The 57,671-nt window shown below is 64.6% G+C and carries 44 protein-coding genes and 4 tRNA genes (2 of these 48 running past the window's edge); 25 read left to right on the forward strand and 23 right to left on the reverse strand.

Going from position 1 to position 57,671, the window contains the following annotated elements:
• A protein-coding gene (locus DWV00_RS07570; protein ID WP_115532961.1) for an FdhF/YdeP family oxidoreductase crosses the window boundary here: on the forward strand, positions 1 to 1,587 show its 3' portion. The gene continues 750 nt to the left of window position 1, outside the view; the window shows 1,587 of its 2,337 coding nt (coding positions 751-2,337); the start codon falls outside the window, past its left edge; its stop codon occupies positions 1,585 to 1,587.
• A gap of 146 nt (positions 1,588 to 1,733) precedes the next feature.
• Positions 1,734 to 2,120, forward strand: coding sequence for a winged helix-turn-helix domain-containing protein (locus DWV00_RS07575; protein ID WP_245964781.1), 387 nt, complete (start codon positions 1,734 to 1,736; stop codon positions 2,118 to 2,120).
• Between the two features lie 59 nt (positions 2,121 to 2,179).
• Here DWV00_RS07575 and DWV00_RS07580 read toward each other — a convergent pair whose 3' ends face one another.
• Positions 2,180 to 3,124, reverse strand: coding sequence for a hypothetical protein (locus DWV00_RS07580; protein WP_245964769.1), 945 nt, complete (start codon positions 3,122 to 3,124; stop codon positions 2,180 to 2,182).
• Here DWV00_RS07580 and DWV00_RS07585 point away from each other — a divergent pair.
• Positions 3,068 to 7,201 carry a bifunctional nitrate reductase/sulfite reductase flavoprotein subunit alpha gene (locus DWV00_RS07585; protein ID WP_245964770.1) on the forward strand — a complete coding sequence of 1,378 codons (4,134 nt, stop codon included), beginning with the start codon at positions 3,068 to 3,070 and terminating at the stop codon, positions 7,199 to 7,201. The two genes, DWV00_RS07580 and DWV00_RS07585, sit on opposite strands and share 57 nt — an antisense overlap.
• Here the strand turns inward: DWV00_RS07585 and kdgT are convergent.
• On the reverse strand, positions 7,195 to 8,190 hold the full coding sequence (gene kdgT, locus DWV00_RS07590; RefSeq protein ID WP_115532964.1) for a 2-keto-3-deoxygluconate transporter: 996 nt from the start codon (positions 8,188 to 8,190) through the stop codon (positions 7,195 to 7,197). The two genes, DWV00_RS07585 and kdgT, sit on opposite strands and share 7 nt — an antisense overlap.
• Before the next feature lie 281 nt (positions 8,191 to 8,471).
• On the opposite strand from kdgT, the gene kduI reads away from it, so the two are divergent.
• The 3 genes from kduI to kdgR are packed head-to-tail and all read left to right on the forward strand — an operon-like array spanning position 8,472 to position 11,035.
• The gene (kduI, locus tag DWV00_RS07595; RefSeq protein ID WP_115532965.1) at positions 8,472 to 9,308 is read left to right on the forward strand and encodes a 5-dehydro-4-deoxy-D-glucuronate isomerase; all 837 of its coding nucleotides are present in this window, start codon (positions 8,472 to 8,474) and stop codon (positions 9,306 to 9,308) included.
• 4 nt (positions 9,309 to 9,312) lie between these two features.
• Positions 9,313 to 10,119 (forward strand): 2-dehydro-3-deoxy-D-gluconate 5-dehydrogenase KduD, encoded by an 807-nt coding sequence (gene kduD, locus DWV00_RS07600; protein WP_115532966.1) that lies wholly within the window; start codon positions 9,313 to 9,315, stop codon positions 10,117 to 10,119.
• 58 nt (positions 10,120 to 10,177) lie between these two features.
• Positions 10,178 to 11,035 carry a DNA-binding transcriptional regulator KdgR gene (kdgR, locus tag DWV00_RS07605; RefSeq protein ID WP_115533060.1) on the forward strand — a complete coding sequence of 286 codons (858 nt, stop codon included), beginning with the start codon at positions 10,178 to 10,180 and terminating at the stop codon, positions 11,033 to 11,035.
• A gap of 70 nt (positions 11,036 to 11,105) precedes the next feature.
• Here kdgR and DWV00_RS07610 read toward each other — a convergent pair whose 3' ends face one another.
• The 6 genes from DWV00_RS07610 to DWV00_RS07635 all read right to left on the reverse strand — a co-directional run bounded on the left by DWV00_RS07610 (position 11,106) and on the right by DWV00_RS07635 (position 18,365).
• Positions 11,106 to 11,945: an IclR family transcriptional regulator gene (locus tag DWV00_RS07610; protein WP_115533061.1), complete on the reverse strand. Its 840-nt coding sequence runs from the start codon at positions 11,943 to 11,945 to the stop codon at positions 11,106 to 11,108.
• A gap of 70 nt (positions 11,946 to 12,015) precedes the next feature.
• Positions 12,016 to 13,557: an AMP-binding protein gene (locus tag DWV00_RS07615; RefSeq protein WP_115532967.1), complete on the reverse strand. Its 1,542-nt coding sequence runs from the start codon at positions 13,555 to 13,557 to the stop codon at positions 12,016 to 12,018.
• A gap of 27 nt (positions 13,558 to 13,584) precedes the next feature.
• On the reverse strand, positions 13,585 to 15,366 hold the full coding sequence (locus tag DWV00_RS07620; RefSeq protein ID WP_115532968.1) for an ABC transporter permease subunit: 1,782 nt from the start codon (positions 15,364 to 15,366) through the stop codon (positions 13,585 to 13,587).
• 9 nt (positions 15,367 to 15,375) lie between these two features.
• Positions 15,376 to 16,443: an ABC transporter ATP-binding protein gene (locus tag DWV00_RS07625; protein WP_115532969.1), complete on the reverse strand. Its 1,068-nt coding sequence runs from the start codon at positions 16,441 to 16,443 to the stop codon at positions 15,376 to 15,378.
• Positions 16,444 to 16,453: 10 nt separating this feature from the next.
• Positions 16,454 to 17,515, reverse strand: coding sequence for an ABC transporter substrate-binding protein (locus tag DWV00_RS07630; protein ID WP_115532970.1), 1,062 nt, complete (start codon positions 17,513 to 17,515; stop codon positions 16,454 to 16,456).
• Positions 17,516 to 17,603: 88 nt separating this feature from the next.
• Positions 17,604 to 18,365 carry an enoyl-CoA hydratase/isomerase family protein gene (locus DWV00_RS07635; protein WP_115532971.1) on the reverse strand — a complete coding sequence of 254 codons (762 nt, stop codon included), beginning with the start codon at positions 18,363 to 18,365 and terminating at the stop codon, positions 17,604 to 17,606.
• 406 nt (positions 18,366 to 18,771) lie between these two features.
• On the opposite strand from DWV00_RS07635, the gene DWV00_RS07640 reads away from it, so the two are divergent.
• From DWV00_RS07640 to DWV00_RS07680, 9 genes are all read left to right on the forward strand, one after another.
• The gene (locus DWV00_RS07640) at positions 18,772 to 24,813 is read left to right on the forward strand and encodes a hybrid sensor histidine kinase/response regulator (RefSeq protein ID WP_220274667.1); all 6,042 of its coding nucleotides are present in this window, start codon (positions 18,772 to 18,774) and stop codon (positions 24,811 to 24,813) included.
• A gap of 9 nt (positions 24,814 to 24,822) precedes the next feature.
• Positions 24,823 to 26,961, forward strand: coding sequence for an ATP-binding response regulator (locus tag DWV00_RS07645; protein ID WP_115532972.1), 2,139 nt, complete (start codon positions 24,823 to 24,825; stop codon positions 26,959 to 26,961).
• A gap of 118 nt (positions 26,962 to 27,079) precedes the next feature.
• Positions 27,080 to 27,772, forward strand: a complete 693-nt coding sequence (locus DWV00_RS07650; RefSeq protein ID WP_115532973.1) for a c-type cytochrome — start codon at positions 27,080 to 27,082, stop codon at positions 27,770 to 27,772.
• Between the two features lie 13 nt (positions 27,773 to 27,785).
• Positions 27,786 to 28,709 carry a c-type cytochrome gene (locus tag DWV00_RS07655; protein WP_115532974.1) on the forward strand — a complete coding sequence of 308 codons (924 nt, stop codon included), beginning with the start codon at positions 27,786 to 27,788 and terminating at the stop codon, positions 28,707 to 28,709.
• 257 nt (positions 28,710 to 28,966) lie between these two features.
• Positions 28,967 to 29,042, forward strand: a tRNA-Glu gene (locus tag DWV00_RS07660).
• Between the two features lie 79 nt (positions 29,043 to 29,121).
• A tRNA-Asp gene (locus DWV00_RS07665) sits at positions 29,122 to 29,198 on the forward strand.
• An 81-nt stretch (positions 29,199 to 29,279) separates the two neighbouring features.
• Positions 29,280 to 29,355: transfer RNA gene (locus DWV00_RS07670), tRNA-Glu, on the forward strand.
• 78 nt (positions 29,356 to 29,433) lie between these two features.
• A tRNA-Asp gene (locus tag DWV00_RS07675) sits at positions 29,434 to 29,510 on the forward strand.
• A 191-nt stretch (positions 29,511 to 29,701) separates the two neighbouring features.
• Positions 29,702 to 30,181, forward strand: a complete 480-nt coding sequence (locus tag DWV00_RS07680) for a GNAT family N-acetyltransferase (RefSeq protein WP_115533063.1) — start codon at positions 29,702 to 29,704, stop codon at positions 30,179 to 30,181.
• Positions 30,182 to 30,272: 91 nt separating this feature from the next.
• On the opposite strand, the gene DWV00_RS07685 is transcribed toward DWV00_RS07680, so the two are convergent.
• Positions 30,273 to 31,157 (reverse strand): AraC family transcriptional regulator, encoded by an 885-nt coding sequence (locus DWV00_RS07685; RefSeq protein WP_245964771.1) that lies wholly within the window; start codon positions 31,155 to 31,157, stop codon positions 30,273 to 30,275.
• 234 nt (positions 31,158 to 31,391) lie between these two features.
• Here DWV00_RS07685 and DWV00_RS07690 point away from each other — a divergent pair, with 234 nt between their 5' ends.
• Positions 31,392 to 31,823: a gamma-glutamylcyclotransferase family protein gene (locus DWV00_RS07690; RefSeq protein ID WP_115532976.1), complete on the forward strand. Its 432-nt coding sequence runs from the start codon at positions 31,392 to 31,394 to the stop codon at positions 31,821 to 31,823.
• A 132-nt stretch (positions 31,824 to 31,955) separates the two neighbouring features.
• On the opposite strand, the gene aceB is transcribed toward DWV00_RS07690, so the two are convergent.
• A complete protein-coding gene (aceB, locus tag DWV00_RS07695; protein ID WP_115532977.1) occupies positions 31,956 to 33,548 on the reverse strand; it encodes a malate synthase A in 1,593 nt (530 codons plus the stop codon).
• 103 nt (positions 33,549 to 33,651) lie between these two features.
• Entirely contained in the window at positions 33,652 to 34,410 is a 759-nt protein-coding gene (locus tag DWV00_RS07700) for a haloacid dehalogenase type II (protein WP_115532978.1), read from the reverse strand.
• Between the two features lie 141 nt (positions 34,411 to 34,551).
• On the opposite strand from DWV00_RS07700, the gene DWV00_RS07705 reads away from it, so the two are divergent.
• Entirely contained in the window at positions 34,552 to 35,454 is a 903-nt protein-coding gene (locus DWV00_RS07705) for a LysR family transcriptional regulator (protein WP_115532979.1), read from the forward strand.
• A 214-nt stretch (positions 35,455 to 35,668) separates the two neighbouring features.
• Positions 35,669 to 36,103, forward strand: coding sequence for a universal stress protein (locus tag DWV00_RS07710; protein WP_115533064.1), 435 nt, complete (start codon positions 35,669 to 35,671; stop codon positions 36,101 to 36,103).
• Positions 36,104 to 36,267: 164 nt separating this feature from the next.
• Here DWV00_RS07710 and aceA read toward each other — a convergent pair whose 3' ends face one another.
• The 3 genes from aceA to DWV00_RS07725 all read right to left on the reverse strand — a co-directional run bounded on the left by aceA (position 36,268) and on the right by DWV00_RS07725 (position 40,336).
• Positions 36,268 to 37,575, reverse strand: a complete 1,308-nt coding sequence (gene aceA, locus DWV00_RS07715) for an isocitrate lyase (protein WP_115532980.1) — start codon at positions 37,573 to 37,575, stop codon at positions 36,268 to 36,270.
• A gap of 358 nt (positions 37,576 to 37,933) precedes the next feature.
• Positions 37,934 to 39,607: a DEAD/DEAH box helicase gene (locus DWV00_RS07720; RefSeq protein WP_115532981.1), complete on the reverse strand. Its 1,674-nt coding sequence runs from the start codon at positions 39,605 to 39,607 to the stop codon at positions 37,934 to 37,936.
• Between the two features lie 459 nt (positions 39,608 to 40,066).
• On the reverse strand, positions 40,067 to 40,336 hold the full coding sequence (locus DWV00_RS07725) for an acyl-CoA-binding protein (protein ID WP_115533065.1): 270 nt from the start codon (positions 40,334 to 40,336) through the stop codon (positions 40,067 to 40,069).
• 139 nt (positions 40,337 to 40,475) lie between these two features.
• On the opposite strand from DWV00_RS07725, the gene tsaB reads away from it, so the two are divergent.
• Genes tsaB through DWV00_RS07745 form a run of 4 tightly spaced genes read left to right on the forward strand, consistent with a single transcriptional unit; the run spans position 40,476 to position 43,583 of the window.
• Entirely contained in the window at positions 40,476 to 41,240 is a 765-nt protein-coding gene (tsaB, locus tag DWV00_RS07730) for a tRNA (adenosine(37)-N6)-threonylcarbamoyltransferase complex dimerization subunit type 1 TsaB (RefSeq protein ID WP_115532982.1), read from the forward strand.
• Positions 41,237 to 41,719, forward strand: a complete 483-nt coding sequence (gene rimI, locus DWV00_RS07735; RefSeq protein ID WP_115532983.1) for a ribosomal protein S18-alanine N-acetyltransferase — start codon at positions 41,237 to 41,239, stop codon at positions 41,717 to 41,719. The genes tsaB and rimI overlap by 4 nt, the downstream gene beginning before the upstream one ends.
• Entirely contained in the window at positions 41,617 to 42,597 is a 981-nt protein-coding gene (locus DWV00_RS07740) for a uracil-DNA glycosylase (protein ID WP_425452733.1), read from the forward strand. Before rimI ends, DWV00_RS07740 begins: the two co-directional genes overlap by 103 nt.
• A complete protein-coding gene (locus tag DWV00_RS07745) occupies positions 42,594 to 43,583 on the forward strand; it encodes a DUF1853 family protein (RefSeq protein WP_115532985.1) in 990 nt (329 codons plus the stop codon). Before DWV00_RS07740 ends, DWV00_RS07745 begins: the two co-directional genes overlap by 4 nt.
• Before the next feature lie 88 nt (positions 43,584 to 43,671).
• On the opposite strand, the gene thiD is transcribed toward DWV00_RS07745, so the two are convergent.
• Positions 43,672 to 44,481: a bifunctional hydroxymethylpyrimidine kinase/phosphomethylpyrimidine kinase gene (gene thiD, locus DWV00_RS07750; RefSeq protein ID WP_115532986.1), complete on the reverse strand. Its 810-nt coding sequence runs from the start codon at positions 44,479 to 44,481 to the stop codon at positions 43,672 to 43,674.
• Between the two features lie 87 nt (positions 44,482 to 44,568).
• On the reverse strand, positions 44,569 to 45,876 hold the full coding sequence (gene lplT / locus DWV00_RS07755; RefSeq protein WP_115532987.1) for a lysophospholipid transporter LplT: 1,308 nt from the start codon (positions 45,874 to 45,876) through the stop codon (positions 44,569 to 44,571).
• A gap of 219 nt (positions 45,877 to 46,095) precedes the next feature.
• Here lplT and alr point away from each other — a divergent pair, with 219 nt between their 5' ends.
• Together alr and radA are read left to right on the forward strand one after the other, a co-directional pair.
• Entirely contained in the window at positions 46,096 to 47,166 is a 1,071-nt protein-coding gene (gene alr, locus DWV00_RS07760; protein WP_115532988.1) for an alanine racemase, read from the forward strand.
• A 79-nt stretch (positions 47,167 to 47,245) separates the two neighbouring features.
• Positions 47,246 to 48,622, forward strand: coding sequence for a DNA repair protein RadA (radA, locus tag DWV00_RS07765; RefSeq protein WP_115532989.1), 1,377 nt, complete (start codon positions 47,246 to 47,248; stop codon positions 48,620 to 48,622).
• 18 nt (positions 48,623 to 48,640) lie between these two features.
• On the opposite strand, the gene DWV00_RS07770 is transcribed toward radA, so the two are convergent.
• Both DWV00_RS07770 and DWV00_RS07775 read right to left on the reverse strand, forming a co-directional pair.
• Positions 48,641 to 49,726: a CaiB/BaiF CoA transferase family protein gene (locus DWV00_RS07770; RefSeq protein WP_115532990.1), complete on the reverse strand. Its 1,086-nt coding sequence runs from the start codon at positions 49,724 to 49,726 to the stop codon at positions 48,641 to 48,643.
• 87 nt (positions 49,727 to 49,813) lie between these two features.
• Positions 49,814 to 51,766, reverse strand: coding sequence for an ATP-binding cassette domain-containing protein (locus DWV00_RS07775; RefSeq protein ID WP_115532991.1), 1,953 nt, complete (start codon positions 51,764 to 51,766; stop codon positions 49,814 to 49,816).
• A 142-nt stretch (positions 51,767 to 51,908) separates the two neighbouring features.
• Between DWV00_RS07775 and DWV00_RS07780 the strand changes: the two genes are divergently transcribed.
• Positions 51,909 to 52,388, forward strand: coding sequence for a glutathione peroxidase (locus tag DWV00_RS07780; RefSeq protein WP_115533066.1), 480 nt, complete (start codon positions 51,909 to 51,911; stop codon positions 52,386 to 52,388).
• A 95-nt stretch (positions 52,389 to 52,483) separates the two neighbouring features.
• On the opposite strand, the gene DWV00_RS07785 is transcribed toward DWV00_RS07780, so the two are convergent.
• The 5 genes from DWV00_RS07785 to dapE form a co-directional block, all read right to left on the reverse strand.
• A complete protein-coding gene (locus DWV00_RS07785) occupies positions 52,484 to 53,674 on the reverse strand; it encodes an MFS transporter (protein ID WP_115532992.1) in 1,191 nt (396 codons plus the stop codon).
• A gap of 150 nt (positions 53,675 to 53,824) precedes the next feature.
• Positions 53,825 to 55,276, reverse strand: a complete 1,452-nt coding sequence (cls, locus tag DWV00_RS07790; RefSeq protein ID WP_115533067.1) for a cardiolipin synthase — start codon at positions 55,274 to 55,276, stop codon at positions 53,825 to 53,827.
• A 155-nt stretch (positions 55,277 to 55,431) separates the two neighbouring features.
• Complete coding sequence (locus tag DWV00_RS07795; protein WP_245964772.1) at positions 55,432 to 56,226, reverse strand: lysoplasmalogenase; 795 nt, start codon at positions 56,224 to 56,226, stop codon at positions 55,432 to 55,434.
• Between the two features lie 36 nt (positions 56,227 to 56,262).
• On the reverse strand, positions 56,263 to 57,150 hold the full coding sequence (prmB, locus tag DWV00_RS07800; protein ID WP_115532993.1) for a 50S ribosomal protein L3 N(5)-glutamine methyltransferase: 888 nt from the start codon (positions 57,148 to 57,150) through the stop codon (positions 56,263 to 56,265).
• Between the two features lie 31 nt (positions 57,151 to 57,181).
• Positions 57,182 to 57,671 carry the end of a succinyl-diaminopimelate desuccinylase gene (dapE, locus tag DWV00_RS07805; protein ID WP_115532994.1) on the reverse strand. 650 nt of this gene lie beyond the right edge of the window, so the window shows 490 of its 1,140 coding nt (coding positions 651-1,140); the start codon falls outside the window, past its right edge; it ends in the stop codon at positions 57,182 to 57,184.

A 57,671-nucleotide genomic window follows, 5' to 3' on the forward strand; every position in this document is an offset into this window, starting at 1 on the left:
CCGCTCAAGGAGCGCGGAATGGAGCGCTTCGCCGATCCGCAAAGCCCGCTGGAGATGCTGACGATGTCGAGCACGCGTATCGCGGGGCGCTTCGTGCAGCCGACGGTGGGCGGCGATTTCGCGCTGATCAAGGGGATCGCGAAGCGCGTGCTCGAACTCGACGACGATGCGCGCGCAATCGGCTCGGCGCGTGTGCTCGACGTCGCGTTCATCGACGCGCACACGAGCGGCTTCGACACCTTCGCGGCCGATCTGCGCGCGGAAAGCTGGGCCGCGCTCGTTGCGGAAAGCGGGGTGCCGTACGAGCAGATCGACGATCTCGCGGGGCTTTACGCCCGCAGCGAGCGCGTGATCGTCACGTGGGGAATGGGCCTCACACAGCACAAGCATTCGGTCGCGACCGTGCAGTTGTTGTCGAACCTGATGATGATGCGCGGCAATATCGGCAAAGAGGGCGCCGGGCTGTGTCCGGTGCGGGGGCACTCGAACGTGCAGGGCAATCGAACGGTCGGCATCGAAGAGAAACCGACGCCCGCGTTTCTGGACCGCCTTGGCCGCGCATTCGATTTCGAGCCGCCGCGCAGGCATGGCTACGATGTCGTCGAGACGATCGAAGCCATGCTCGAAGGCCACATCAGGGTGTTCATCGGGCTAGGCGGCAACTTCGCGATGGCAACGCCCGATACGCCGCGTACGTGGGAGGGGCTGCGCCGCTGCGCGCTGACCGTTCATATCACGACGAAGCTGAATCGGAGCCACCTGATCCATGGCCGGGACGCATTGATCCTGCCGACGCTCGGCCGCACGGAAATCGATCTGCAGAACGGTGTCTCTCAGGGCGTGACGGTCGAGGACTCGATGAGCATGGTGCACATGTCGTATGGGATGAATCAGCCTGCTTCCCCGAATCTGCTGTCGGAGCCGGCGATCGTCGCGCGCATGGGGCATGCCTTGTTCAGCGATGGAGAAGACGGCGTCGATAGCGTCGACTGGCTCGGTTACGGCGCCGGCTATTCGCGCATTCGCGATGCGATCGAGGCATCCATCGCAGGTTTCGACGATTACAACGCACGGGTCGCGCATCCGCGCGGATTTCATTTGCGTGTCGCATCGCGTGAGAGAGAGTGGCTGACGCCATCCGGGAAGGCGACGTTCATCGCGCACGCGCTGCCGTCCGACACGCCGATCCAGCGTGCCCGCGCACGGCACGGCCGGCGCTTGATGACGCTGATGACGACACGCTCGCACGATCAGTACAACACGACGATCTACGCGCTGAGCGACCGCTATCGCGGTGTCTATAACGAGCGCCGCGTGTTGTTCATCCACCCCGACGATATCCGCATGCTCGGCTTCGAAGCCGGGCAGCGCGTCGATCTCGAGACGGTTTGGGACGACGGCGTGGAGCGCCGCGCGCATGGATTTTTGCTGGTCGAATACGACATTCCGCGCGGCTGCATCGGAGCGTACTACCCGGAGACGAATCCGCTCGTGCCGCTCGATAGCGTTGGCGACGTGTGCAACACGCCAACCTCGAAGTCCGTGCCGGTGTTGATACATCGGGCAGCGCAGAGCGCGCTCGGCTAACTGCACGAGGAGGGGGAAGGGGGTATCTGGCTCGAACGGATGCTCCGTGTGATTCCGGCGATGCGATGGCCGAAGCGGTCGCGGCGTGACGTCGTTAGCCGGCGGTCCGTTTTCGGGCAAGGCATGCCGTCGTGTATGCTTCGCGCATGACACCCTCCCGCACGACTTCAAAACCGGCTGCTTCCAAAGTGCCGAAGGCCAGTTTCCGCATGCGCATCCGCTTGGGTGAAACGGTTGCGATCGGTCCAGGGAAGGTATCTCTGCTCGAGGCGATCCGCGAGCACGGCTCCATTTCCGGCGCGGCGCGCGGGCTTGGCATGTCGTATCGACGCGCTTGGATGTTGCTAGACGAACTCAACCGATCGTTAAGCTCGCCGGCTACGCTGTCCGAGCAGGGCGGGGCCAATGGCGGCGGCTGTACGCTCACGGAGGTGGGGGAAGAGGTCGTTCGCCTGTATCGCAACATCGAGCAGCAGGCGCAACAAAGCTGCGCGACGCAAATCGCTGAGCTAAGCGGACTCTTGCTGCGGTGACGAGGCGGCTTCTAGGCGGTCCGTATTGATGCCGCGCGAGGCATTAAAGAAAGCCTCGATCAATGAGCGATCAACGTCTCTTCGATGGCCGAGCCTTGCCGATCGCTGCGCATAAACGGAGGCAATGCCGTCCGTGTGCCGCACGCGAGCATATGGTCGACGCAAAGTCCGACCAGCATCGTATCCAAATGCTCCAGCGCGTCCGCTACGTCACGAAGCGCAGCTTCATCGGCGACGGGCGACTCTGAAAAAATGATGTCGCGATGGGCTTCCGCAAGCGCGGCATACCGGATGAACCGCTTTAGCTCCCCCAGGCGGCGAAGCTTCGCACGCTCGGCGTGAATGGCGAGCGATGAGAGCAGTTGGTCGAAGCGCTGCGAATCGGGCGCGCCGCCGACGCCGTCTTTCGGCTCTCCACCCGAAAGCATCGCAACGAAGCGAAGCACGCTGCCCCGCAGCCGTACGAATGCGTCGACCACCTCGCCGATCAGTTCGATGCGTTGATGCCCGGCTCGCCGCCGCAACGGGACGACGCCCGCGGATATTTCGTCGTGCAGCATGCCGATGTCGAACGCCCATTGCGCTGAATGTTCCATTGCACCTTCTCCGCCATTGGTTTCATTGCTGCATCGTTCAATCGTCGAAATATACAGCAGAATACAACGACGCGGTGAAGGCCGCCGGCTGGTGGATTCCGGGTGCACCGTCGCCGCACGCATTGGGTGCTGCGGCGCACCATGCGCGTGCGGCTTTGCCTGAAAATGGCCACGCACGTCGCTAATCCACCACGATCGAAGCCGCTGATTCCTTGATTTCGTCGACGCAAGTATCGAATTGACCGGCTGGCCCGGAATTCGCTTATGCCCGGCGGTCCCCACAGCCGAGATCAATGCGTGACGATCAAAACCGTCGATACCGTGTGCCCATACTGCGGCGTGGGCTGTGGCATGACGCTGCACGTCGAGAACGAGCAGGTCGTCAAGATCTCCGGCAATAAGGATCATCCAAGCAACTTCGGCCGACTCTGCACGAAGGGATCGTCGGCCCACGTTGCGCTACGCAAGTCGGGCCGGCTCGAGCACGCATTCCTACGCCACCGGCGCGACGCCGATCCTGTGCCGATGCCGATCGCGCAGGCAATCGACGAAACCGCGCGCCGGCTGCGGTCGATACTCGACGCTCATGGCCCCGATGCGCTGTCGTTCTACGTCTCCGGGCAGATGTCGATCGAGGCGCAGTACCTGATCAACAAGCTCGCCAAAGGCTACGTCGGCACCAACAACATCGAATCGAATTCGCGCCTATGCATGGCAAGCGCCGGAAGCGGCTACAAGCTTTCGCTCGGCGCCGACGGGCCCCCAGGTTCGTATCAAGACTTCGACAAAGCCAATCTGTTCTTCGTCATCGGCGCGAACATGGCGGACTGCCATCCGATTTTGTTCCTGCGCATGATGGAACGCGTAAAGGCAGGTGCGAAGCTGATCGTCGTGGACCCTCGGCGCAACGCGACCGCCGACAAGGCGCATCTGTTCATGCAGATTCGACCCGGCACCGATCTCGCGCTGCTCAACGGTTTGCTGCACCTGTTGCATGCGAACGGCCAGACCGATGCCGATTTCATCTCGCACTACACCGAAGGCTGGGACGACATGCCCGCCTTCCTCGACGACTACACGCCGGCCAAGGTATCGGAGATCACCGGCATCGCCGAGGACGACATCCGCCGCGCGGCGCAATGGATCGGCGAGGCTCCCGAATGGATGAGCTGCTGGACGATGGGGCTCAACCAGAGCACGCACGGCACCTGGAACACGAACGCGATCTGCAACCTGCATCTGGCGACGGGCAAGATCTGCCGTCCCGGCAGCGGACCGTTCTCGTTGACGGGACAGCCCAACGCGATGGGCGGCCGCGAAATGGGCTACATGGGGCCCGGCTTGCCGGGCCAGCGCTCGGTGCTTGTCGACGCGGATCGCCGGTTTGTCGAAGACGTATGGAAGGTACCGAGCGGGAGGCTGAAAACCTCCGTCGGCGGCGGCACGATCGATATGTTCTCGCGCATGGCGGCGGGCGATATCAAGGCATGCTGGATCGTTTGCACCAATCCTGTTGCTACCGTCGCCAACCGGCAGACCGTCGTGACGGGGCTCAGTGCGGCGGAGCTCGTCATCACGCAGGACGCGTTCCTCGATACGGAAACGAACCGGTACGCCGACATCCTGTTGCCCGGCGCGCTCTGGGCCGAAGCCGAAGGGGTGATGATCAACTCCGAGCGCAACATGACGTTGATGCAAAAGGCCATCGACCCGCCGGGCGAAGCGCTGCCCGACTGGCAGATCATTGCGCGGGTGGCTTGCGCGATGGGATTCGCCGATGCGTTCAGCTATGCGTCGGCCGAAGAAGTATTCGACGAGATCACGCGCTTCGCGAATCCGAAGACCGGCTACGACCTGCGCGGGGCAAGCCATCGGAAGCTGCGCGAGACGCCGCTGCAGTGGCCCTGCGCGCCCGGCCCGCTACGCGACCGGAACCCGATCCGCTATTTGAACGACGGGGTGAGCCAGGCCTTGAAGGAGCACGCCGACGGCAGCCGCCCGCGCATCGTGTTCGCCACGCCGCACGGCAAGGGTGTGTTCTTCGCGCGGCCCCACGCCGATCCCGCGGAAATGCCCGACCCGTTGTTTCCCATTGTGCTCAATACGGGCCGGCTGCAGCATCAGTGGCACACGATGACGAAGACCGGCAAGGTTGCGATGCTGAACAAGCTGAATCCCGCGCCATTCGTCGAGATCCATCCCGAGGATGCGACAACGCTCGGCATAGCGGAAAAAGACCGTGTCGAAATCCGCTCGCGCCGCGGCCGGGCCGTGCTGCCCGCGGTGGTCACCGACCGCGTCCGCCCCGGCAACTGCTTTGCCCCGATGCACTGGAACGACGTGTTCGGCGAGGAGCTTTGCATCAACGCGGTCACGAGCGACGCGGTCGATCGGATTTCCCAGCAGCCGGAACTCAAGTTCTGCGCGGTCGCGCTCAGCACAGCCGCGGTTGAATCCCATTCGCTCCCGCAGGACCTCATTCAGGATGCGGCACCGTCGCATCATCGGTCCGTCTCGGACGTGACTACCTCCCTCTTCACGCAGGAATCCGATATGTCCCGTATCGACGCGCTCAGCGCGATTCTCGGCCTGGGCGAACTCGCCGCGCCCCCGATAACCGACGCCGAACGTGTCTATCTGGCCGGCTTCATCAGCGGCCTGCGCACCTCGATGCAGACCGCGCGCGGCATACCCGTGCTACCGGCGAGCGCGCCGTTTGGGGCGACAACCCGCATGTGGGTCGACGGATTGCTTGCCGGTACGTTCAGCCGCAGCGAGGTGCCCGGCGGGGCCGCACCTGCAGCGTCGGACATGCCCGCGCTCGCGCAAGAAAAAGCGGCCGGCGTGCAGATCGTGCATACACGCCCGAAGGTCACGCTCCTATGGGCTTCCCAGACCGGCAACGTCGAGTCGCTCGTCGAGCGCTACGCCATGCAGTTGATGGAGGCCGGCTTCGAGATTCGCACAGCGTGCATGGGCGATTACGCGATCGCGAACCTGCCGAAAGCGCAATACGTGCTGCTGATGACGAGCACCTTCGGCGACGGCGATCCGCCCGACAATGGCCAGGAATTTTGGGCGTCGCTCAAATCGGCAAGTGCACCGCGTCTCGACTCCGTTCGCTACGCGGTGCTGGCTTTCGGCGACCGCAACTACGACCCGTTTTGCGGGCACGGTTCCAATGTCGATCAGCGCATGTTGGAACTGGGCGCGGTCCGCCTGACGGAGCGCACGGATTGCGACACCGAGTTTCAGCCGTCCGCCGACAGCTGGCTCGATCGGACCGTCGCCTGTATCAAGGCGGACGATGCCGCGCAGCACGCGGTATCCGCCGAGGGCGCGATTCCCGAAGTGCTGCCGGGCTGCGCGGCCACGAAGGCACGGCCGGCGCCGTCGAAACTCGTGAGCAACGTCCGTCTGAATCGGAGCGGGGCGTCGAAAGACACCCGCTCGTTCTCGCTCGCGAGCGGCGACGCCAGCCTCGAATATGAAGCCGGCGACGCGCTGGGCGTGTGGCCGACCAACTGTCCCGAACTCGTTGACGAACTGCTCGGGCTGACGGGATTGAAGGCGGAAGCAGCGGTGAGCGTGGCCGGTATAGGCGACATGCGGCTCGCCGACGCATTGGCCCGGCACTTCGAAATCGCGCGGCCGAGCGCGGAAGCCTTGACCTTCATCGCAGCGCGGGCGAGCGGGACCGGACTTAAGAATTTGCTTGGCGAGGACCACAAGGCCGAACTCAAACAATGGCTCTGGGGCCAGCAGCTGACCGACATCCTTCACGAGTATCCGGTCGCGCTGTCCGCTCCCGAATTGCTCGGCATGCTCAAGCGCCTCCAGCCGCGTTTGTACTCGATTTCGTCGAGCCCCAAGGCGCACGCGGGCGAGGTCCACCTGACCGTGGCGGCGGTGCGCTACAGCAACGGCCGTCGCGATCGCAAGGGCGTGGCGTCGACGTTTCTGGCCGATCGTGCTGACGACGCGCCGGTGCCTGTATTCGTGCAGAAGAGCACGCACTTCCGTCCGCCGCGCAGCGGCGATACACCGATGATCATGGTCGGCCCGGGCACCGGCGTCGCGCCGTTTCGCGGCTTCCTGCACGAGCGCCGGGCGCGCGGCGACACAGGCCGCAACTGGCTTTTCTTCGGCGAGCAGCGTGCGGCGACCGACTTCTACTATCGCGACGAGCTCGAGGGTATGCACAACAGCGGACTGTTGAGCCGGCTGGATGTCGCGTTTTCTCGCGATCAGCAGGACAAGATCTACGTGCAGGATCGCATGCGCGAGCAGGGTGCCGAGTTGTGGGCATGGCTGCAGGATGGGGCCAGTTTCTACGTGTGCGGCGACGCGAGCCGCATGGCCAAGGATGTCGACGCCGCGCTGCGATCCGTCGTCGCGCGGCATGGCGGCATGACCGATGACAAGGCGGCCGACTACGTCTCCTCGCTGACGCGAGACAAGCGATACGTTCGCGATGTTTATTGAGCTTCGGGCAGGCTCATAGAAACGCGCTGATCGCCGCCACCCGCGCGCATTGCCCGCCGTGCCCACATCGCCGTGAGTATCGGCACGAGAATCGCCGTGACGAGGCACGCGGTCGCGACGATTGCCGTTGCCGCCGGCACCATCGGCTTGAACTGGGGAATCATCTCGCCGATGATCGCCGGATTCGCGACCGCGGCGCCGGCCGTCGACGACGCGGCGAGTCCCGCCGCTCCATTGCCGCCCCCTAGAAACTTATCCGCGAAGATCAGCGGCACGCCCGTGACGACGATCACGGCGAGCCCGAGGACGGTGCCCGGCAAGTCGCTTTTCGCTATCACGTGCAGGTCGATGCCGTTGCCGAGCGCGAAGCCGAAGAACGGGATGAGCGGCACCACGCAGCGCCCGAACAGCTCGCGCAGATCCGCATCGAGATTGCCGAGCGCGAAGCCGATCAGGAACGGCAGCACGGCGCCGGCGAAGAGGCGAGGCTCGAATACGGCGACGCCGGCCGCGCCGAGAATCATCATGCTGACGAGCGGCCCCGATTCGATCGACATCAGCACGAACGCCCCGGCTTCCTCCTTGCTGCCGTACTGCTGCATCACGGCCGCGTAGAGGCCGCCGTTGGTCATGTCCATCGACGCCGTGATCGCGAGCACCGATAGCCCGGCGAAGAGCCCCGTCTTGATGCCGTCGCCGGGGATGAAGTGTGCGGCGATCACCGTCGCGATCCACGCGACCACGAACTTCGTGACGACGAGCGTGCCCGATTTGCGCAGCACGACGCCCGTCGCGCGCAGGTTGATCGTCGCGCCCATGCAGAAGAACCACACGGCGAGGATCGGTACCGTGCCCGCGATCAGGCCGTTGGTGAACGAACCGAAGTACTTCCCGGCGTTGGGCGCGAACGTATGCACGCACGCACCGAGCAGCATCGGAACCAGCATGAGTCCGCCCGGAATGCGGTCGATAGCCTGTTTCAGCTTCACGTCTCCTCCGTGGACGTCGACGCGTCCCGTTGTTGAATGATGAGTGCCGATGGATTATAGTCACAAAAAATGGAACAGCGTTCCGAAATTGTACGAGCTTGAGCTAGTCGTATACCCTGTGAATAAAAGGGATTCGATTGGCGATCGTTGGCGGATGGGCGTGCGTCTGGCTAATAATTCGGACCGATGTTCCATATATTAGGATCTCGGACTTTGCCCACGGGCAGGCAGTCGGCGGCGCGGATGCCGCGCGTTCGGCTCAATCACATGGAGAACACGGCATGCAAGTGCGGCAAGGCATACACAGCGAACACGCGAAAACGCTCGACACGGACGGCCTGCGCCGGCATTTCCTGGTGGAGAACGTGTTCGCGCCGGATGCGTTGTCGCTCACCTATAGCCATATCGACCGCATCATCGTAGGCGGCGCATCGCCCGCAACGCGGCCGGTCGAGGTGCCCGCGTCGCTCGGCGCCGCGATGGGTGTGAGCCATCTGCTCGAACGGCGCGAACTGGGCGCGATCAACATCGGCGGGCCCGGCTGGGTGGAAGCAGGCGGGCGGCGTCACGCGGTGGGCACGGAAGAGGCAATCTACATCGGTCAAGGCGAGCAGGGCGTCGTGTTCGGCAGCGACGATCAAGCCCATCCGGCAAAGTTCTACCTGAACTGCGCCCCCGCGCACACCGCGTATCCGACGCGCACGATCACCCTCGCGCAAGCCTCGCCCGAAACGCTCGGCGCCGCGGAAACGAGCAACCGCCGCACGATCTACAAGTTCATCGTGCCCGACGTGCTGCCCACGTGCCAGCTCTCGATGGGGATGACGAAGCTCGAGCCGGGCAGTCTCTGGAACACGATGCCGTGCCATACGCACGAGCGGCGGATGGAGGTGTATTTCTACTTCAACCTCTCCGATGACGCAGCGGTATTCCACATGCTCGGCGAACCGCGCGAGACGCGCCACCTGGTCGTGCACAACGAACAAGCGGTGATCTCGCCGAGCTGGTCGATTCATTCGGGCGTCGGCACGAAGGCCTATACGTTCATCTGGGGGATGGTCGGCGAGAATCAGGTGTTCAAGGACATGGATCACGTCGCCGTTGCCGATCTGCGCTGACATCATGAAACGCGACACCCCCAATCTTCCTGCAGCCGACGCTCGATCCGCGCTTGCCGGCCTGTTCGATCTGACCGGCAAGGTGGCGATCGTCACGGGCTGCAATACCGGGCTGGGTGCCGCGATGGCCGTCGCGCTGGCTTCGGCGGGCTGCGACATCGTCGGCGGAAACCGTTCGGATTCGGCCGCGACATCGGCGCGCGTCGAAGCGGCCGGGCGGCGCTTCGTCGAAGTGCAAGCGGACCTATCGACGCTCGAGCCGGTCGAGCGGCTCGTTGCCGGCGCCGTCGACGCGTTCGGTCACGTCGACATCCTCGTCAACAACGCGGGCACGATCCGGCGCTGCGATGCGCTGGATTTCACCGAGGCGGACTGGGACGCCGTCATCGACGTGAATCTGAAGAGCGTGTTCTTCTTGTCTCAGGCCGTCGCCCGGCAGATGGTAAGGCAGGGCGGTGGCGGCAAGATCGTGAACGTCGCATCGATGCTGTCGTTCCAGGGCGGGATTCGTGTGCCCTCGTATACCGCGTCGAAAAGCGGCGTGCTGGGACTGACCCGCCTGCTGGCGAACGAATGGGCCGCGCGCGGCATCAACGTGAACGCGATCGCGCCCGGCTACATGGAGACCGACAATACCGCACAACTGCGCGAGGACAGCCGGCGCAGCGACGAAATCCTCGGCCGCATCCCGGCCGGCCGGTGGGGCGTGCCCGACGATCTCGCGGGTGCGGCCCTGTTCCTCGCATCGCGCGCGTCGAACTATGTGCACGGCCACACGCTGGCTGTCGACGGCGGCTGGCTCGCGCGTTGATCCCGCGGCGCGGCGGACGCGTTATGCTTGCCGATTCGCCTCTCACGGATTCACGGAAATGAAAGCAACACCCAGGCAGCGCAAGCCCGATCAGCAGGACACGGAGCCGGCGGCCGATTCGTCGGCCGGGGCCGGCGCCGGTGAGAAGGGCGATTCGGTCGCGGCCGTCGGGAGAGTGTTCGCGATTCTCGCGGCGCTCGGTGATCGCCGCGAGATCGGCATCAGCGAGTTGTCGCAGCAGATCGGCATGTCGAAGACGACGGTCCATCGCTTCCTGCAAACGCTCAAGACGCTCGGTTACGTTGCGCAGGAAGGCGAGACCGACCGTTACCGGCTGACGATCCGGCTGTTCGAACTCGGGAGCAAGGCGCTGGAGAGCGTCGACCTCGTGCGCGAGGCCGATCTCGAGATGCGCCGCATCGGGCAACTGACGCGCGAAGCCGTCCATCTTGGCGCGTTCGACGAGGACGCGATCATCTACATCCATAAGATCGATGCCGATTACGGGCTGCGCATGCAGTCGCGGATCGGCCGCCGCAATCCGCTGTACAGCACGGCGATCGGCAAGGTGCTGCTCGCCTGGATGCCGCCTGAGGAGGCGCGCGCGGTGCTCGCCGGCGTCACGTTCAAGAAGTCGACGGCGAAGACGCTCTCGTCCGCGGATGCGGTGATGAGCATCCTGCCGCACGTGCGGCAGCAGGGATACGGCGAGGACAACGAAGAGCAGGAGGATGGCCTGCGGTGTCTCGCGGTGCCGGTGTTCGACCGGTTCGATCGCGTGATCGCGGGATTGTCGATTTCGTTTCCGACGATGCGCTGCGGCGCCGATACGAAGGCGCATTACGTGGCGTTGCTGACGGCGGCGGGGCGCGCGATTTCCGCGAAACTCGGCCATGGTTCAAGCGTGGCCGAGTGACGAACACGCTACCGCAATTGTCGCCTCGTGCTTGCCGACGCTCGCGGCAAACGCCGCGGTTCTGCCGGCGCTATTCCACGCGACGCCGCGAGGAAATCGCCGAAGCCGTCGAAATGACGAGGTCCGCGAAGCGCTTCTCGTCGCGATCGGCATGCCATCGCGATCGGGCCACCGCGATGTTCACCGCGCCGATGCCCCGGCCGTGGGCGTTCGTGATCGCCGCCGCCGTGGAAATGTCGCTCACGAAATATTCGTCTTCCGCATGGGCGTAACCCTGTTTGCGGATCTGCACGATGCGTTCCTTGATCTTGCGCGGCTGGTACACGGTCGCTGCCGTGTAAGGGACGAGATTCGTGCGCGAGAGGATGTCGTCGATTTCACCGTCGGGGAGCGTCGCGAGAATCGCGAGCCCCGGCGCCGTGCAGTATGCGGGCAGGCGCGAGCCGGTAATCACGTGCGCATTGAACACGTTGCGGCTCACGATGCGCAGCACGAAGACGATATCCGTATCGTCCAGCACCGTGAGATTGGTCGCCTCTTCGGTTTCCGAGCCTAATTGCTGCAAATAGGGCGTTGCTCGGCTCACGAGTTCGTTCGACGTGAGGTAGTGGTAAGTGAAGTCCAGCAGCCGCGGCGACAGTTCGTATTTGCGGCTGTCCGGATCCTTGAAGAGATAGCCGAGCGTGGCGAGCGTATAGGTGAAGCGCTGCGTCGCGCTCATGTCGAAGCCCGTGAGCATCGCGATCTCGGAGAGCGATAGCTGGCGCTTGCTGCCGTCGAACGCGGTGAGGACCTTCATCGCCTTTTCGACGGACTGCACGTAAAGAGAGGATGCGCTCGGATCGGCCGCTTCGGCGGCCGGTACCTCGATACGGCTCGCGCGCTTGCGCGCGGTTTTGGGCTCGCTCATGACGTTTTCGTCTTTCATTTGTTTGCGGCGAATTATCGCATGCCCGTAAGAGATTCCCGGCTAGCGATAATTAGCCTCGAATGGCTTCGAGCATGTCCCGGGCGTCGTCAAGGCTGCGCGACAGCAGATGTTTCTTGATGCGCTCGCTGGCCGTCAGCTCGAAGCGGTCAACCGCCTTGTAATAGCGCGGCAATTGAAAGCTCGCGAGGCGCTCGCGCGCCCAGGCATGCAAGGTCTCCCAATCCACAGGCTCATCTTTGAACTGAACGTTGAGCAAGACGTCCTGTTCGCCGATCGACGAGGCGACGCCGATCGCAGCGCTCGCGAGAATCGCGGGGTGGCCCGCGAAAACACGCTCGATTTCCCACGCCGACACGTTCTCGCCGCGCACGCGCATGCTGTCCGTGCGCCGGCCGATGAAAAACAGATCGCCGTCGGCGTCGCGCCGCGCGAAGTCGCCCGTGTGCAGCTTTCCGTTGCGCAATGCGGCGTTCGTCGCCTCGGGATTGTTCAGATAGGCCGGCAGCAGCGTGCCTTCCACCTTGCTCGACAGCACGATTTCGCCTGGGTCGCCGTCCTTGACCGGCTGCCCGCTTTCATCGAGCAGTTCGAGATCGATCCACGGCAGCGCGCGGCCGATCGATCCCGGCTTGCCGGTGACGTTAACTGTCGCGAAGCTCGAGCACTCCGTCATCCCGTAGCACTCGCGCAGGCGTACCTTGAGCCGCGTCTGGATCGGCTCCCAGGCGGCCGCGCTGACGCCCGCGCCCCACGCCACGCGTAGCGTATGGGCTTGCGGCTGCTCGGCTTGAGGCAACTGCATGAGGATATCGAGCACGCCACCGAGGTAGTGCAACTGAGTCGCGCCCGAGCGCTCGATCTGCGGCCAGAAGTGCGATGCCGAGAAACGCGGCACCGCATGCAGCGTCACCGTTTCCAGAAACGGCAGCAGCAGCATCTGCGCGCCGCCGATGTGGCACAGCGGCTCCCACATGAAAAGCCGGTCGCCGGCTCGTACGTCGGCCACGCGCATCGCCGCTTCGCTGGCGATACGCATCATGCGGTGCGTGAAGACGACGCCCTTCGGCGCGCCGGTCGTGCCCGACGTGTAGATGATGCACAGCGTATCGTGCACGCCGATTTCGGGTGTCTTGAACGCCTCGTTCGTGTCGCCCTCGTCGAGTCGCGGCAGGCGCACCTGCCGCGACTCGACGCATTCGATCTGCGCGGCGAATCCGGCGGATTCGTCGTCCGTGATGAAAAGCTTCGGCTGTGCGTGCTGCAACACGTATTCGAGGCCCGCCGCGCGCAGCTTCGTATTCACCGGCACCCAGACGAGGCCGCTCGCGACCAGCGCGTAGATCAGATGAATGTGCTCGGGACTGTTTTGAAGCATCACGGCGACGCGATCGCCGGGCTGGAGCCCATGCAGCGCGAACCAACGCTGAAACTGGGCGATATGCCGCGCGACATCGCGGCACGTGATCGCCCGATCGTCGAACTGCGCGACCGTCCGCGCGGGCGTATGGCGCAATCCCGCCGCGATGAGCGGGACGCAGTCGAGTTTGTCGTCCAGGTGGCGTTGGGGGAAATAATCTGTATGACGATGCATGGTCGAGTCGATCGATAAGCTTGGGGTTTAGCGCGCGCGGCGCTTGAGCCAGGAGGAAAACGCGACGACGAGGGCGATCATGATGACGAGCGTGGTCGAAACGGCAGCGAGCGTCGGCGTGATCGCGAGCTGGATGTCGTCCCACATCTGCTTCGGCAGGGTCGAATTGATGCCGCCGCTCACGAAGATCGCGATGGTCAGGTCGTCGAACGAAACGAGGAACGCGAACAGGAATGCGGCGGTGACGCTCGCCATCAGCAGCGGCAGCACGATCGACGTGATGCGCCGCAGCGGCGACGCGCCCATCACGCGCGCGGCATCGTCCAGACGCCAGTCGAAGCGCTGGAAGCCGGCGGCGAGCGTCACGACTACGTAAGGAATCGCAAGCACGGTGTGGCCGATCACGAGGCCGAGATTGGTGCCCGTGAGCCCGAATCGGCTGAAGAGATAGAGCAGGCCGACCGCCACGACGATGCGCGGCACGATGAGCGGGGCGACCAGCAGCGCGAACACGGGCTTGCTGGCACGGGCGGACATGCGCGTCATCGTCAGCGTCGCACCGAAGCCGAGCGCGAGCGACAGCAGCGCGGTGCCTAAGCCGACTTCGAACGAGCGGATGACGGCGCTGCGCCAAACCGGCGACGTCATGAACCTGCCGAACCATTTCAGGCTGAACAGATGCGGCGGAAATGCGATGAACTCGGCCTTCGTGAACGCGTATGGAATCACCGAAAGCACGGGCGCCACGAGCACCACCAGGATGACGATCGTGTACAGGCCCAGCGGGCTCGCCGCGCGGGCGGCGGGCCCGCTTTGCGCGTTGCGGCGCATCATGAGCGGCGCGAAGAAGCGGCCGGCCGCCATCAGCACGGCGAGCTTGAGGCCTTGCGCCCGTGAGCCGCGGGAACGCTCGGTCGGCTCCCCGGTCAGCGAACTCAGGCCCACCATGCGGTCGTAGACAAGGAAGATCACGATCGAGCAGCAGAGCAGCACGGTCGAGAGCGCGCCGGCGAAATGCATGTCGAACAATTCGAGGACGGACGAGATCACGAGCTGCGCGATCATCGATTCTTTCGGCGAACCGAGCAGCGAGGGCACGATAAAGAACCCCAGGCTCGTGATGAACACGAGCAGCCCGGCCGCCGCGACACCCGGCGAAGACAGCGGCAGGAACACGGTAAAGAAGCTCGTGCTGCGCGCCGCCCCGAGCGTTTCGGCCGCTTGCGCGAGGCGATCGTCGATGCCGCGCATGACGGGAAGCATCGTCATCACGGCGAGCGGCAGCATCGAATGCACCATGCCGATCAGCACGCCCGTGAGCGACGGAATCACGCCGTTCGTCTCGTGCACGAGACCGAGCGAAAGCGCGATGGTGGAGAGCACGCCCGTTTTAGAAAGCAGCAGCATCCACGCATAGGTCTTGACGATGTAGCTGGTCCAAAACGGCAGCATGATCCACAAGAGCCAGCGCTCGCGCACGCGCGCCGACATTCGGCTCAGCATGTAGGCCACCGGATAGCCGAGCAGGATCGACAGCGCCGCCGTCAAAAACGAGATGGCGAACGTGATCCAGAGCACCTTCGCATAGACGGGCGTATGTGCGATGCGAACGAACTGCGCGAAGCCGAAGTGTCCGTCCGCGTCGACGAGCCCGCCTTGCAGGATGTCGCCGACGGGCACGATGAAGAAAGCGAGCAGGAACAGCAGCGCCGGCACGATCGGCAGGAACTGCACGGCTCGCGCGAGCCAGTTGGGCCGGCCGCGCTGAGCGGTTTGGCTCTCTCGGCGCGCGGACAAAGCGATCGTCATGTCGGATCCTCAGGCGTGTAACAGCGTCGTGCGATGCGGGTCCCAAACGAGGCCCACTTTGTCGCCGATGCGCGGGGATAGGCTGCGCTCGCAACGGACGGTCAACTGGCTGCCGTCGGTCATCGAAAGCTGCACACGTGTGTCGCTGCCGAAGAAGACGACATCCGAAATCGTGCCGTCGACGAACCCGTTCGAAGGTTCGACCAGGCGCGGCGCTTCGGGACGCACGAGCAGCGTATGGCGCGCGGCGGGCACGATGGCCGAAGCCGAATTCATCGGCAACGGAATGCGGCCGCCCGCGGCAAGCAGGATCGGCTCGCCGCTCTTGCCGCGCGCGGCATCGAGCGATCCCTCCAGCAGATTCGAGTGACCGATGAAGCCGGCCGCGAAGCGCGTCGCCGGACGATCGTAGAGATCGGAAGGCGTTCCCACTTGTTCGATGCGTGCCTGATTCATGAGGCAGATGCGATCCGAAAGCGTGAGCGCTTCGTCCTGATCGTGCGTGACGTAGACGAACGTCGCGCCAAGTTCCTTGTGCAGGCGTCGAATTTCGGACTGCATGTGCTCGCGCAATTTTTTGTCGAGTGCGCCGAGCGGCTCGTCGAGCAGGATCACCGAGGGCCGGTAGGCGAAGCAGCGCGCGAGCGCGATGCGCTGCTGCTGCCCACCCGACAGCTCTTTCGGAAAGCGCTTCGCGAATTCGGCCATGCGCACCATGGCCAAGGCTTCGTCGACGGCGGCGCGCACGTCGTCGCGCGTCCTGCGCCGCATGCGCAGACCGTACGCGACGTTGTCCCATACGCTCATGTGCGGAAACAGCGCGTAGCTTTGGAACACCATGCCGATGCCGCGTTTGCCGGGCTCCACGTGCGTGACGTCGCGCCCGTCGATCTCGATGCGCCCCTCGCTCGGGGCGACGAGGCCGGAGATCATCTGCAGGAGCGTCGTCTTGCCCGAACCCGAGGGACCGAGCAGCGTCAGGAATTCTCCGGCCTGCACGGCGAGGTCCGTCGGTTCAAGCGCGACGGTATCGCCATAGCGCTTGGCAATGCCGATCGCCTCGAGTTTCGAATTCATCCCTCGTACCTCACGAAATAATCCACGAATTGAACCGCTCGGTGACTTTCTGACGGTTCGCCTCCCACCATTGGGGGCTCGGCAGGCGCATGTCCTTGATGTTTTGCGGGGCTGTGGGCAGGAGCGCGGCGCGGTTTGGCGGAATCGACTCGAATGCCTGCTTGTTGGTCGGACCGTAGGCCAGCGTCTGCGTCAGCACGGCCTGCCGCTTCGCGTCGGCGCAGAAGCGCACGAACTGCTTCGCGGCGTCGGCGCGCGGCGTGCCTTTCGGAATGCCCCAGCCTTCGATCGAATACAGCCCCTGATTCCAGACGATCGTCACCGGTGCACCCGCATCCTTGGCGGCTTGCGCACGCCCGTTCCAGGTCGAGATCATGTCGACGTCGCCGCTCTGGATCGCCTGCATTGCCTGCGCGCCGCTGGTCCACCAGAGGGCGATGTGCGGCTTGATCTTGTCGAGGCTTTTGAAGGCGCGGTCCACGTCGAGCGGATAGAGCTTGTCGATCGGCACGCCGTCGGCCAAGAGCGCCTGCTCCAGCGTGTCGATCGGACTGCGGCGCAGGCATCGGCGGCCGGGGAAGCGCTTGACGTCCCAGAAATCCGCCCACGTTTTAGGGCCGTTTTGGGCGAACTTGTCCTGACGGTAGGCGAGCACGGTCGAATAGACGTCCACGCCGAGCCAGTCGGGCGTAATCGCGTCGGACATCAGCTCCGGATAGTCGCTGGCCTTCAGGCCGATCGGTTCGAGCAGGCCGTTCGCTTGGAGGTACGGAATATCGGCGGACAGCGTGAGGATCGTGGCGTCCCACACGTAGTTCTTGGTCTTCACCATCGCGGCGAATTGCGCGACGGGCTGAGATTCGCGCGCAACGTTGACGACCTTGATGCCGGTGGCTTTCTCGAACGGATCGTAGAACGCCGCGCGATAGGCGGAGGTATAAGGTCCGCCCGGATCCGATACCACGATCTGCTTCGTTTGGGCGCGGGCGGCCAGCGGCATCATGCCGGCCACGGCGAGCGCGCCGGCGCCTTGAAGAATGCGGCGGCGAGTAGGATCGATGTCTTGCGTCATATTCAGGTCTCCCCAATGCGGTTGAAATGGGTACGGCTCGACTCAGGCGTGATTCAGGCTCGACTCGGGATCGAATCCCGAGCGCGATTCACTTGGCGCGCTTGCGGAGGAACGCTTCCATCATGCGAGCGGGTTCGCCGGAGTCGTACGCTTCGCGCTGAATGCGCATCCCCGCTTCGATGCAGTCGACGAAACCCGCCTCGGTCATTTCGCGGAAGCGCTGCTTGTCCAGGCGCATCGCGACAGGTGGCTTTTCGGCAAGCTCGGTCGCGATTTCGAGCGCTTTCTCGAACACCCGCTCTTCGGGAACGAGATGGTGAATGAGGCCGATGCGATGGCACTCTTCGGCGTCCATGAGACGGCCCGTGAGCGTGAGCTCGATCGTGCGCGACATGCCGAGCATGGCGTTCATGATCCAGGGGCCGGTCGTGCTCGCGATTCCCGCGTTGATTTCCGGCTGGCCCATCCGCACGCCGGGGTGTCCCACGCGGATATCGCCCAGCAGGGCGACCTGGAACGCGGAGCCCGCGGCCGTGCCGTTCAGCGCCATGACGAGCGGCTTGTGCAGGCCGCGCAGCGCCGCGTAGTAGCGCTGCCACTCCTTGACCCAAGCCACGGCGCGCTCGCCGTCGAAGTCATGCGCTTCCGAGAGATCCTGACCCGCCGAGAACGCGCGATTGCCCGCGCCCGTCATGATGATCGCCGCGACTTGCTCGTCGGCGTTGAAGCGGTGGAGCGCTTCGATGATCTTTTCACGCATGGGGGTGGTCCACGCATTCATGCGCTCGGGACGATTCAACGTGATGATCGCAATCCGCCCGTGATTCGAGAACAGAACGTCTTCGCTCATAAGTTATCTCATAGTAATAGTTGGTGGTGAAATGCAATATAAGTCCACCATATTCGTGGTGCAAGCGGGTTTACGCGAATGCGGCGCAACTGGAAAACAGGGAGCAAGACAAGGGCAAGGTGAGGCCGCGTCGAGCGAGGCATGACTGAAGCGGATCGCGGATCGGGGTATCCGTCGGATCGTTGAAGTCCGTCGTGGAAGGGACGAAGAATCGATCGCTTCGCGAGGCCGAAACGGCGGCGATTCATCCGATGAGGAGAAAGGGTTCCCGAGCCTCTCCGCGGCTATGGGGAATGCGCTAGACTGCGCTGCGAATGCCTAGACAAGCGACCGGAGCGGCGCCTTTGTCGCAATCGTCCGATTCCTTTCAAAACAATTAAAGCTCAGCCCGACTTCTGAGGGACTCATGGAAACGTTCGCTACCGAGACGGCGCAGCGGTCTAATGACCAATTGGCGCTGATCGCCGCCGCATTGAGCGCGCTTCGCAGGGGGGACATGTCGCACCGCCTGCCCGAGGATTGGACCGGCGAAGCCGGAAAGGTCGCCTCCGAATTCAATCTCTTGTCGTCGCAATCTGGGCGGGTGGTCCGCGAAGTCGGCAGAGTGTCGAGCCGCTTGGCCGGCGCCGCGGTGGCGTCCGGCGATCAAGCCATGAATAGCGACAGCCTCGCGGGTGGGTGGCTGGATGCCGCCGAAGGCGTGAATCGTTTGTTCGAATGTCTGAAGGATGCCAATGCTTGCTCGGGCGCCGTCCTGACCTCGCTCGCCGCGCTCCAGAAAGGCGAGGCCGCGCCGCTCCCGTCGAATTGGGAGGGTGTCCACGGCAAGGTGGCGCATACGTTCAATGAGGTGGTCGAACAGAACGTCCGGATGTCGGAAGAACTCGGCCGCTTGAGCCGGGTCGTCGGCAAGGAGGGGCGCCTGAAGGAGCGTGCCGCGCTCCCGTACGCGCGAGGCTTCTGGGGCCATTCGATCGATTCGGTGAACTCGCTGATCGCGGATCTCGTGCACCCGACCAGCGAGGTGGCGCGTGTGATCGGCGCGGTGGCGCAGGGCGACCTCTCGAAGAGCATGGCGCTCGAGGCGGACGGGCGCGCACTGCAGGGGGAATTTCTGCGGACGGCCAAGACCATCAACACGATGGTGGAGCAGCTCGGCACGTTCGCGGTCGAAGTCACGCGGGTGGCGCGCGAGGTCGGCACCGAAGGCAAGCTCGGCGGCCAGGCCGATGTGCAGGGCGTGGCCGGTACCTGGAAGGATCTGACCGACTCGGTCAATTCGATGGCCGGCAACCTGACGAGCCAGGTGCGCAATATCGCGGAAGTGACGAAGGCCGTCGCCGCGGGCGACCTCTCCAAAAAGATCACGGTGGACGTGAAGGGCGAAATTCTCGAACTGAAGAACACCATCAACACGATGGTCGATCAGTTGCGCTCGTTCGCATCGGAAGTCACGCGGGTGGCGCGCGAGGTGGGTACCGAGGGCAAGCTCGGCGGCCAGGCGGACGTGCAAGGCGTGGCCGGCACGTGGAAGGATCTGACCGACAACGTGAACTTCATGGCCGGCAATCTGACGAGCCAGGTGCGCAACATCGCGGAAGTGACGAAGGCCGTGGCGGCGGGTGACCTGTCGAAGAAGATTACGGTGGACGTGAAGGGGGAAATCCTCGAACTGAAGAACACCATCAATACGATGGTCGATCAGTTGCGCTCGTTCGCGTCGGAAGTCACGCGGGTGGCCAGAGAAGTGGGCACCGAAGGCAAACTGGGCGGCCAGGCCGACGTGCAGGGCGTGGCGGGAACATGGAAGGACCTGACGGACTCCGTGAACTCGATGGGCAGCAACTTGACTGCCCAGGTGCGCAACATCGCCGACGTGACGACGGCCGTGGCGGCGGGCGACCTGTCGAAGAAGATCACGGTGGACGTGAAGGGCGAGATTCTCGAACTGAAGAACACCATTAACACGATGGTCGACCAGTTGCGTTCGTTCGCATCGGAAGTGACGCGCGTTGCCCGTGAAGTGGGCACGGAAGGCAAGCTCGGCGGCCAAGCCGACGTGCAGGGCGTGGCGGGGACCTGGAAGGATTTGACGGACTCCGTGAACTCGATGGGCAGCAACTTGACCGCCCAGGTGCGCAACATCGCCGAAGTGACGACGGCCGTGGCGGCCGGCGACCTGTCGAAGAAGATCACGGTGGACGTGAAGGGCGAGATCCTCGAACTGAAGAACACCATCAACACGATGGTGGACCAGCTGAGTTCGTTCGCATCGGAAGTCACGCGGGTGGCCCGCGAGGTGGGTACCGAAGGCAAGCTCGGCGGCCAGGCCGAGGTGCAGGGCGTGGCGGGCACCTGGAAAGACCTGACGGACTCCGTGAACTCGATGGGCGGCAACTTGACCGCCCAGGTGCGCAACATCGCCGACGTGACGACGGCCGTGGCGGCGGGCGACCTGTCGAAGAAGATCACGGTGGACGTGAAGGGCGAGATCCTCGAACTGAAGAACACCATCAACACGATGGTCGATCAGTTGCGCTCGTTCGCGTCGGAAGTCACGCGGGTGGCCAGAGAAGTGGGCACTGAAGGCAAGCTCGGCGGCCAGGCCGACGTGCAGGGCGTGGCCGGCACGTGGAAGGATTTGACCGACAACGTGAACTTCATGGCGGGCAATCTCACGAGCCAGGTGCGCAATATCGCGGACGTGACGAAGGCCGTGGCCGCGGGCGATCTGTCGAAGAAGATCACGGTGGACGTGAAGGGCGAAATTCTCGAACTGAAGAACACCATCAATACGATGGTGGACCAGCTCGGGTCCTTTGCGTCGGAGGTGACGCGCGTGGCGCGCGAGGTCGGCACGGAAGGCCGGCTGGGCGGGCAAGCGGACGTGCAAGGCGTGGCCGGTACCTGGAAGGATCTGACCGACAACGTGAACTTCATGGCCGGCAATCTGACGAGCCAGGTGCGCAACATCGCGGACGTGACGAAGGCCGTGGCGGCCGGCGACCTGTCGAAGAAGATCACGGTGGACGTGAAGGGCGAAATCCTCGAACTGAAGAACACCATCAACACGATGGTCGACCAGTTGCGTTCGTTCGCATCGGAGGTGACGCGCGTGGCCCGCGAAGTGGGGACCGAGGGCAAGCTCGGAGGACAAGCCTATGTGCAGGGCGTGGCCGGCACGTGGAAGGATTTGACCGACAACGTGAACTTCATGGCGGGCAATCTCACGAGTCAGGTGCGAGGCATCGCGAAGGTCGTGACGGCGGTGGCGAACGGCGACCTGGCACGCAAACTGACGGTCGAGGCGAAAGGCGAGATCGCGGCGCTTGCCGATACCATCAACAGCATGACCGAGACGCTCGCGACCTTCGCCGATCAGGTAACGACGGTGGCGCGCGAAGTGGGCGTGGAAGGCAAGCTCGGCGGCCAGGCGAAGGTGCCGGGCGCGTCCGGCACCTGGAAGGGGCTCACCGAAAACGTGAACCAGCTCGCCGCAAATCTGACCACGCAGGTTCGTGCCATTGCCGAGGTGGCCACGGCGGTGACGCAGGGCGACTTGACGCGCTCGATCACAGTCGAAGCGCTGGGCGAGGTCGCCGCCCTGAAGGATACGATCAACGAGATGATCCGTAACCTGAAGGACACGACGCAGGTCAATACCGAACAGGACTGGCTCAAGACGAATTTGGCCAAGTTCAGCCGAATGCTGCAGGGGCAGAAGGATCTCGTCGCGGTCGGGCAGTTGATTCTTTCCGAACTCGCACCGGTGGTCGGCGTGCAGCAGGCCGAATTCTTCGTGCTGGACGCGTCGTCCGACGAAACCTTGCTGCGCTTGATGGCGAGCTACGCGTCGAGCGGGCATCTATCGCACGGCAAGGGCATTCAGCTGGGAGAGGGGCTCGTCGGTCAATGCGCGGTGGAGCGCCGCAAGATTCTGCTCGAGCCCTCCGGCATCGACGGATTCCGCATCACGTCGGGCCTCGTCACCATCGTGCCGCACAACGTGCTCGTGCTCCCCATCGTGTTCGAGGGGCAGGTCAAGGGCGTCATCGAACTCGCTTCGGCCGAGCGCTTCAATCCGATTCACCTCGCGTTCCTCGATCAACTGACGGAAAGTATCGGCATCGTCATCAATACGATCGAGGCCAATACCCGGACCGAGGACCTGCTCAAGCAGTCGCAATCGCTCGCGCACGAGTTGCAGAGCCGCCAGGAAGAGTTGCAGCAGACGAACGAGGAGCTACAGGAAAAAGCGCGGCTTCTCGCGCACCAGAACCAGGAAGTCGAGCGCAAGAACACGGAGGTCGAGCAGGCCCGCCAGGCGCTGGAGGAGAAGGCCAAGCAGCTTGCGCTGACGTCGAAGTACAAGTCGGAGTTTCTGGCGAACATGTCGCACGAGTTGCGCACGCCGCTCAACAGCCTGCTCATTCTCTCCGACCAGCTTTGCAAGAACACCGAGGGCAATCTCTCGTCGAAACAGATCGAATTTTCGCGGACGATTCATTCGTCGGGCAACGAACTCCTGATGCTGATCAACGACATCCTCGACCTGTCGAAGATCGAATCGGGCACGGTCGTCATGGACTTCGCCGAGCATCGTCTTGCCGATCTGACCTCCTATGCCGAGCGCAATTTCCGCCACGTCGCCGAGTCGCGCAGCGTCGACTTCGTGATCCACGTGGGAACGGCTTTGCCTGCGTCGATTCACACGGACATCAAGCGCCTGCAGCAGATTCTGAAGAACCTGCTGTCCAACGCGTTCAAGTTTACGCATCGCGGACACGTGACGCTGTCGATCGAAGAGGTGTTCGGGGGATGGACCGCGGATAACGACAGCCTCACCCGCGCACAGGACGTCGTCGCGTTCTCCGTATCGGATACGGGGATCGGAATTTCCGCGGACAAGCAGCAAATCATCTTCGAGGCATTCCAGCAGGCCGACGGCAGCACGAGCCGCAAGTACGGCGGCACGGGCCTTGGCCTCGCCATCAGCCGCGAACTGTCGAAGCTCCTCGGTGGCGAGATCAGGCTCGTCAGCTCCCCCAACAAGGGCAGCACCTTCACGCTGTATTTGCCGCTGTCGGCGGATACGGGGCGCGCGCCGCGCAAGCCGGCTGCCGTCGCGAGCGAAGACGTGGCGGTGGCGCTTCCCGCGCCCGATGCCGGAATGGGCAAGGACGCGAAGGGGCTGCAGGCGCAAGCGTTCGTGGATACCGTCGTCGACGAAGCGCGGCAACTGTTGGCGACGCCGGAAGACGACCGGCTCGACATCCTGCCGGGCGACCGCGTGCTGTTGATCGTCGAAAACGATCAAGCATTCGCGGGAGTCCTGCTCGATGCGGCGCGCGACCATGGCTTCAAGGCTTTGGCGAAGCCGCTCGGCGCCTCGGCGTTGACGCTCGCCGACCAATTCAAGCCGGACCTCGTCACCTTGGATCTGTTCCTGCCCGACATGGACGGCTGGCGTGTATTGGGCCGCCTCAAACACGACATGGCAACCCGGCATACGCCGGTTTGCGTGATTTCCACGGACGAGTCGCGCGAGCGTGCGCTGCGCGAGGGTGCGTTGGCGTTCCTGCCGAAACCGATTCAGTCGCGCGAAATATTGGACGACGCGCTGGATTCGCTGGCTCGCTATGCGGCAGCGTCGCCGCGAAAACTGCTGGTCGCGATGCCGGAGTCGCCGCAGCGCGACGAACTCCTTGCCTTGCTCTCGAGCGAGAAGATCTCGCCGGTCATCGTTTCGACCGGCGACGAGCTGGCGGGGGCGCTGACGGGCGATCATTCGGCCACGGTGGCCATCACGGAAGAGCTGTTCGAGCAGAGCCGGCCGCGCGTGGCGGCCGTTCTGGCGGAGTGCCCGTCGTTCGTGCCCGTCACGTTCGTCGTTCTTTCGTCGGGCAAGCATTCCGCGGGGATCGTCGAGCCGTCCGAGCGCTACCGCGTGCTGCGCGCCTCCGACCCGGCGCGCTTCTTCGATGCAACCGTGGCTTCGTTGCATTTCGACCACCGGTGGCTGCCGGCCGAGGGCCGCAAATTGATCGACGGCATTCATGGCTCCGGGGCCGGCTTGGCCAACCGGAAAGCGCTGATCGTCGACGACGACATGCGCAACATCTTCGCGCTGGCGACCGTACTCGAGGATCACGGGATCCGCCACGTCTGGGCGGACAACGGACGAGATGCGATCGCGCTGGTGGAGGCCGACGCGGAAATCGACATCGTTTTGATGGACATCATGATGCCGGAGATGGACGGGCTGACCACCATGCGGGAGATCCGCAAGCGTCCCATCGGACGAGCACTGCCGATCATCGCGGTCACGGCGAAGGCGATGAAGGGCGACCGGGAGCGCTGCATAGAAGCGGGCGCGTGGGATTATCTATCCAAACCCGTCAACCGCGACGACTTGCTCGCGGTGCTGCACGCTTGGCTGCATCGGTAGGAGCGCGCCTTGGAGAATGCTACAGGGCTCAAGCAGCCCGTCGATATCCTGGTGGTGGACGATCTGCCGCAGCAGCAGGTGGTGACGCGCACGGTCCTCGAGCAGCTGGGCGAGAACGTGATCATCGTCGGGTCCGGACGAGAAGCGCTGAAAGCCGTTCTCGAGCGAAGCTTCGCGGTCATTTTGCTCGACGTGAACATGCCGGGCATGGATGGCCTCGAAACGGCGTCGCTACTGCGCAACTATAAGAAAACGGCGACCACGCCCATCATTTTCGTGACGGCCTATGTCGACGAAGCGGAGATGAAGCGCGGCTATTCGCTGGGCGCCGTCGACTACATTTCCTCGCCGGTCATTCCCGAAATCCTGCGCTCGAAGGTGAAGGCGTTCGTCGAGATGCATCGCATGCACGAGGCGCTGCTCTCGCGGGCGGAGGAACGCGAGGCCTTTGCCCGTGCCGAGGAAGCCCGGGCCGCCGCGGAGCGTGCCCGGCAGCGAGCGGATTTTCTCGCCGCCGCGAGCCAGGTCCTCACGCGCTCGCTCGAAATCGACACGACGCTGGAGCGCATCGTCGAACTGGTCGCGGGCGAGTTCGCCGAGTTGGCGTTCGTGGCGGTCAGGCGGGTGGGCGAGTCGGGAAGCGAAATCGTCGCCCGGTCGGCGATGCGAGGCCCGCTCCCGGCGCCCGATTTCGCCGGATTTCGGCAGAACACGTTGGCGGTTTCCTTCCCCGACGCCAGCGATTATCTGAACCGGCTGCTCGACGACGGCACCCTCGATCACGCGCCGGGCGCAACGCATGTTCTGGAAACGATGGGAGCGGCCCATCGCTTCTCCGGCATCCGGCGTGTCAGCATATTTCCGTTGGTGACCGGCAGCCTGAGCGGCGCCGTGGTGCTTTGCACGACCGGTGCGGATGCGGCGACACCCGAACACAACACGCTGCTCAAGGAGTTCATGAGCCGCGCCGAGATCGCCGTCGAAAACGCACTGCTGTTCTCGGCGATCCGCGACGGCGACCGCAGGAAGAACGAGTTTCTCGCCATGCTGGCGCACGAGCTGCGCAACCCGCTCGCGCCCATTGCGAATGCGGCCGCCGTCATGCGCAGCGCGAAAGCGGACGACACGAAGGTGCTACGCTGGGCCAGCGAGATTGTCGGGACGCAGGTCGAGCACATGGTGCGCATCGTCGAGGATCTGCTCGATGCCTCGCGTATCGCAAGGGGAACGGTGACCTTGCGCAAAGCGCCGGTGCCGTTGTCGGTGATCGTCGGCCGAGCGGTCGAGACGAGCCGCCCGCACTTCATTCGCCGCGCGCAGACCTTGACCTGCGACGAGGGTGCGCCGGATGCGGTCGTCGAGGGCGATGTCGTCCGTCTTGCTCAAGTCGTGTCGAACCTGCTGAACAATGCATCGAAATTCACGCCCGACGGCGGGCATATCCGGCTCTCCACGCGCTTGGAAGAGGGATCCGCATCGATTACCGTCGCCGACGACGGGCAGGGCATCGACGAGCGCTTCGTGCCCCATGTCTTCGATCTGTTCGCGCAGGCCGATACCTCGCTGCACCGCTCGCTGGGCGGGCTCGGCATCGGCCTGACGCTCGTGCGGCATCTCACCGAACTGCACGGCGGATCGGTCAAATGCCGGAGCGACGGCGTCGGCCGAGGGGCGGAATTCGTGGTCCGTCTGCCCGCGACCGCGGGTTTGCAGAAGCTTCCGGCGCTTGCTCCGGTCGTGCATCTGAACCGGAAGGTGGCGACGCGCACACTCGTGGTCGACGATCTCGTGGCCTCGGCGGAAAGTCTCGACGCGCTCTTGACCCTGCATGGCTTCAGCGTCAAATGCGCCGCGGATGGACAATCCGCGCTGCGGATTGCCGGCGAGATGCTGCCGGACATCGTCGTGCTCGATATTGGATTGCCGGATATGAGCGGATACGACCTCGCCCGGCGTCTTCGGCGCGAAGGGCCGTGCGAGAGCGCGCTGATCATCGCCTTGAGCGGTTACGGGCAGGAGGAATACGTGCGCCATGCGGCCGATGCGGGCATCGACCACTACCTCGTCAAGCCCGCCGACGTCGAAACGCTCCTGGATCTGATGTCCGCGCATGAGGCGGCAAAGATTGGGAAGCGCGCGGAGCAATAGCCGTAGGTGTCGTGGCCCGAGGCTACCGGTCTGTTATGTTTAGGTTGCCGTATTCGCGCCGATGGAGAATCCAAGAGTGGAAAGACACCAAAGAGATCGAAAAGACCAGGAGAGGGGCATGAGGTCCTATTTCGCACTGTGTGCGGGAGCCGCCGCTGTCACGTTCGCACTTGTGTCGCAGGGCGTGGCTGCGGCGGATGCGGACTCCGTGCCGCCATCGTCGCTGGGTGCGACGATCGCCACGCAAGGGACCGCGAAAGGCATTCCCGCATGTGCGAGCTGTCATGGCGCGCACGGCGAGGGACAGCCGGCCTCCGGTTTTCCGAGGCTCGCCGGTCTCGGTGAAGCGTATTTCACGGCTCAACTGGCGGCGTTCGCGGACGGGAGCCGGCCAAGTCCCGTCATGCAGCCGTTCGCCAAAATGATGTCCTCCGGCGAAAGGGCCGCGGTGGCCGAGTACTTCAGCAGCCTGCCGCCGCCGGACGGCATTCGCAACAGCGATACGGCCGATCCCCTCACGTCCGACCTCGGTGCCTGGCTTGCGACACGCGGCCGATGGCAGCAGGGTCTGCCCGCGTGCGTGCAGTGTCACGGTTCTGGCGGGGCGGGTGTCGGCAGCGTGTTTCCGCCGCTTGCGGGGCAGCCTGCGTCCTATATCGAGGCGCAGCTTCACGCATGGAAAGACGGCAAGCGCGCGCCGGGGCCGATGGCGCTGATGCCGACCGTGGCCGGCAAGCTCTCCGACGCCGACATCGACGCCGTCGCAGCGTACTACGCTGAGCAAGCGCCGGCATCGAATGCGTCGAAGTAAGAGGGGAGAAGAGATGAGAAGAACATGCGGAAGCCGGGCCGTGTTCGTCGCGCTGATCGCGGGCGTGACGTGCGCATCGAATATCGTGTGGGCAGCGGACTCCGCCGCCGCGAGCGACGCCTCGGCAGCGCGGCGTTTCGAACCGCCGCCCGAGACCGCAATGCCGAGCGGAGACTTCGGCAAGTCGGTGAAGCTGGGCGAGCAGATCTTCATGCACACCCGCCAGTTCGCGGGCAAGTACGTCGGCAACTCGCTCAACTGCGCGAGTTGTCATCTGGATGCCGGACGCAAGGCGGATTCGAGCCCGCTCTGGGCGGCCTATATCTCATACCCCGCCTATCGCAGCAAGAACGGCCACGTGAATACGTTTGCCGAGCGGATGCAAGGCTGCTTTCGCTTCAGCATGAACGGCAAGGCGCCGCCGTTGGGCGACCCGGTGCTGGTTGCGTTGGAGGCCTACTCGTACTGGCTCGCGAAAGGCGCGCCGTTGGGCGAGAAGCTCGCGGGCCAAGGGTATCCGAAACTCGCGCCGCCCGCGCGGAAGGCCGATTACCGGCGTGGCGAGCAGGTGTACGCGCAGCACTGCGCGCTGTGCCATGGCGCGGACGGACAAGGGCAGAGCAGCGAGGGGAAAACGGTCTTCCCTCCGCTCTGGGGCGATCGATCGTTCAACTGGGGTGCCGGCATGCATGAAGTCCAGAATGCCGCCGGGTTCGTCAAGGCGAACATGCCGCTGGGTCTGGGCGGTACGCTCACCGATCAGCAAGCGTGGGACGTGGCGCTGTTCATGGATAGTCACGAGCGTCCGCAGGATCCCCGCTTCACAGGTTCGGTCCAGGAAACGCGGAAGAAGTATCACGACTCGCCGAATTCGATGTACGGCCAGACCGTGAACGGACACGTGCTCGGTAGCGCGAACAACCCGGGCAGCGAGTAGTCGCGGTCAGCCGCGGCTGCGATCGCCCCGAAACAGCTTGCGCTCGCGCGCAAGCTGTGCGTATAATTCGAGGCTCTGCTGTTCTAGTTTTCGCGTGAAGTCGTATATTGCGCGATTCGGTCGGTAGGCGGTTGTGAAGTGCTTTCGAAGGGCAGTGACTGAAAGAAAAAACTTCACAAATGCTAATCGACGAGTTAGAATAGCGTTCTTCGCTGTTGACGGAAGTTGAGCGGCGAAAGCGGTAGTGAAAAGATTTTGTCCCCTTCGTCTAGAGGCCTAGGACATCACCCTTTCACGGTGAGTACAGGGGTTCGAATCCCCTAGGGGACGCCAAACATCGGCGGTGCTTCGGAATCGAAGCGTCGCGGCCTGCGAAACGAGACTGACGTTCGCGGGTATGATGGGCAATCAAGGAGTGGTAGTTCAGTCGGTTAGAATACCGGCCTGTCACGCCGGGGGTCGCGGGTTCGAGTCCCGTCCACTCCGCCAGACAAAGCCCGTTCAGGTATCGCTTGAGCGGGCTTTTTCAATAAAAGTGTAAGCAGTAAAGTAGGTTGAGCAGTACCTGTTGTCCCCTTCGTCTAGAGGCCTAGGACATCACCCTTTCACGGTGAGTACAGGGGTTCGAATCCCCTAGGGGACGCCAAACATCGGCGGTGCTTCGGAATTGAAGCGCCGCGGCTTGCGGAAACAAACTGACGTCCGCGAGCGAAGATGCAAGATTGGAGTGGTAGTTCAGTTGGTTAGAATACCGGCCTGTCACGCCGGGGGTCGCGGGTTCGAGTCCCGTCCACTCCGCCAAATAAGAAGCCCGTTCGAATAAGATTCGAACGGGCTTTTTTCTCGCACGTTCCATACACGTTCCACACGCAAGAAATACCGGTGCACCGCGTCAGCATGGCCCAAGTCTTCGTACGAGACCGGACAATCCGCCATTGCAAGACGCCCGAGGCTGCCGTACTGTGATCACGGTTTCCTTCGTTCCGGCTACGATGTTCGATCCGACCGACGCGCCATTGCAATACGCGCCCTCGCCGTTTCAGCTGCGCGAGGCGTCGATGAGCGATTTCGCTTTCGCCGAAGCGCTTACGCGTACCAACATGGGCCGCTATTACGAGCGGCATCGATTGGCTTGGCGAGCCGATCTCTTTTTCGCGAGCTATCAGGAATCGGAGAACTTCATCCTCGAGGTCGACAACGAGCCGATCGGCTTGCTGCGGCTCACCGAGGAGGGCGATTCGCTGCATATCCGCGATGTCCAAATCGCAGCCGACCATCGCGGTCAAGGGGCGGGGACGTTCCTGCTCGAGATGTCGCTTCAATGGGCGCGCGAGCGCGGGCTGCGCGAACTGCAATTGCGCGTGTTCGTCGATAATCCTGCCGCGCGCTTGTACCTGCGGATGGGTTATCGAGTGGCGGGGCCGCGGCTCGCCCAACTGGGCGCCATCCGCCATATGACGCGGCGCGTTTGAATTCGACCGAGTGACCGACTAACCCGCTGACTCGCCGGCTCACGCCGCCGTCGGGTGCTGAGCGATCCGGTGGTGCGTGCGCAGGCGTCGATCACGTGTCTTCGGATGCGTCCAGCGTGCCGTCGAAATCGTCGTCGTCCGCCGCCGAGCCGCGCTCGGGCGCCTGTTCGCCGTCGCGCATCATGAAGGCGCGCGGGCTTTCGCCGAACGCGCGCCGGAACATCGCCGAAAACGCGCTCTGACTCTGGTAGCCGAGTTCATGCGCGATCTGCGAGAGCGCGCGGCCTCGGTTCAGCAGCGGAATCGCGCGAGCCAGCACGGCTTGCTGCCGCCATTGCGAAAAGCTCATGCCGAGTTCTTGGCGAAACAGCCGCGCGATCGTGCGTGTACTCGCGCCGACGCTGGCAGCCCAGTATTCGAGCGGGTCGGTGTTGCCGGGATCGGCCAGCAGCGCTTCACACAGCGCGCGCAGACGCTTCTCGGTCGGCATCGGCACCGACAGCGGCAGCGGTTCCGAACGCGTGATCTCATCGAGCGCGAGCGTGCCGAGCAGGCGCTCGCGGCCCGCGTCCAAGCCCTCGGCGCCGAGCGCGGCGATGACTTCGCGCAACAACCCCGATACGTCGACGACACGGCACGCATCGAGCCCCGCCGGGATGACGGACTCATCGATATAGAGCGTGCGCAGATACGCTTGCTCGACGATGACGACCTCATGCGGCACGCGCGGCGGCACCCAGATCGCCCGCGAGGGCGGGACCATCCACGTGCTGTCCTCGATAGCGAGACGCATGACGCCGCGCGAGGCGTAGGCGAGCTGTGCCCACGCATGCATATGCATCGCGATGCGTTCGCCGGCCGGCATCGGGCGGGCGCGCACGCGGATCGGATGCGCGGGCGTGGGCGCGACCGACGGCGGGATGTCGAGCAAGTGCACGCGGGCGGTCGCCGGTGCAGCGGTTTCGTTCGTGCTCAAGGCGAAGAGCCGTTGGTGAAATGAAAGCCTATGCGCATGGGAAGCGACTGTGACGAGTATTGTATGTGCGCCGGTCCTATTCGACATGCATAATGCGCTAGCCGAGACTGAGCGGGGCTACGTCAACCACCGCAACATGGTCGGCGCCGAACGTTCGCCGGCGAAGTCCCCAAGCATCGAACCGAGTCATGCTGCCGGCGGCGTACAAACCCACACAACAAAGGACGAGGGCAAATGCGATACGTATTCGTGTACGGCACGCTGCGAGCAGGTGAAATCAACGATATCGGGCTGGCTGCCGCGCGCCATGGCGTCAAGGCGCCGCGGCTGGTCGGCCGGGCAGCGGTCGTCGGGCGGTTGTACGACTTGGGGGATTATCCGGGGCTCGTGCGCGACGAGGCGGCGGGACCGGTGCGGGGCGATGTCTATGAGATCGACGAGGCGCTGGTGCCCGTGCTCGACGACATCGAAGGCGTGGAGCCGGGCGTCGACACGCTGTTCAAATCGCGTGAGATCACGGTTGCCGTGGCGGGCCGCGAACTCCCGTGCTTCTTCTATCCTGTGGACGAGGTGTCGGCAGGCGGGCGCGCGCGCATCGAGGCCGGCGATTGGATCAGTTATCGCCTCGCGCGCGACTCGGTCGGTGCGCTGAAATACGGCCGCTGAGCGATCCCCAAGCGACGCCCGAAGACTCCCGAAGACGAAAACGAAAATGCCGTGCCGCGTGCGATTTGCACATCGGCACGGCAGCGCAAGCGGCGGTCAGGCTCCATGCCCAGCCGCCGTTTTTCCATCTGCTTAGACTTCCTCGTACAGCGGCAGCGTCAGGAACTCGGTGAACGTTTCCGACGTCGACATCTGCTCGAAGATCGAGCCGGCGCGATCGTACGATGCGGTCTCGCCGCCAACCGATTCCTTGATCTTCGGCAGCTCTTCGGCGATCAGCGCGCGCACGAGATCCGCCGTCACCTTGCGGCCGTCCTCGAGCTTGCCCTTCGGCGAGCGCAGCCACTGCCACACTTGCGAGCGTGAAATCTCGGCCGTCGCGGCGTCTTCCATCAGATTGTGGATCGGCACGCAGCCGTTGCCGGCGAGCCACGATCCGAGGTAGTGGATGCCGACGTTGATGTTGTTGCGCAGGCCGGCTTCGGTGATCGGCGCTTCGGGGCGGAAGTCGAGCAGGTCCTTCGCCGTGACTTGCACGTCTTCGCGCTGCTTGGCGATTTGATTCGGCGCGTCGCCGAGCACGGCGACGAACTCCTCCATCGCGAGCGGCACGAGACCCGGGTGAGCCACCCAGCCGCCGTCGTAGCCGTCGGTCGCATCGCGCTTCTTGTCCGAACGCACGCCGCCCATCGCTTTCTCGTTCGCGGCCGCATCGCTCTTGATCGGAATCAGCGCGCTCATGCCACCGATGGCCGGTGCATTGCGCTTATGACATGTCTTGAGCAAGTGCAGCGCGTAAGCCCGCATGAACGGAACGGTCATCGTGATCTGCGAGCGGTCGGCCAGGCAGAAGTCCTTGTCGTTCTTGAACTTCTTGATCGCCGAGAAGATGTAGTCCCAACGGCCGGCGTTCAGGCCCGCGCTGTGTTCGCGCAATTCGTACAGGATTTCATCCATCTCGAACGCCGCAAGAATCGTCTCGATCAGCACCGTCGCGCGAATCGTCCCGCGCGGCAGGCCGACGGCCTCTTGCGCCGCCAGGAAGATGTCGTTCCACAGGCGGGCTTCGAGGTGGCTCTCCATCTTCGGCAGATAGAAGTAGGGGCCGCTGCCGCGCGCGATCAACTCCTTCGCGTTGTGGAACAGGAACAGCGCGAAATCGAAGATGCCGCCCGAGACGCGCTGGCCGTCCACGGTCACGTGCTTTTCCTCGAGGTGCCAGCCGCGGGGGCGCACCACGAGCGTCGCGGTCTTCTCGTTCAGTTTGTACGTCTTGCCGTTCTGCTCGAGCGAGATCGTCCGGCGCACGGCGTCCTTCAGGTTCAACTGGCCCGTGATCTGGTTGAACCAGTTGGGCGTGTTCGAATCCTCGAAGTCGGTCATGTACGAGTCCGCGCCCGAGTTCAGCGCGTTGATGATCATCTTGCGCTCGACGGGGCCCGTGATTTCGACGCGGCGGCATTCGAGGTCTTTCGGCAGCGGCGCGATCTTCCAATCGCCTTCGCGCACGGCCTTCGTCTGCGCGAGGAAATCGGGGCGCTCGCCGGCGTCGAGCCGCCGCGTGCGCTCGGCACGTGCTTGCAGCAGCTCGCGGCGGCGCGCTTCGAACGTACGGTGCAGGTCGGCGACGAGTTTCAACGCCTCGGGCGTGAGGATCGTCTCGAAGCCCGGCTCGATTTCACCGGTGATTTGCATACCTTGGGGCAACGACAGCGTGTTCGCCATGGAAAGTCTCCTTTGGTCGGTCAAATGGCAATAGCAATAGCAATTGCAACGGTTAGGGCGATGTCTTCGCGCGTTCGGGCTGTGGCGGGCGAATCCATGCGCATCAATCCTTCTCGGTCAGCGCGAGCGTCTTCACGAAGTCGACAAGGTCGGACATGCTCGTGCCGATGCCGCGCGGCTTCGATTCCAGCTCTTCGAGCGGCGCCCCCGCTCGATTGATCCAAAACGTCGTGTAGCCGAACCAGCCGGCGCCGGCCACGTCCCAGCCGTTCGACGAGACGAAGACGATTTCCCGCGCACTGGCGTCGAACGCGCGCGTACCGAGCGCGTAGGCCGAAGGGGCCGGTTTGTAGGCCCGGGCCGCGTGCACGGACAACACGTGATCGAATAGGTCGGCGATGCCGGCGCTCTTCACCGCGATATCGAGCATGCCGGGATTGCCGTTCGAGAGAATGCCGAGGCCGAGCGAGCGGCCGCTCGGCGCGGCGCCGTATTCGCGCAGTGCGCGCAAGGCCGGTGCCGTATCGGGAAAGGCCGACAGGCATGCGTACTGATCCATCAAGCGCTTTTCGCCGGCCGCGTCGAGCGGCAGGCGCAGACGGCGCGCGGCATGTCGCAGCGCGTCGAGCGTCACGTCCCAGAACGGCTTGTAGTGCGAGCCGTTCTGATCGGCCAGCGTGCGCAATTGCGAGTATTCGATTTGTTTTAGCCGCCATAGCTGCGAGAGGGCGTCGCCTTGTCCGGGGAACAGCTGCTCGGCCGCCGCCACCACCGAGTGCACGTCGAACAACGTGCCGTAAGCGTCGAACAGCACGGCTTTCGGGAAACGTCGCATTGAAGACGAGGACGAGGTTGTGGTCATGGCCCAGCACTCCTGTACTTAAGGTCAGGAAGGTATTCTATTTGTGACTTGGACGTAGAAAAAGTCCGCAGGCGTCACTTTATCTTTGACTTTTTGATACATAATCAACCGATCGATCGTTTTTGGAAGGGCTGTTTCTTCATGTCGCGCTTCAAACAAATCGAAACGTTCGTGGCCGTGGCCGCGAAAGGCAGTCTTTCGGCTGCCGCCCAGGCGGAGGGCGTCGCGCCGGCCGTGATCGGCCGCCGGCTGGACGCGCTCGAGGAGCGGCTCGGCGTGAAGCTGCTCGTGCGCACGACGCGCAAGCTCACGCTGACGTTCGAGGGCTCCGCGTTTCTGGAGGACTGCCAGCGCATCGTGAACGACATGCAGAACGCCGAGGCCAGCGTGTCGGCCGGCGGGGTCAAGGCGAGCGGACACGTCCGGATCTCGGCGCCGGCCGGTTTCGGGCGCAAGCACGTGGCGCCCGTGATTCCCGAGTTCGCGTTGGCCCACCCCGAGGTGTCGATCGCACTCGATTTGTCCGACCGCATGGTCGATCTCGTGAACGAGGGGTTCGACTGCGCCGTGCGCTTCGGCGAGCTGCCCGATTCGTCGCTCGTTTCGCTGCGCCTGGCCGAGAATCGCCGTGTGTGCGTAGCCGCGCCTGCGTATCTGGCGCGGCAGGGCACGCCGCAATCGCTCGCGGATCTCGCGCACCATAACTGCCTCGCGCTCGCCGCGGGCGTGAATCAGCAGCGCGGCTGGACGTTCGCGCAGGACGGCAAGACCGTCTCGATCAAAGTGTCGGGGACGCTCGAGTGTTCGGACGGGGCCGTCTTGCACGAGTGGTGCCTGGCGGGACACGGTCTGGCTTGGCGTTCTTCGTGGGAAGCGGGGGAGGACATCGCGGCGGGCCGGCTCGTGACGGTGCTCGATGCGTTTGCCGCACCGCCGATCGGCATTCATGCCGTGTTCCCGCAACGCAGGCATCTGCCGTTGCGAGTGCGCTTGTTTCTCGATTTCCTCAAACATACCTATGAGCGTCCCGGGTACTGGCGATAGGAATAGCGATAGCAATGGCGGTAACGGTGGCGATAGCAATCGCAATCCGCCGCAATCCTTCGCAATCGCACCTCGTCACGACGCTTAGCGCGCCGGGCGCGCGGGTTTCCGATATGCGGAGTCACCCGAGGCGCGCCTGCCGGGCGATCGGCGCGGCACTACAATCGACTTGAACTTGCTCGCGCCGCGGGGCGCGATCGACAAGGGAGGCCACATGTTCAAGCACATCCTGGTCCCGACCGACGGCTCCGATCTGTCGCAAAAGGCGATCGACGGCGCGATCGATCTCGCGCGGTCCGTCGGGGCCCGCATCACCGCTTACGCCTGCTTGCCGCAGTATCCGTACTCGCCGTTTTCGGAAATCATCGTCGAGCAGCCCGACGATTTTCAGCAGCGCAGCGAGCGCGAGGCCCGCGAACACTTGGGCGAGGTGGAAGCGGCCGCGCGCCGTGCCGGCGTGAGCTGCACGAGCCAAACGAGCGTGCATCCGTCGCCCTACCTCGGCATCATCGAAGCCGCGGAGAGCGGCGGGTGCGACGTCATCTTCATGGCGTCGCATGGGCGCAGAGGGCTCGGCAGCCTGCTGATCGGCAGCGAAACGCAGCGCGTCCTCACGCATACGAAAATTCCGGTGATCGTTTATCGCTGAACGGACGGTGGCGGCCGCGTCGGGCTGAGGCGGCTCGATCGGCCGGCACGGCAGGCACGGCTTAGGCGGTGCGATGGGCATGGCCGGTTAAACGTCGAGCCCCGCATGCGGCAAGCATGCGGGGCTCGCGCTCTCCCTGGTCCCCTTTTCGCGAGTCCCGTCGTTTATGCCACCTTCTTCGTGTCGAAGAATTGTTCGTCTTCGGTCGAACCGTGCAGTGCCGTCGTCGAGGCTTCGCGCTCGACCGTTTGGGTGACGGCGTCGAAGTAGCCCGTGCCCACTTCGCGCTGATGCTTCACGGCCGTGAAGCCCTTCTCGGCGGCGGCGAACTCGGCCTGCTGCAGTTCGACGAAGGCGCTCATCTGCGAGCGCGCATAGCCGTGCGCGAGGTTGAACATCGAGTAGTTGAGCGCGTGGAAGCCCGCCAGCGTGATGAACTGGAACTTGTAGCCCATCGCGCCCAATTCCTTCTGGAACTTCGCGATCGTCGCGTCATCGAGGTTCTTCTTCCAGTTGAACGACGGCGAGCAGTTGTACGAGAGCATCTTGCCGGGGAATTGCTTGTGGATCGCTTCGGCGAACTTCTTCGCGTACTGGAGATCGGGCTTGCCCGTTTCGCACCAGACCAGGTCGGCGTACGGCGCATAGGCGAGGCCGCGCGAGATGGCCTGCTCGATGCCCGGCTTCGTGCGGAAGAAGCCTTCCACCGTGCGTTCGCCCGTCAGGAACGGACGGTCGTTCTCGTCGATGTCCGACGTGATGAGGTCGGCTGCTTCGGCGTCCGTGCGTGCGACGAGCACGGTAGGCGTGCCGCAGACGTCCGCCGCAAGTCGGGCCGCCGTCAGCTTCGCGACGTTTTCGCGCGTCGGCACGAGCACCTTGCCGCCCATGTGGCCGCACTTCTTGACCGACGCCAGTTGATCTTCGAAGTGCACGCCCGACGCGCCGGCTTCGATCATGGCCTTCATCAGCTCGAACGCGTTGAGCACGCCGCCGAAGCCGGCTTCGGCATCGGCCACGATCGGGGCGAAGAAATCGACATAGCCTTCGTCACCGGGATTCTTGCCTTCGGACCATTGGATCTGGTCGGCGCGCGTGAGCGTGTTGTTGATGCGCTTCACGACGAGCGGCACGGAATTGGCGGGGTAGAGCGATTGGTCGGGGTACATTTCGCCGGCCACGTTGGCGTCGCCCGCCACTTGCCAGCCCGACAGGTAGATGGCCTTGAGGCCGGCCTTGACCTGCTGCATGGCCTGGTTGCCCGTCAGCGCGCCCAGCGCGTTGACGAACGGCTCGTTGCTCATGAGGTCCCACAGCTTCTCGGCGCCGCGCTTCGCGAGCGTGTGCTCGGGCTGGATCGAGCCGCGCAGACGCACCACGTCGTCCGCCGTATAGGCGCGCTTGATGCCCTTCCAGCGCGGATCGGTTTCCCATTGCTCCTGCAGTTGCTGTGCTTGCTGTTGGCGTGACATGGTGTGACTCCTTGTTGCTTGAATGAGAGAAGGACGTGATCTTGCTTGTCGCAGCCTTCATTCGGTCGCGAACTCTTATATAAGAGTCTAGGCAAATCGGAGCAGAGGGAATAGGCGGATTCGAACGTTTCGAGAATGTATTTAATTCAATAAAATCAAATACATGATCACATTATTTCGTAATGAGAAAAGCCATTTTCCATGTCGCAACGTCTTGGGTTGTGCCACGCAGCACAGATTTTTACGACACAAAACATTTTTTCGTATCGTGAAAAAGGGGTTCGATTAAATTCAGACGTAAAAAAACCGGCGCCAGGCACCGGTTTTTAGCGTTGACGCGGTCGTGCGTCAGAACGGATTAGCCGTTGCTGCGGCGCGGGGCACCGCGCCCGCTGTCGCCGCGGCGGCTTTGACCGTCGCGAGCGCCATAGCCGTCACGCGAGCCGTAACCGCCGCCGCCGTTGCGCGAACCCGAACCGTTCGAGTTCGAACCGCGATTGCCGTAGCCGTTGCCGCTGTTGCCGCCATAGCTGTTGCCATTGCCGCTACCGAAGCTGCGGCCTTCGCCGTTGCCGCGCGGCGCGCTGTTCGAGCCGAAGCGCCGGCCGCCGCCGTTGCCGCCGCCAGGACGGCCGCGGCCGTTGCCGGTGCGTGCGGGGGGTGACTTGCGCGGCTCGAAGCCTTCGATCACGTTGACGGGCAGGGGCGAGCGAACGAAGCGCTCGATCCGCTTGAGGGCGCCTTGTTCGGCGTGGTGCACGAGGCTCACGGCGATGCCCGAGCGGCCCGCGCGGCCCGTACGGCCGATGCGGTGCACGTAGTCTTCGGCGAACTTCGGCAGATCGTAGTTGAACACGTGCGTGATGCCGGGGATGTCGATGCCGCGCGCGGCGACGTCGGTGGCCACGAGCACGCGCACGCGACGCTCGCGCAGCGCGCGAATCGTGCGGTTGCGGGCGCCTTGCGGCAGATCGCCGTGCAGCGCGGCCGAGGAGAAGCCCGCGTCGGCCAGACGGCCGGCCAGTTGATCGGCTTCGCTCTTCGTTGCCGTGAAGATGATGGCTTGGTCGAGCGCTTCGTCGCGCAGCAGGTGATCGAGCAGGCGATCCTTGTGATCGCGGTCGTCCACGTAATGGACCGTCTGCGCGATGTTCGAGCGCGATTCCGCTTGACGCGCGATTTCGATGCGCTCCGGATCCTTCAGCAGACGGTTAGTCAGCGAGCCGATCTTGCCGTCCAGCGTGGCCGAGAACAGCATCGTTTGGCGCGTGGCGGGCGTTGCGGCGACGATCGTTTCGATGTCGTCGATGAAGCCCATGTCGAGCATGCGGTCGGCTTCGTCGAGCACGAGCATTTGCAGTTGCGACAAATCGATACGGCCGCGCTCGAGGTGATCGAGCAGACGGCCCGGCGTCGCCACCAGGATTTCAGGGTTCTTCGCGAGCAGCATCAATTGCTGGCCGTACGCGACGCCGCCCAGGATGCTGACCGTGCGCAGCCGGCGCAGGTGCTTGCCGTAGGTCGAGGCGGCCGTCGTGACTTGCATCGCGAGTTCGCGCGTGGGCGTCAGGACGAGCAGGCCGGGACGGGCAACCGGCGGGCCGCGGCGCTGCTGGCGGCGGTCGCCGCCGGCTTCGCGCGGTTCGCGCGGCTGCGCGGCTTGCGTCTTTTGCAGCTGGGCGAAGCGCTCGATGGCGGGCAGCATGAACGCCGCCGTTTTGCCCGAGCCCGTCGGGCTCGAAACGAGCAAGTCGCGGCCGGCGATAGCGACGGGAATCGCGCGCTGCTGAACGGGCGTGGGGGCGGCGTAGCCCGCTGCCGTCAGCGCCGAAACGATTTCGGGCGACAGGCCGAGCGAGGCGAAGGTGGGGCCCGACGGCGCGGCAGCGGCTGCCGTGCCGTCGGTTGCCGCTGCGGCATCGGCGGGCGCGGCTTCCACGGGCGCAGCGGGGGCTGCTCCTGCATCGGTGTGCAGGCCGAGGGCGGCGTCGGCGATGGCGTTCAGCGGGCTGGAATCGAAGCTCGAAGTCATGTGAATCCTAAGAAGACGTCTAATAAAAGGCGTCGGCGCCAATCGGCATTACCCAAGTCGTCGGATTCAGCATGCATGAGCGCACGCGAGCAAATCGAAAAACGGGGGCAGCTCGCTAAGCAATGCGAGCTTTTCGTTAGAAGCTGTATCGGATACGGGACGCCGTTATGGCGTCGCCGTCAGCCTGGTATGAGACGGCCTGTGAGGGCCTAGGCGGAAGGGGACAGGTTCTAAACTGGATTGGAGCAAAACGCTACAACGCGCTGCACTCGCCACGCATGAACTAATGTACGGGCCGGCGGGTGATGCGCAGACGGCAGTATAAGGGTTTTTGCTGCGGCGCGCCACTGCCATGGACTGCCATGGACAGCCGCATTGCGAGCCGGCCCATCCGGATACGGGCGGGGCGGCCCCCGGCGAGCCGAACGTGGCCCCCGGGCCGGCATCGGGCTCGCGCGCTCAGCTCGCGGTGCCGTTCTTCAGCGATTCGACCAGTTCGGTGTATTGCTGCTTCGCCACATCCTGTCCCGTGCCTTTGAGCGAGGCCCAGGCGTCGTACTTGTATTTGCCGACGATATCGGCGAAGCCCGGCTTGTCGCCGTGCACGTCGCCTTCGGTGGCCTGCTTGAACAGGGCGTAAAGGCGCAGCAGCGTCATGTTGCCCGGCTTTTCCGACAGGGCTTTGACGTCCACCTGAGCTTGCTCGAACTGCGCATCGACGTTGCTCACGATTTTCTCTCCCATGCAAAAACGATAAGGCCGCCGATCATAGCAAGCGTTCCCGCCGGAAAGGTCGAGCAATGCTTCCAAACGCGGCCGCATCACGTGGGCGGCGGAGCGCCGCACTACCCGCATTACAATAGCGCCCATGACATCAACCGTGCTGCTTGCTCTCGATACGTCGACCGAATATTGCTCGGTCGCGCTGCTTTCCTCGGAGGCGCCTTCGGCTGCCTCGCAACCGGCGCCGCCGCGCATTTGGGCGCGCCATGAGTTGACGGGCGCCGTCTCCAGCACGCGCGTGCTGCCGGCCGTGCGCGAATTGTTCGACGAAGCCGGGCTGGCGCTCGGCGCGTGCAATGCCGTCGCGTTCGGTTCGGGTCCCGGCTCGTTCACGGGCTTGCGCACGGCAACGGGCGTCGCCCAAGGTCTCGCGTTCGGGCTGGCCGTTCCCGTCGTGCCGGTCAGCACGCTGCTCGTTTGCGCCGAAGGCGCGCGGCTGCGCGATCCTTCGATCGCGCGCGTGCTGGCCGTGCTCGACGCGCGCATGGACCAAGTGTATTGGGCCGACTACGCCTGGAATGCCGGCGCCGGCGAATGGGAGACGATGACACCGCCGTCGCTCGGCTCGCCGGAAGCGCTCGTCGCGCCCGACGTGCCGTTCGCGCTCGCGGGCAATGCCGCGGACGCGTTCGGCGCTCGGCTGGCGGTTGCCGAGCGCGCTGCGGTGATCGATCGCGAGGCGCTGCCGGATGCGCGGCCGTTGGCGCTGGCGGCGCTGCGCGCTTATCGGGCGGGGCGCACGGTCGCGGCCGAGCACGCGGCGCCCGAGTACGTGCGAGACAAGGTCGCGCAGACGACGGCCGAGCGGCTTGCCGAGCGTGCGGCGCGCGGTGGGCAGGAGGCGCGATGAGCGGGGTGTTGTTGGCCGACCGCTATCTGTCGCCGATGACGGACGCCGATCTCGACGAAGTCGCGGCGGTCGAGCACGAGGCTTACGAGTTTCCCTGGTCGCGCGGCAACTTCGAAGATTCGCTGCGCAACGGCTATTTCGGCATTTGCATGCGACACGTCACGGGCGTGCTCGTCGGCTATTGCGTGCTTATGCCCGTTGTCGACGAGATGCATCTGCTCAATCTGTGCGTGACCCCGCAAGCGCAGGGCACGGGCGCCGGTCTTGCCTTGCTGCGCGAGGCCGTGCGCGTGACGCGCGGCAAGCAGCTCGCCGGCCTGCTGCTCGAAGTGCGGCCGTCCAACATCCGCGCATTGCGGCTTTACGAGCAGTTCGGATTCGCGACGATCGGCCGGCGCAAGAACTATTACCCGGCGCGGCGGCACGGCCGCGAAGACGCGCTCGTCATGCGCTACACGTTTTCGAAGGAGGGCGATTGATGCCGCTCGATGAAGCCGCGCTCGAGACACTGGGTCTCGGGACGCTGTGGGTGCGGCGCGGTGCGTCGATCGATCAACGTCCCACGCAGGATGAAGCACGGCAATCGGACCCGCTCGGGGCCTTGCCGGCCGCGGCGATCGAGCGGGCGCCGGAACCGGTGCCGGTGCCGGTGCCGAGCGAGCCATCGCCCATCGACGAGCCCGCCTGGGACGATCTCGCGTACGAGCCGCCCGCCATCCCCGTTCGCCGCGCCGAAGCGGCTGCATCGAGCGAAGGGCGCGACGTGGGCGACGTCGCCGCGCTCGACTGGGATGCACTCGAAGCGCGCGTCTCGGCATGCGAGCGCTGCCGGCTCTGCGAAAAGCGGACGAACACGGTATTCGGCGTCGGCGACCGCGCGGGCGATTGGATGCTGATCGGCGAGGGGCCGGGCGAAAACGAGGACAAGCAAGGCGAGCCGTTCGTCGGGCAGGCCGGCAAGCTGCTCGACAGCATGCTGCGCGCGCTTTCGCTCGCGCGCGGCGAGAACGTCTATATCGCCAACGTCGTCAAGTGCAGGCCGCCCGGCAATCGGAACCCCGAGCCCGACGAAGTCGCGCGCTGCGAGCCGTACTTGCAGCGCCAGGTCGCGCTCGTCAAACCCAAGCTCATCGTCGCGCTCGGGCGCGTGGCCGCACAGAGCCTGCTCAAGACCGATGCGAGCATTTCGTCGCTGCGGGGCCGCGTGCACCGCTACGAGGACGTGCCCGTGATCGTGACCTACCACCCCGCGTACTTGCTGCGCAGCTTGCCGGACAAGGCGAAGGCATGGGTCGATCTGTGCCTTGCCTTCGACACCTACCGCCAAGCGCTTGCCGAAGAACAGGCGCCGCAATGAGCGCGCTCGAGCCGGCCGTCGAACCCGCCGCCGTGCTCGAGGCGCTGCAAGACACGCTATCGGATCCCGTCGTTCGAGATCTGGCCTGGCTGCTCGGAAGCCGGCCGTTGCTGCGGGGGCATCCCCCCGCGGGCGAACTCGCCGCCGTGTTCGAGACGGCGCACGAGATGGCCGCCACCGTCGACTGGCTGCTCGCGCTCGAGCGTGATCCGAGCGATCTGCGGCAAGCGCTCGCGGTCCCGCGGATCGTGCGGCTGGGCCGCTACGCCGAGTGTTTGCTCGGCTATTTCCTGGAGCATGGCCCGGCGTGCCGGCTCGTGGCGGCGAACGTGGCGCTTCGCTTGGCCGGACGCACGATCGGCGAGTGCGATTTTCTTATGGAAACCGCGAGCGGGCACCGTCTCCACTGGGAGCTGGCCGTCAAATGCTATCTGCACGCGGGTGGCGAGCGCGCCGAGTTGGCCGATTATGTCGGCCCCAATCTGCAGGATCGATTCGACCTGAAACTGGCGCATCTGCTGGGGCATCAGTTGCCGCTGTCGGCGCGCGAGGAGTTCGCGGCGTTGGGGCATGCCGGCCCCTGGCAGCCGCAGATGTTCGTCAAGGGTTGGCTGTTCTACCGATGGGGTGAAACGCCGCCCGTTGCGCCGGCCCTAGATCCTGCGCACCATCGCGGCTTTTGGGTGACCCGCGGCGACTGGCCGGCGTTTTGCGCGCGCCGCCCCGCGGCTCGCTGGGTCGTGCTGCCGCGCTTGGCATGGCTCGCGCCGCGGCCTGCCGTTGCCGACGAGGCTGTCGATGCGGCGGGGTTGTCGACGGTCGGCGCATTGGGCGAGCGGCTGGCGCAGCACACCGGCCCGACGATGGTCGCGGCGTTCGAGCGCGAACCTGCGGGGCTCGGGCGCTGGCGTGAAACGGAGCGGGGATTTCTCGTGCCCGACGAGTGGCCGGACGAGGCGCGCGCCTACGCGTTGGGAGACGCTTGATCGGTTGCCCGGCGGAGGTCGCCCTTGATCGAGGCCGAGCACGGACGATCTTGCTCGGCGCGGCTGTGCCGCCGAGCTTTGCCGTTCGCTACCACCACCGATGGAAGTGATGGAGCGGGCCGATGCCGGTGCCCACCTGCAGGCGCGTGCTTTCGCGCAATGCGCCGACGAGATAGGCCTTGGCATCGGTCACGGCGTCGAGCCAGCTCGGCCGCTGCGTAATCAGTGCCGCGATCGCGGCGGAGAGCGTGCAGCCCGTGCCGTGCGTTTGTTTGACGTCGACGCGCGCCGCGCCGAGCCGGTGCGAGCCCGTTTCGTCGATGAGCCAATCGGGGCTTTCCGAGCCGCCCAGGTGGCCGCCTTTCATCAGCACGGCGCGCGCGCCCAGCGAGCGCAGCGCTTCCCCGTGTTGCCGCATGGCGGCTTCGTCGGCCGCTTGGCCGTTCGCGCCGACGAGTGCGGCCGCCTCCGGCAGGTTGGGCGTGACCAGTCCCGCAAGCGGGAGCAACTCCTCGCGCAGGGCGGCAACGGCGTCGGGCGCCAGCAGCGCGTGGCCGTTCTTGGACAGCATCACGGTATCGAGCACGATGTGCGCGGGCCGATAACGGCGCAAGGCCGCGGCAACCGCGCGCACGATGTCCGCATTCGCCAGCATGCCGATCTTGACCGCGTCGATGCGGATATCCTCGAACACGGCGTCGAGCTGAGCCGTGACGAATGCGCTGTCGGGCGCGTGGATCGCGCGCACGCCGTGTGTGTTCTGCGCCGTCAAGGCCGTGATGACGCTCGCGCCATAAACGCCGAGCGCGGAGAACGTCTTCAAGTCGGCCTGGATGCCGGCGCCGCCGCCGGAGTCGGAGCCGGCGATCGTGAGCACGTTGGGGATGGCGCGGGTCATGGCGGGTGGTGTGACGAACGAGAAAAGCCTAACGAGCCTAACGAGCCTAACAAGTCCAACAAGCCTGATAAGCGTGTCGGCGCGCCGTCAATGTTTCACTTCGCCGATCAGCGCAACCGAATCGAACGCGCGCTGATTGGCCTGGTGGCGGCGCATGACGACCCACATCATGAGGCAGACGAACGTGCCGAACAAGACGATGACGACCGATACCGGCACGTCGAGCCAGACGAGCACGGCGTACAGACACAGCATGACGAGCACCGACAGGTTCTCGTTGAAATTCTGCACGGCGATCGAATGGCCGGCCGACAGCAGAACGTGGCCGCGATGCTGCAGGAGCGCGTTCATCGGCACGACGAAAAACCCCGAGAGCGAGCCGACGAACATCAGGAACAGGTAGGCGATGATGAGATAGCCGGCCACGTGCACGTGGCCGAAGTAAAAGCCCCAGTTCGGCGGCACGACGTGACGGCTATAGAACGCCATGGCCGTCACCGCGAGGCCCATCACGATGCCGACCGGCAGCACCGACAGCGATTTCTTCAGCGGCACGCGCGCCGCCGCGAGCACCGCGCCGCCGGCCACGCCGACGGCCACGATCGCCTGCAGGATCGCGCCCTCCGACAGCGACATGCCGAGCGACACCTCGGCCCATTTGAGGACGATGAACTGCAGCGTGGCGCCGGCGCCCCAGAACAGCGTCGTGACGGCCAGCGAAATTTGACCGAGCTTGTCATGCCACAGCGTCAGGAAGCAATCGGCGAAATCGGTGATGAGCTTGATCGGTCCGCGCTCCTGTTTCGGGTAGCGCGCGCCCGTATCCGGAATGCTCAGATTGAAGATGGCGGCCGTGACGTAGATGCCCATGATCACGAGCATCGCCGCTTCGGCCGGGGTGCCGACGAACGGCACGTGATGCTTGAGGATGTGCACGGCGATATGCGGGCTGATCAGCGCGCCGCCGAGCACCGTGCCGAGAATGATCGACGCGACCGTGGTGCCCTCGATCCAGCCGTTGGCCGCGACGAGCCGCTCGGGCGGCAGCAGTTCCGTCAGGATGCCGTACTTGGCGGGAGAATAGGCGGCGGCGCCGAAACCGACCACGCCGTAGGCGGCGAGCGGGTGTGCCCCGACCATCATGAAGCAGCAGCCGACGATCTTGATCGTATTCGTCGCGAACATGACCCGCCCCTTGGGCCGCGAATCGGCGAACGCGCCGACGAACGGGGCGAGCACGACGTACGACAGGACGAAGAACAGCTTGAGCAGCGGTGTCATCCAGTTCGGTGCATGGAGGTCTTTGAGCAGTGCAATGGCGGCAATCAGAAGGGCGCTATCGGCCAGCGACGAGAAAAACTGCGCGGCCATGATGGAGTAAAAACCTTTTTTCATCTGATGCGGTGCGGTCCTTTGCGGCGCGTCCTCCCCGGGCGCGAATGACGCGTTAGGACTTAGGCCGTTCGAAATGGGTTGTGCGCACGGCTTTATATCACGAAAATAGGTGGCTTCGGACGGCCGGCGCGCCGCCCGGGCGGCGCGCGGCTACCCGCCACGCGTCCGACAATGCGCCATCCCATCCCGATCGGCCTTGTGCCCCTTACGAAAAACGCCATGCCGCGCCCGCTTCTCGCTACCATCCACACCGCCGCCCTGGCCAACAATCTCGCCGTTGTCCGCCGCAGCGCACCGCATTCCAAAGTGTGGGCCGTCGTCAAGGCCAACGCCTACGGCCATGGGCTCGCGCGCGTGTTCCCGGGCCTGCGGGCGACGGACGGCTTCGGCTTGCTCGACCTCGAGGAGGCCGTGAAGCTGCGCGAACTGGGCTGGGCCGGGCCCATCCTCCTGCTGGAAGGTTTTTTCCGCCCGACCGACATCGACGTCATCGACCGCTATAGCTTGACCACGACCGTGCATAGCGACGAGCAGCTGCGCATGCTGGAAATGGCGCGTCTGTCCAAGCCGGTCAATATTCAGTTGAAGATGAACAGCGGGATGAATCGGCTCGGCTACGCGCCCGAGAAGTTCCGGGCGGCCTGGGAGCGGGCTCGCGCCTGCCCCGGCATTGGGCAGATCGTGCTCATGACCCATTTTTCGGATGCCGACGGGGAGCGTGGGATCGAACATCAGATCGAAGCGTTCGAACGCGGGGCGGAAGGCATCGCCGGCGCGCGCAGCCTGTCGAATTCTGCCGCCACGCTCTGGCATCCGCGCGCCCATTTCGACTGGGTTCGCCCGGGCATCATTCTGTACGGCGCTTCGCCGTCCGGCGTCACGTCCGAAATCGACGGGGTGGGGTTGCAGCCGGCCATGACGCTGGCCTCCGAGCTGATCGGCGTACAAACACTAGCAAAGGGACAGACCGTCGGCTACGGATCCGCCTTCACGGCGCCCGCGCAGATGCGCATCGGCGTCGTGGCCTGCGGCTATGCCGACGGCTATATGCGCTGTGCCCCCGAAGGCACGCCGATCATCGTCGACGGCGTCCGGACGCGCTTGGTGGGGCGTGTGTCGATGGACATGCTGACGGTCGATCTGACGCCTTGCCCGACGGCGAGCGTCGGCTCGCGCGTCGAACTCTGGGGCGCGCAGCTGCCGATCGACGACGTCGCGCGCGCCTGCGGCACGATCGGCTACGAGCTGATGTGCGCGGTCGCCCAGCGCGTGCCCGTGCTCGCCGAATAAAGGGACACCGGGTTCTCGCTTCCCGTTTGTCATCTCATCTCATTTCTGCGATCGATAAAAAGACGGCTAAGGACCGCGCGTGGCAAAACAGAAGACGGCTTACACCTGTACGGAATGCGGCGGCCAATCGCCGAAGTGGCAAGGGCAGTGCCCTTCTTGCAACGCCTGGAATACCCTCGTCGAGACGGTCGCGCCGAGTCCCGGCGCGCATCGCTTCCAATCGCTGGCGAAGAGTGCGCCGGTGCAGCGGCTCGCCGACATCGAAGCGGCCGACGTGCCGCGCTTTTCGACCGGCATTGGCGAGTTCGACCGCGTGCTCGGCGGCGGTTTCGTCGCCGGTGGGGTCGTGCTGATCGGCGGGGATCCGGGCATCGGCAAATCGACGCTCCTGCTGCAGTCGCTCGCTTCGTTGTCGGAGGAGCGCCGCGCGCTCTATATCAGCGGCGAGGAGTCGGCGGCGCAGATCGGTCTGCGCGCGCAGCGCCTGGCGCTGCTCGAACCCGGTTCGCGGGCGGCCGATTTGCAGCTGCTCGCCGAAATCCAGCTCGAAAAGATCCAGGCGGCGATCGAAGCCGAGCGGCCCGACGTTGCCGTCGTCGACTCGATCCAGACGATCTATTCGGACGCGCTGACGTCCGCGCCGGGCTCGGTTGCCCAGGTGCGCGAATGCGCGGCCCAACTCACGCGCGTCGCGAAGCAATCGGGCACCACCATCGTCATGGTCGGGCACGTGACGAAAGAGGGCAGCCTAGCCGGCCCGCGCGTGCTCGAGCACATCGTCGATACCGTTCTGTACTTCGAAGGCGACACGCACTCGTCGTTCCGGCTCGTGCGCGCGTTCAAGAACCGGTTCGGCGCCGTCAACGAACTCGGCGTCTTCGCGATGACCGAGCGCGGGCTGCGCGGCGTGGCCAATCCGTCGGCGCTCTTTTTGTCGCAGCACGAGCAAATCGTCCCCGGTTCGTGCGTGCTCGTCACGCAGGAAGGCTCGCGTCCGCTGCTCGTCGAAATCCAGGCGCTCGTCGATACGGCCCAAGTGCCGAACCCACGCCGGCTGGCGGTCGGGCTGGAACAGAACCGGCTCGCGATGCTGCTGGCCGTCCTGCATCGGCATGCGGGAATCGCCTGCTTCGATCAGGACGTGTTTCTGAATGCGGTCGGCGGCGTGAAGATCGCCGAGCCGGCGGCCGATCTCGCCGTGCTGCTGGCCATTCACTCGTCGATGCGCAACAAGCCGCTGCCCAAGGGGCTGATCGTGTTCGGAGAAGTGGGCCTCGCGGGCGAGATCAGGCCATCGCCGCGCGGGCAGGAGCGTTTGAAAGAGGCGGCGAAGCTCGGCTTCACGTCGGCGTTGATTCCGAAGGCGAACGCGCCGAAGCAGCCGATCGACGGGCTCCAAGTGCTGGCCGTCGATCGGATCGAGCAGGCGATCGATCGGATCAAGGAACTCGAGTAGGGTTGCGCGCCCGTCACGTCAGATATCGCCGCCGGGCTCCTGGCCGGCATGCGGCTTAGCGGACGGCGGCCGAAACAGCACGTGCTCGCGCGCTTCCTCGACCGTCAGCACGGGCGAGACGCAGCAATCGCGCGGCTCGAGCAATTCGACCCATGTACTGAGCCGATGCGTGGCGATGTGATCGGCCAGTTCGCGCGTCAGCGCGACGGCGTCGGGGCCGCCGATGACTTGGCCCAGGCTCCAGTGGCGGGCTGCCCAATCGGGCCGGCCCAGCGCGCGGCATAACCGTTCCCAAAACTTCAATTCGAGTGCGCCGACGGCGAGCCAACGTCCGTCGGCCGTCCGGTAGACGTTGTAGCAGGGTACGCCGCCGTTGAGCAGCCCGTGGGCCGCGTGCAATTCGTCCAGGCTCTCCGGCGCCCCTCGATCGGCATTTTCGAGCGTGGCCTGCGCGACGATGTTGCTGACGTGGATCGAATGCGTCATCGAGACATCGACGAATGCGCCGTCTCCGCCGCGCGAGACCTGCCAAAGCGCCGCGAGGATGCGCGTGACGGCGGGCAGGGCGCCGCCGAGCAGATCGGCGATCTGGATATTCGGGACGACGGGCGTGCCATCGGCCGTCGCGATTTGATCGAGGACGCCCGCGTAGGCGAGATAGTTGAGGTCGTGGCCCGGCCGCTGCGAGAACGCGCCCGTTGCTCCGTAGCCCGTGATCGCGCAATAGACGAGTTTCGGGTTGACCTTGGCGAGGCTCCGGTAGTCGAGCCCGAGCCGCTCCATCACGCCGGGGCGGAAGCTTTCGACGAGGACGTGCGATTCACGCACGAGTGCGCGCAGCACCGTCCGTCCCGTTTCGGATTTCAGATCGAGCCGCGTCTCGCGCTTGCCGCGATTGACGAGACGATAAAAGCTGCTCGGGATGCCGCTCGCGCGGTCCGCCGGCGCCTGCATCATCGCGCGCGCTCCGTCGCCAGCACCGGGTTCCTCGATCTTCAGCACGTCGGCGCCGAGTTCCGCGAGCCGCAGCGTCGCGAGCGGCCCGGGCAGCAAGCGCGTGAGGTCGAGCACACGCAGGCCATGCAGCGGAGCATCGGTCGTCAACCTACACCTCCTATCGATCCGTGATCAGAGACGCCTCTGCGCGATGGGGGCGGCGAGCCGAGCGCCGCTTGCACTCCGTGGCGCGCCCTAGCCGATTTGTTCGAGTTCCTCTTGCGCATTGAGCCATTCGGCTTCGAGCGTTTCGAGACGCGCGTGGACTTCGCCTTGACGCTTGATTGCGTCGGTCAGTTTGGCCTTCATGGCCGCCTCGTAGCTCGCGGGGTCGGCGACGAACGCATCGAGCGTCGCTTTTTCGGCGTTCAGCGCTTCCATTTCCTTTTCGAGCTTAGAGATTCGGTTTTGCAGCGGCTTCTTCAGATGAGCGACCTTCTGGCGTGCTTCCGCTTCCTGGCGGCGCTGATCCTTGCGGTTGCCGGCCGAGGCTTCGCTCGTGCGGGCGCTTTCGCCGGACGCACCCGCTTGGCTCGCGGCTTTTGCCGCCGCGCGCGTCTCGGCCGCGTGCTGCAGCAGCCAGTCGCGGTAGTCGTCGAGATCGCCGTCGAACGGCTGCAGCCGATGCTTGGCGACGAGCATGAACTGATCGGTGCTCGCGCGCAGCAGGTGGCGATCGTGCGAGACGAGGATCAGCGTGCCCTCGAACTGCGCGAGCGCCATCGTTAGTGCGTGCCGCGTTTCGAGATCGAGGTGGTTCGTCGGTTCGTCGAGCAGGAGCAGATTCGGCTTTTGCCAGATGATCAGCGCCAGCGCGAGGCGCGCTTTCTCGCCGCCGGAGAACGGGCCGATCGGCGCACTGGCCATGTCGCCCGAAAAATTGAAGCTGCCGAGGAAGTCGCGCAGTTCCTGTTCGCGCGTTTCGGGGGCAATGCGGGCCAAATGCGCGAGCGGCGAATCGTCGGGCCGCAAGGTTTCGAGTTGATGCTGGGCGAAGTAGCCGATCGCGAGGCCCCGACCCGCGTGCATCGTGCCGCCGAGCGGATCGAGCGTGGCCGCCAGCGTTTTGACGAGCGTGGACTTGCCCTGGCCGTTGGCGCCGAGCAGGCCGATGCGCTGACCGTTCTGCACGGACAGCGTGACACCGTCGAGAATCGGGATCTCGATGCCGTCGTCGCCTCGATAGCCGCAGCGCATGCCTTCCATGACGAGCATCGGGTTCGGCGCGGCGTCGGGCGTGCGGAACTCGAACGTGAACGGCGAGGTCACGTGCGCGGGTGCGATCAGCTCCATCTTTTCGAGCGCCTTCATCCGGCTCTGCGCCTGGCGGGCCTTGGTCGCCTTCGCCTTGAAACGGTCGATGAAGCTTTGCAGATGCGCGACGGTTTTTTGCTGCTTCTCGTATGCGCTTTGCTGCAGGGCAAGCTGTTGCGCGCGCAGGATTTCGAATTGCGAGTAGTTGCCGCCGTAGCGCTTGATCTGACGGTTTTCGAGGTGGAGCGTGACGTTGCAGACCGAATCGAGGAATTCGCGATCGTGGGAAATGATCACGAGCGTGCCGGGGTAGCGGCCGAGCCAGTCTTCCAGCCAGACGATGGCGTCCAAGTCCAGGTGGTTCGTGGGTTCGTCGAGCAGCAGGAGATCGGAGCGGCACATGAGTGCCTGCGCCAGATTCAAGCGCATGCGCCAGCCGCCCGAAAAGCTCGCCACCTGTTCGCGCGTTTGCGCGAGCGTGAAGCCGAGGCCGAGCAGCAGCGCCTCCGCGCGGGCCGGGGCGGTATAGCCGTCGGCGTCGGCGAACGCGGCGTGTTCATGCGCGAGCGCTTCGCCGTCGTGGGCGGCTTCCGCTTGCGCGATACGTGCCTCGATCTCTCGCAGGGCCTCGTCGCCGTCGAGCGTGTACTCGAGCGCCGTTTTTTCCGCGGCCGGCGTTTCCTGGGCGACGTGGGCGATGCGCCAGGTGGGCGGCAGCGAGAAGTCGCCGGCGTCGGGATGCAGTTCGCCGCGCAGGACCGAAAATAGGGTGGACTTGCCCGCGCCGTTGGCACCGACGAGCCCGGCCTTTTCACCGGGGTTCAGGGTGAACGAGGTGGCTTCGAAAAGCGGCTTGACGCCGCGGGCTAGGCTGAATTGACTGAAACGGATCACGACGGGGCCGGCTGCTCGAAAACCGCTATTTTAGACGGTTGCCGGCCGAGGCACGCTCTCGAGGCCGGAATTAGTGCGGGCAGCCCTTATCCGTGCGGGGTGCTTTCGCATAGACTTGCGTTTTTCATTCGGAGGCGACTCGGTGAGTACGCTCTATACGTTTTCGGCCCGCACGCTTGGCGGCGAGGCGGTGAATCTGGACCGCTACCGCGGCAAGGTTCTGCTCATCGTCAATACGGCCAGCGAATGCGGGTTCACCCCGCAGTACGCCGGGCTGCAGCAGCTGCACGAGCGGTTCGCCGCACGTGGGTTCGAGGTGCTCGGCTTTCCGTGCAACCAGTTCGGCAAACAGGAACCCGGCGATGCCGCGCAGATCGGCAGCTTCTGCGAGACGAAGTTCGGCGTCACGTTTCCGATGTTCGAGAAGGTCGACGTGAAGGGGCCCGACGCGCACCCGTTGTATCGCTACCTGACGGGGGAAGCGCGCGGCCTGCTCGGCACGCGCAGCATCAAGTGGAACTTCACGAAGTTCCTGGTCGACGGTCAGGGCAACGTGTTGAAGCGGTTTGCGCCGAAGACGAAGCCCGAGGAAATCGCGGCGCGCATCGAAGCATTATTGTAGGGCCAAGGCCCGTTGTCGCCATGTTCAGTTTGCGCTGCTTATCGAGCTACCGACAAGGCGCGCCAGACGTCTCGGACTTGGAGCGAATAGAGATACTAAGGCGCCCGATCTGTTGCAACTAGTGCGTCATACAGGGTCAGCGCGGCGCCGGTACCCAAGCCCAAGGAGAAGATCGCCGTTGCCGTGGCTGTTGTCCCGTTCACGAGCGTCATAGAGGCGAGCGGGACGACCGACAGGATGACGACGTTATTGAGCGTCTCCGCAGTTGCCAGAACCATGCCCTTGTCGTGACTGGAACGTTCGGCTAGCACGGTCGTCGCTGAAGGGGCTCCGGCCCCGAGCGCCGCGCCCCACGCCGCCAGGCAGGCGAGCGCGCCGAACACCGGGAGCGGCAGAAGATTGAATGCCGCGACTGAAGCGATTAAAAGGCTCGTCACGACGATCAGCGATCGTTCCTCGCTGCCGGTCAGGCGCCGCAGCTTCCCGGCCGACAGATTGCCGATACCAAGCCCAATGCCGAACGCGGTCACGCTCATCCCGACTTGGGCAACGTCGAACTGGTAGCGCTGGTGCAACACTTCTCCCGACAACAGGAAAGCGGATACGCCCGTTCCGTTCCATAAGCCTTTTGCGAGCAGCGGACGCGTGACGTTCGGGTTGCGGAGCCACCTGAAGCCGTGGGTTTTGCGCGTCGCGATGGTGGTGTGCCGTTTCGGCATCGTTACGGTACCGATTAGAAATGCGACGATGCAGCCGGTCGACGTCAGTAGGAACGGTGCTCGCCAGCCGACCCAGTTGGTTAGCAGGCCCGCCAGCGCGGGACCGAGCGCAATGCCGAACGTCATGCCCAGCATGACAGCCCCCATCGCGGACGCGTGGCGCGCGCGCGGAATGACCTCGGAAATGAGGGCGAACGCGGTCGGAATGATGACTGCGGAAGCGAGTCCGCCGAAGATTCGCAGCCCGATTGCGATTTCGAGCGTCGGCGAGAAAGCGATGCCGACACCGTCGATCGCAAACGATAGCAGCGCAATCAGCAGCAGGCGGCTGCGATTGATCCGGTCCGACAGATAGCCGAGGAGCGGGGCCGCGATGGCATAGGCGAACGCGTAGCTCGAGATCAGCCAGGAGATGCTGACGGAGTCGGTGCCGAACGCGACGCTGAGCGGATTCAGCATCGCGGAGAGCATGAACTCGCTCGCGCCGACGAAAAATACCGACATCGAGAGAACGGACAACAGCGTCCGATCGTTGTCCGCACTGGCAATTGTTTCTGAAGATGACATGCAGTAAGAATGCGAGATTGAAAGAGCGTAGGTCCGGGATGGGAAGACCGTCGATGCTGATGGATTGCCGCGGTAGCGGCAAGTGCACGCCAGATTGAAGGGGGCGTGCAGTCCCGACGGGAGAGCGGCAACGTCTGCTAGCTTGTTCGCCTACAAAATCGGCGAAAACAGCCGCGCCACGTGCATGACGATGCGCCGCAGCGCCGACGCATTGCGGTATTCGTGGCGAGTCACTTCCCACGCTTCGCCGAAATCGCGCTCCAGCATCGCTTCCACCTCCAAGGCGAACGCGTGGTCGATCGTCAGCACCATGATCTCGAAGTTGAGCCGGAACGAACGATTGTCGAGGTTGGCGCTGCCGATCGCCGCAGCCACTTCGTCGATCAACACGACCTTCTGATGCAGGAACCCGGGCCGGTACCGGAAGATCCGCACGCCCGCGCGAATGAGGTCGTAGGCAAACAGCTTCGACGCTTCGAACACGACATAGTGATCGCGCCGGCTCGGAATCAGGATGCGCACGTCGACACCGCGCATGACGGCCAGCCGCAATGCCGAGAAGACGGCTTCGTCGGGGATGAGATAGGGCGTCGTGATCCAAATTCGCGTCTGCGCCGCATTGATGGCCTCGACGAAAAACAGCGAGCCGGTTTCTTCCTTGTCGGCCGGCCCGGGTGCGACGACGAGGCAATGCATGTCGACATCTTCGACGCTTTCGGGCTGCTCCGCCTGCGAGGGCTCGAGCCGCGGCAGACGCTGCGTCGCCCAGTGCCAATCCTCGATGAAGACGAACTGCACGCTCGCGACGATGGGGCCGCGCATTTCGATGTGGGTATCGCGCCACGGGGATAGACGCGGATTGGCCCCGAGATATTCGACGCCGACGTTATGCCCGCCGACGAAGGCGCGTTCGCCGTCGACGACGACGATCTTCCGGTGATTGCGAAAATTGAGCTGGAAGCGATTGACGAAGCGTCGGTTGGTCGCGAACGGATGGATCTCGACGCCGCCCTCGAGCAGCGCCGACACGTATCGCTGCGGCAAATCGAAGCTGCCGATGCTGTCGTAGAGAAAGCAGATGCGCACGCCCTGCGCTGCCTTCTTCAGCAGCAGCGTCTTGAGCTTGTCGCCGAGCGCATCGTCTCGGACGATGAAGAATTGAACCAGCACGTAATGTCGCGCCTGCTCGATCGCATCGAGGATCGCCGCGAACGTCGCATCGCCGTTCACGAGCGTGCGCACGTGGTTGCCGGGCAAGAAGGGCATGCCGGACAGACCGGTCAGCGCCCGTACGACGGCATGGCCGAGCGCTTCGGCCGGTCGCCCCATCGAAGAAGCATGCGTATCCCAAGCGTTCGGATGGGCGCGAGTACGCAGCAGCTCGCTCTCGATGCGGCGCTTGTCGACATAGCCCGAGAACTTGCTGCGCCCAAGGAACAGATAGGGAATGACGGTGACGTAGGGCACGGCCACGAGCGACACGGCCCACGCGATGGCGCCTTGCGACGTGCGCGTGTTGAGAATGGCGTGGCCGGCCGCGATCACGCCGATCACGTGGGCGGCAAAAATCAGGCTACCGAGAGAAAGCCAGTCGAAATGCATGTGCGGTTGATCAGGCGTCCTGCCAATGTCCGATGCGTAGCGCGTTGCGTTGCTCGTCGCGCGGTCCACGTGCATCTTACCGAAGCCCCCGATTCAGGGGCAGGGTAATCCGCGATTGCAGGCGGGGTTTGCACCCCGGACAGAGCAATCTGTGGTTAATCGTCGTTGGACAGCAGGATGCCGGTCGCGATCGACACTTGCGCGATGGCATAGGAAAACCAGATCGCGTAGTCGCTGCCCGGAAACGGGCTGAGGAAGCGGTCGACGCCGATCATGGCATCGGAGGCAACGAAGGCGAGGCCGCCCAGCGGCAAGGCCAGGCCGGCTCTTCGCTGCGCCGGGCCGCTAGGCCGGGCGAGCAGCGCGAAGCTCGCCATCGCGCAGAGCGCGAGCATGTAGACGGCGACGGGAATCGCCAGCGCGTCCAAATGCGGAAGGAAGACGACGTACATCGCGACGGCGGCTGCCCACAGCAAGCCTATGGCTGCTCGCCGCCAGGCTTCGGCGCCGCGCCAAAGCCCGGTGCCCAGGGCACGCGGCGCGAGTACGGCGCAATAGGCGAGGTGCGCGACGAGAAAAGCACCGAGCCCGCCGACGAATGAGAACGTGAGCTGCGGCAGCGCGAGCAGCGCATCGCCCACGGCCGAAGCTGCCAAGGCCGCCATCAGCCGTACCCGCTCGCCGATCGGCTCATGACGCGCACAGGCCAGAAACAGGAGCCCGCACATCAGAACCTTCGCCGCCGCTTGATCGGGATACGGCGCGTCGCGCAGCGAGATACCGTAGGCAAGCCCAGCGCCGGCGGCGATCAGCAAGAGCCGCCCGGTTTGCGACGCGGCGCTCTCGATCGCGGCCGTGTGATCGTCGGAGCGGTCGCTGCCGCCGCTTTCGTTGCCGTCCGGATCGTTCGGGTCGTTCTGGCCGGCAGGCATCGGTTCGGGAGCGGGCATCGGGCGGTTGTGAGCGGTCTTGAGCGATCAGAGCCCTCAAACGGCCGGCAAATCGCAGGCCTGGATCAGGAACACGGTGTCGTCGCCGGCACTCGTCGAGAGCCAGACCAGATCGAGCCCGCCGAACGCCGCTTCCACGTTGTGCCGCTCGTTGCCGATCTCGACGACGAGCAAGCCGTCGTCGGTCAGCCAGTTGCGCGCCTCCTTGACGATGCGGCGCACGATGTCCATGCCGTCTTCGCCGCCGGCCAGCGCCAGTTCCGGCTCGTGCCGGTACTCGGCCGGCAGCGCGTCCATCGAGGCGCGGTTCACGTACGGCGGGTTGGCGATGATGACGTCGTAGCGGCGCTCGGGCAGCGGCGAGAACAGATCGCCCTCGAAAAGGGCGATGCGTTCGTCGAGCGAGTAATCGGCGACGTTGACGTGCGCGACTTCGAGCGCATCGGCCGAGATGTCGACGGCGTCGACGTCCGCGTTCGGAAATGCATGGGCGGCGAGAATCGCGAGGCAGCCCGAGCCCGTGCAAAGCTCGAGCACCGCGCCGACTTCGTCGGGATCGACCACGTAAGGCTGCAGCCCGTCCTCGAGCAGTTCGCCGATGAACGAGCGCGGCACGATGACGCGCTCGTCGACATAAAAGCGCAGCCCGTGCATCCACGCTTCCTGCGTGATGTAGGCCGCCGGAACGTGCTGCGTCGCGCGGCGCTCGACGACTTTCAACACGGCGTCGATTTCCTCGTCGAGCAAGCGTGCGTCGAGGAACGGATCGAGCGTATCGAGCGGCAAGTGCAGCGTATGCAGAATCAGATAGGCGGCTTCGTCGTAGGCGTTCGCGCTGCCGTGGCCAAACGCGAGCTGCGCCTGGCTGAAGCGCGATACCGCGAAGCGCAGCAGGTCCCGAATGGTGCGAAAAGGTGTGGTCATCGCGGCGTCTCCTCGTGCTGTGCGGCGCGCGTCATGCGATCAGCGCTTCGAGCACGCGCCGGTAGATATTCTTCAACGGATCGACGAACGCGAGTTCGATATGTTCGTCGATCTTGTGGATGCTGCCGTTCGGCGGACCGAATTCGACCACCTGCTTGCAGATGCGCGCGATGAAGCGCCCATCGGACGTGCCGCCGGTGGTCGACAACTCCGTCGTGACACCCGTTTCGTCCTTGATCGCCCGCTCCAGCGCGCCCGAGAGTTCGCCGCGCGGCGTGAGAAACGGCAGGCCGCTCACGGTCCAGTCTAGATCGTAGTCGAGTTCGTGCTTGTCGAGAATCGCCTGCACGCGCTGCTGCAGGCCGTCCACCGTGCTTGCCGTCGAAAAGCGGAAGTTGAACATGAGCTCGGCCCGCCCCGGAATCACGTTGCTCGCGCCCGTGCCGCTATGCAGGTTCGATACCTGCCAGGTGGTGGGAGGGAAATATTCGTTGCCCTCGTCCCAATGTTCGGCCACGAGT

It is taken from the genome of Trinickia dinghuensis (genome assembly GCF_003367175.1).
GTDB classification, from domain to species: Bacteria; Pseudomonadota; Gammaproteobacteria; order Burkholderiales; family Burkholderiaceae; genus Trinickia; species Trinickia dinghuensis.

Excerpts from the sequence above, each read along its gene's own strand:
- DWV00_RS07575 (WP_245964781.1), top strand. The coding sequence starts at position 1,734 with ATGACACCCTCCCGCACGACTTCAAAACCGGCTGCTTCCAAAGTGCCG.
- DWV00_RS07585 (WP_245964770.1), top strand. The coding sequence starts at position 3,068 with ATGACGCTGCACGTCGAGAACGAGCAGGTCGTCAAGATCTCCGGCAAT.
- DWV00_RS07580 (WP_245964769.1), bottom strand. The coding sequence starts at position 3,124 with ATGATCCTTATTGCCGGAGATCTTGACGACCTGCTCGTTCTCGACGTG.
- kduI (WP_115532965.1), top strand. The coding sequence starts at position 8,472 with ATGCAAGTGCGGCAAGGCATACACAGCGAACACGCGAAAACGCTCGAC.
- kduD (WP_115532966.1), top strand. The coding sequence starts at position 9,313 with ATGAAACGCGACACCCCCAATCTTCCTGCAGCCGACGCTCGATCCGCG.
- kdgR (WP_115533060.1), top strand. The coding sequence starts at position 10,178 with ATGAAAGCAACACCCAGGCAGCGCAAGCCCGATCAGCAGGACACGGAG.
- DWV00_RS07610 (WP_115533061.1), bottom strand. The coding sequence starts at position 11,945 with ATGAGCGAGCCCAAAACCGCGCGCAAGCGCGCGAGCCGTATCGAGGTA.
- DWV00_RS07615 (WP_115532967.1), bottom strand. The coding sequence starts at position 13,557 with ATGCATCGTCATACAGATTATTTCCCCCAACGCCACCTGGACGACAAA.
- DWV00_RS07620 (WP_115532968.1), bottom strand. The coding sequence starts at position 15,366 with ATGACGATCGCTTTGTCCGCGCGCCGAGAGAGCCAAACCGCTCAGCGC.
- DWV00_RS07625 (WP_115532969.1), bottom strand. The coding sequence starts at position 16,443 with ATGAATTCGAAACTCGAGGCGATCGGCATTGCCAAGCGCTATGGCGAT.
- DWV00_RS07630 (WP_115532970.1), bottom strand. The coding sequence starts at position 17,515 with ATGACGCAAGACATCGATCCTACTCGCCGCCGCATTCTTCAAGGCGCC.
- DWV00_RS07635 (WP_115532971.1), bottom strand. The coding sequence starts at position 18,365 with ATGAGCGAAGACGTTCTGTTCTCGAATCACGGGCGGATTGCGATCATC.
- DWV00_RS07640 (WP_220274667.1), top strand. The coding sequence starts at position 18,772 with ATGGAAACGTTCGCTACCGAGACGGCGCAGCGGTCTAATGACCAATTG.
- DWV00_RS07650 (WP_115532973.1), top strand. The coding sequence starts at position 27,080 with ATGAGGTCCTATTTCGCACTGTGTGCGGGAGCCGCCGCTGTCACGTTC.
- DWV00_RS07655 (WP_115532974.1), top strand. The coding sequence starts at position 27,786 with ATGAGAAGAACATGCGGAAGCCGGGCCGTGTTCGTCGCGCTGATCGCG.
- DWV00_RS07680 (WP_115533063.1), top strand. The coding sequence starts at position 29,702 with ATGTTCGATCCGACCGACGCGCCATTGCAATACGCGCCCTCGCCGTTT.
- DWV00_RS07690 (WP_115532976.1), top strand. The coding sequence starts at position 31,392 with ATGCGATACGTATTCGTGTACGGCACGCTGCGAGCAGGTGAAATCAAC.
- aceB (WP_115532977.1), bottom strand. The coding sequence starts at position 33,548 with ATGGCGAACACGCTGTCGTTGCCCCAAGGTATGCAAATCACCGGTGAA.
- DWV00_RS07700 (WP_115532978.1), bottom strand. The coding sequence starts at position 34,410 with ATGACCACAACCTCGTCCTCGTCTTCAATGCGACGTTTCCCGAAAGCC.
- DWV00_RS07705 (WP_115532979.1), top strand. The coding sequence starts at position 34,552 with ATGTCGCGCTTCAAACAAATCGAAACGTTCGTGGCCGTGGCCGCGAAA.
- DWV00_RS07710 (WP_115533064.1), top strand. The coding sequence starts at position 35,669 with ATGTTCAAGCACATCCTGGTCCCGACCGACGGCTCCGATCTGTCGCAA.
- aceA (WP_115532980.1), bottom strand. The coding sequence starts at position 37,575 with ATGTCACGCCAACAGCAAGCACAGCAACTGCAGGAGCAATGGGAAACC.
- DWV00_RS07720 (WP_115532981.1), bottom strand. The coding sequence starts at position 39,607 with ATGACTTCGAGCTTCGATTCCAGCCCGCTGAACGCCATCGCCGACGCC.
- tsaB (WP_115532982.1), top strand. The coding sequence starts at position 40,476 with ATGACATCAACCGTGCTGCTTGCTCTCGATACGTCGACCGAATATTGC.
- rimI (WP_115532983.1), top strand. The coding sequence starts at position 41,237 with ATGAGCGGGGTGTTGTTGGCCGACCGCTATCTGTCGCCGATGACGGAC.
- DWV00_RS07745 (WP_115532985.1), top strand. The coding sequence starts at position 42,594 with ATGAGCGCGCTCGAGCCGGCCGTCGAACCCGCCGCCGTGCTCGAGGCG.
- thiD (WP_115532986.1), bottom strand. The coding sequence starts at position 44,481 with ATGACCCGCGCCATCCCCAACGTGCTCACGATCGCCGGCTCCGACTCC.
- lplT (WP_115532987.1), bottom strand. The coding sequence starts at position 45,876 with ATGAAAAAAGGTTTTTACTCCATCATGGCCGCGCAGTTTTTCTCGTCG.
- alr (WP_115532988.1), top strand. The coding sequence starts at position 46,096 with ATGCCGCGCCCGCTTCTCGCTACCATCCACACCGCCGCCCTGGCCAAC.
- DWV00_RS07785 (WP_115532992.1), bottom strand. The coding sequence starts at position 53,674 with ATGTCATCTTCAGAAACAATTGCCAGTGCGGACAACGATCGGACGCTG.
- cls (WP_115533067.1), bottom strand. The coding sequence starts at position 55,276 with ATGCATTTCGACTGGCTTTCTCTCGGTAGCCTGATTTTTGCCGCCCAC.
- DWV00_RS07795 (WP_245964772.1), bottom strand. The coding sequence starts at position 56,226 with ATGCCCGCTCCCGAACCGATGCCTGCCGGCCAGAACGACCCGAACGAT.
- prmB (WP_115532993.1), bottom strand. The coding sequence starts at position 57,150 with ATGACCACACCTTTTCGCACCATTCGGGACCTGCTGCGCTTCGCGGTA.